We start from the raw sequence: 55172 nt of genomic DNA, 5'->3' as shown, positions 1-55172 counted from the left end.
CAGCACATCGTCGATGCCGCGCACCAGACCTGCCCGTATTCGAAGGCGACGCGCGGCAACATCGACGTCGACATCCGTATCGCTTGAACGATGCATCGGGCGGCCGAGCGCCGCCTGCCGAATGCCCGATTTCCTTTCTTTCTTTTCGAGGTGAATGATGAATACCCGACTGATCGCCGCCCTTTTCGTGGCCGTTTCCGCATCCGCTGCCGCACCGGCGTTCGCCGACGTAGCCGTCGTATCCCGCGCGCAGGTGCGTGCCGAGCTCGTCCAGCTCGAACAGGCCGGCTATCGGCCGGGTCGTGCGAACGATCCGCACTATCCGGACGACCTGCAGGCCGCCCTGACGCGCATTCATACGAACGACACCGCAGTGGCCGATGCAGCGACGTCCAGCTATGGCAGCGATGCCGTCGCCGCGACGCAGTCGGGCAGCCGGCCCGCAACGCGGATCGCCGAGCGCTCGATCTACTTCGGTCATTGAACGAAACCGCGCACGTTGCGCAACCGCTGAATCCCCCTTTTCTTGTCGAGGTGAATGATGAAGACCCCACTGATCGCCGCCCTTCTCGTTGCCGTGTCGGCTGCTGTTGCCGCACCGGCGTTTGCGGGCGAAAGCACCGTGACGCGCGCGCAGGTGCGTGCGGAACTGGCCGCGCTGCAGAAGGCCGGCTACCTGCCGAACCGGCCCAACGACCCGAACTATCCGGACAATCTCCAGGCCGCGCTGCGCCGGGTCCACGACAACGAGGCAGTCGCGGTCGAGTCGCAGGCGTCCGGTTACGGCAGCGACGCTGGCGATGCGACGCAGTCCGGCAGTCGCAGCGCGGTTCGCACGGTCGAGCGCTCGATCTACTTCGGCCATTGAGCATGGCGTGGCGGAATCGTCGAGCCCATCCGGGCAGCTCGGTACGACGCGCGAGAAACGGGGCGCGCGAGCACGACGCGCGCCTCGTCGGTCTTCCGCAAGAAACAGCGTTGCAGGTCGACCTGCGCCCCGCGCGTGCGTCGGCTCGGGATTCGATGGCGCGCGGCGCCGATGTGGTTGCCGACTCCAGCAACCAGCCAGTGTGGAAGAAGCGACCGCAGCGGTGGCAGGCCGAACAGCCCCCCTGCCCGAGCGCGTTCACGATGATGGAGGTCCCTCCGTCGATGGCCCGGCGCCGCTCGAGTCGAGTGATGGCGCATGGGGAAATTGGGCGATGTCGAGGCCGTGCAAAGTGGTTGCTTGCGCAACCGCATCCAGCTGCGGCCGAGCACCTGGCCACGGATGCCGGATCTTGTCGATCCGGCGTTCGAAGCGATACACGATGGCGGGCGGAAAGTTCATCCACGCGACGCCGATCCTGACGGCGCGAATGCGCATGGCCTCCAGGTAGCGCGCCGGGATCGGGCAGCGCGGCACATACGTGAACTGGTAGAACGCGCCATCGGCGGCCAGGTGACGCGCGAACGCGCAGTGAACGATCGCCACGGCCTGTTCGACCGGCATCGCGACGAGCGGCAACCCGCTCACGATCGCATCCGCGCGCGCCCCGCCGAAAAAGTCGCCCGTCATGCCGAGTTGCGCGGCATCCATCTGCATGATCCGCAACGCTGGAAACTGCTGTCGCAGCGCGTTCGCGAAAGCGGGATCGGCTTCCACCAGCACCAGCCTGTCGCTCGCGACACCACGTGCGAGCAGCGCGCGCGTGAACACGCCGGTGCCCGCACCGAGTTCGATTACGGTGGCGCCGTCGCGCGGGATATCGGCGGTGATCAGCGCGGCGAGCGCCGGGCCGGACGGCGCGAGCGCACCGACCCGGCGCGGATTGCGCAACCAGGTACGCAGGAACAGCATCCATTCAGGGATTCGCATCGACAGGCTCCAGGCGGGTTCGATCGGGCAACGACATGTCCGGCTAGGCGGCCGCTTGCGCGGCCAGGTAGCCCGCCGTGATGAACAGCGTGTTCCATAGCGCGATGCCGGCTGCGGCGCCCGACGCGAATCGCGCGAAGCTCGTTTCCAGCAAGCCGGCGAGCGCCGGGGCGACGAGCCGGACGAACGGCACCAGTTGCGACCAGAGTGCGAGCCGCGTGGGCCGCGTGCGGATTCCGTCGATCAGCGCGTCCATTCTTGCGGGCTGCAGCCTGCCCAGCGGCGCGACGCGGCGCAGCAGCGTCAGCACGCTGTCTTCCGGCCACAGGTTGCCGAGCGCGTAATGCAACAGGCAGCCCGCGAAGCTGCCGAGCGCCGTGACGACGATCGCTTCCGGCAGGGTCCATGCGCCTTGCGCGCTGGCGACGCCGATCATCGTCAGGAGCATGTGGGACGGCAGCACGGGGATCAGCCGTTCGATCAGCGACAGGCCGACGAGGCAGGCGATGCCGTTGGCGCTGGCCAGGCTGAGTGCGAGGCCGAACGGGACGAGCGTGGCGAGCTGGTTCATCGCACGGCTCCCGCGCGGCGGGCGCACAACGCGCACAACGTGCGCGACCTTCCATGCCAGAATGGCCCGCACCGGAGCGGTGCGAAGCTGGTGCTTCGGGCCGCATTGCATTGCAGCAACGAAATTGAAGGGCGTGACACGGTCATCGCGAGCCTCTCGAAAAAACGCCAGATGCATTGCACCGGCAATGCGGCGAATGGCACGCATCGTGGCCCCCAGGCTTTAAGAAGTTTTTAATCGCGGTCGGTCAGGCTGGCGACCTCGACATTCGAGGAGCAAAACCGATGCATATCCTGCTGGTGGAAGACGATGTCATGCTGGCCGACGCCGTTTGCGCGGGCCTTCGGCAGAACGGCTGGCGCGCGGACTGGTCGGCCGACGTGCCGGCCGCGCGGCTCGCGCTCGTCGGCCATGACTACGACGCGGTGCTGCTCGACCTGCAGCTGCCGGGCGCGTCCGGATTCACGCTGCTTGCTGCGATGCGCGCGAACTACGACCCGACGCCGGTATTGATCGTGACCGCGCGCGATCAGTTGAGCGATCGGATCCGCGGCCTCGACGCCGGTGCCGACGACTATCTCGTGAAGCCGTTCCAGCTCGACGAGCTCTATGCGCGCCTGCGCGCGCTGACGCGCCGCAGCCAGGGCCGCGTGTCGGAGCGTCTGGTCTACCGCGACGTGCACGTCGATCCGGCGCGCCAGGCAGTCACGCGGGCCGGCGAACCCGTTGCGCTCAGCATTCACGAATACCGCACGCTGCTCGCGCTGATGGAGCGGCAAGGCCGCGTCGTCACGCGAGCGCAGCTCGAAGAGCGCGTGTACGGCAACGACAGCGAGATCGAAAGCAACACGATCGCGGTGTACATCCATCAACTTCGGCGCAAGCTCGGCGACGAACTGATCGTGACGGTGCACGGCTTCGGCTATCGCGTCGGGGAGAGCCCCGCATGAAGTCGCTACGCGTGCGCCTGCTCGCGACCGTGATGGCGGCGGTCGTCGTGTTCTGGGCAAGCTGGGGGGCGTTTCTCGGCATCGGCCTGTGGCGTGAACAGCGCGGCTGGCGCGACAGCATGCTCGAGAGCGCCGCGCAACTATTGCTTCTGTCGTTGCCGGATGCGATCGATCGCCTGCCTGCGGCGAACGCCCAGGCGGTCGTACCGAACACCGCGTATGGCAAATACGACGTCGCGTTCCAGGTCTGGGTCGACGGTCGCAACGTGATGCACAGCGCGGATGCGCCGGGGCCGGCACTCAAGGCCGACCTGCGGGACGGATACGGGGTGAGCACCGGGCGTGGCGCCGCGCACGACGAGACCTGGCGGGTCTACTCGCTGTCGGATCCGGCGGGCCGGATTCACGTTCAGACAGGCGGCCCGGCCACGACCTGGCAGGAGAAGGCGAACAACGCGCTGCAACTCGGCCTGTTCAATACGGCGGTGATGCTCGGGATGCTGGGCGTCGTGATCTGGTGGGTGATTCGCTGGTCGTTCGGGCCGGTGCGCGAGGTCCAGCAGGCGATCCAGCGGAAGGCCGCGTTCGATTTCTCGCCGTTGCCGCTGGTGACGCTGCCGCGCGAACTGCGGCCGCTCGTCGAGTCGTTCAATCGCCTGCTCGCGCGGCTGAGTCAGGCCGTCGATACCGAGCGCCGTTTCATCGGCGATGCGGCGCACGAGTTGCGCACGCCGCTCGCGGCGTTGTCGGCCCAAGCGGAAGTGGCGTTGCAGGCGAACAGTCTGGCGGACAAGAACGAAGCACTGCGTCGGCTGGCAACAGGCGTCGAGCGCAGCGCGCGGCTATCCGGGCAACTGCTGGAACTGGCGCGGCTGGATGCCGGTTCGCGCGCCGAACAGCATGGGCCGGTGGAACTGTCGCGGCTCGTTGCGCTGATCGCGAGCGACTTCGACGCGGCCGCGCATGCGCGCGGACAGACGGTGCGGATCGCGGTCGACCCGGTGCGCGTCTGGGGCGATCTGGACGAGATCGCGATTGCGGTGCGCAACCTGCTCGACAACGCGCTGCGTTACGGCCGTGACGGCGGGCGGGTCGAGATCACGTGCGCCATCCCTGCCGATGCGGATGGCGCGCGGGTCAAGCTGCGTATCGCGGACGACGGGCCCGGCGTGCCGGTCGGCGAGCGCACGCGGATCTTCGAACGCTTTTACCGCGTACCGGGTACGGTGCAGCCGGGCAGCGGTATCGGCCTGTCGCTCGTCGCGCGCATCGCCGAGTCGCACGGCGGGTCGGTCGAGGTGACGGCCGGTATCGGCGGGAACGGGCTGGCGGTGATCCTGTCGTTCCCGATCTGGCTGGATCCGGAACGTTGGCAGCGCTAGTGCGGCGTGCCGTGCCGGCGACGCGGTCGATAACGTTACGCCGCGCCCGGCCCGGCCGATCACGGTCTATGCTGTGCCACCGACACCTTCAATCGAGGAGCAGCCGATGTCCGATGCAACGACCGGAAACGCGACAGGCCGTGCGCACCCGCTCGACCAAGTGGTGTGGAATGCGCTGACGGGCCGGCAGCGCCGCTTGGCGCTCGGCAACGACCGGGCATGGCGGTTTCCGGCGGCCATCGCGCCGTTTGCGGCGATCGAGGACACGAGCGCGGCCTCGTTCGACGCGTTGCGCGCCCTGATTGCCGCACACGGGCCGGCGGCGCTGGTCACGCCGGACGAGGTCGAGCTGCCGGCGGGATTGTCGGCGATCCGGCGCGCGAACCTGCTGCAAATGGTCTGGCAAGGGGCGCTCGACCCGGCGCCCGAATCCGGACATGTCACGCTCGCCGAAGCCGACGGGCCGGACATGCTCGCGCTGACCACGGCTGCGCAGCCCGGCCCGTTCGGCCCGCGCACGTTCGAGCTCGGCCACTACATCGGCATCCGCAGCGAAGGCCGGCTGGCCGCGATGGCCGGCGAGCGGATGCAGATCGACGGGTATACCGAGATCAGCGCCGTGTGCGTGGATGCCGCGTTCCGGCGGCAAGGGCTCGCGGCACGTCTGATGCGGGCGTTGATTGCGGAGATCGATGCGCGCGCGGATACGCCTTTCCTGCACGTCCTCACGTCGAACCAGGTCGCGATCGAGCGCTATCTCGCCCTTGGTTTCGCCATCCGCCGCGAGATGCACCTGCTGGTGCTGGGCGACGCGCACGCATGACGACGCGGCCGGCACGATACACGTGCCGGCCGCCGCTTGTCCGGGCGGTTATTCTTCGGTTGACTGGATCAGGTTGCCGCGCAGCGTGACGATCGCCTTTTGCATCTTCGCGAATTCGTCCGGCTTCAACCCGGTGGCCTCGACCAGATTCATGTCGAGCCCCTTCTCGCGCAAGCGGCGGCCGCTCTTCGTCAGGCTGACGAGCACCTGACGTTCGTCCGACGGATCGCGGTGCCGCTCCAGGTAGCCCATTGCCTCGAGCTTCTTCAGGATCGGCGTCAGCGTATTGGATTCGAGGAACAGCTTCTCGCCGAGCTGGCCGACCGTCTGGTTGTCCTGCTCCCACAGCGCAATGATCGCGATGTATTGCGTATACGTGAGGCCGAGCTCTTCGAGGATCGGTTTGTAGGCCTTGCCGAACGCGAGGTTCGCCGAGTAGATCGCAAAGCACAGGAACTCAGACAGCTTCGGCGCGGCGGCGGATGGGGCTTCGGTCGGTTTCATGAACGTCCTCCAGCGACCCGAACGGTCGCAGATGGACGCATTATATATCGCGTGCGATCTTATCGGAAGCATGATAATCGGCCTCGATGAACCGGCGGAGTGGCGCGACGCTGCCGGCGCGCCGTCAGTCCGCCCTGCGGCGCTTGCCGGTCTGTGTGCGGTTAACGGACAGCAGCGTGCATTGCACCGGATGCGCGATTTCGGTCGCGAGCCCGCCTGCTGCGAACAGCAGGATCATCAGCCAGCGTTTCATGCGCCCTCCACGACCGAGAGGCTCGCGCCGTCGGCGACCGTCGCGTCGAGCGCATACGGGTCGATGCCGTCGAGACAGCCGAGATTGACGCGCCAGCAGGCGGGATCCCTGCGCGTCTGATGGAACGGGTAGACGCCGCAATGGCCGCAGAAATAGTGGCGGGCCGTGCGCGTGTTGAAGCGGTAGCACGTCAGCGCGCCCTCGCCTTCGAGGATCTTCAGTTCGCTGGTGGCGAACATCGGGCTCATCAACGCGCCGCGCCGGCGGCACAGGCTGCAGTTGCAGCGCGCTGCCGGTGTAACGGCGGTTCGGACTTCGAATTTGACGGCCCCGCAATGGCAGGATCCTTTGAACCAGGTTGCAGACATGATGCACTCCAGAAGAGGTCATGCCTGCTTTATAGCGGACGCCCGAACGTGCGTTGTATCGCGATGTATCCACGGTTCGTGCCGATACAGAACATTGCAAATCGGCGGCGATCGGTGTGCGTTCGCCGATCGCCGGCATGTGGCTGCGGCCCGTTGTCTGCGAATCGCGCGATCAATCCAGCACGTGCTGCATCCGCTCGATCGCCGCCCGCGTTTCGCGTTCGAGTGCGGCGAACAGCTCGGCCGCCGGCAGCGACCGCACGAGCGGCGCCGCCTGCCCGGCCCATTGCGCGCCGTAGCCGAATTCACCCTTCGCCTTCGCGGCCGCATGCAGCGCCTTGCCGGCGTCGTACGCGATCGGATACGCGGGCGTGGCCGGCGCGTGCGGGTCGTCGCCGAGTGCGGTCAGCCGGTTGGCGATGCCGCGCGCGATCCGGCCTGAGATCGCGGCCGTGAACGTCGTGCGGCGCGCCGCGTCGCCGAGCAGCGCGCGACGATAACCGTCGTCGATCGACGTCTCCGGGCACGCGACGAACGCGGTGCCGAGCTGGGCGGCCTGCGCGCCGAGCGCGAGCGCGGCTGCGATGCCCTCGCCGTCCATGATGCCGCCGGCGGCGATCACCGGCAGCGCGCATTCGCGCACGATCAGGCGCGTGAGCGCGAACGTGCCGAGCCGATCGTCGTGCGCGGTCGAATCGAACACGCCGCGGTGTCCGCCCGCTTCGATCCCCTGCGCGACGATCGCGTCGATGCCGGCGGCGGCGATCTGCTGCGCCTCGTCGAGATTGGTCGCGGCCGCGAACAGCGTGATGCCCGCGCGCTTGAGCGCGGCGATCACGTCCTCGGACGGCAGGCCGAAATGGAAGCTGACGACGGCCGGCTTCTCTTCGACGAGCATCGCCTGCATCGCTTCGTCCACGACGAAACTCGTATAGATCTCCGACAGCGATGCGGGCGGCGTCGCGCCGTACTCGCGGAACGCCGGCGCGAGCCACGCGAGCCACGCGCGTTCGACGGCCGCGTCGGCGTGCGCCGGCTGGTGGCAGAACACGTTGATGTTGAACGGCCGGTCGGCGAGCGCGCGCGTGTCGCGGATCATCTTGCGGGCGCCGTCGGCGTTCGTCGCACCCACGCCGAGCGAGCCGAGCCCGCCAGCATTCGACACGGCGGCCGCCAGCGCCGGCGTGCTGACGCCGGCCATCGGCGCCTGGACGATCGGTGCGCGGATGCCAAGCGCGCGCAACAGCGTCCGGTTGTCGGTCGATTGATTCATGTTGCTTGCCTCCTGCAAGATCCGTCATCGAAATGCTTCGGCCGGATGCGGGCCGAAACGCGTGGGTCGGGTTCGGATCGGTGCGCGTTCGTCGTGCTTGGTGCGCAACCGGTCACGTGAAAGCGATGTCGAAAACGATGCGCCGTCGTGCGATGCAGTGTCTGCGACTGCGGCGTCCGCGATGCGCGGTGAACGCGTACGTCGTCGCCGCTTCCCGGCGCGCGCCTCCGCAACTGCGCCCATCCTACGCCAGCCCGCGATCCGCCGGCCAGCCGCTATCGGCTGCGCGCCCAATGTGCGAGCCCCGCGCAGACTGCCAGCAGCGCGCCCGTCACGAAGAACACCGAATGCAGCCCCAGCGCGACGCCGATCTGCCCGCCGATCACCGGGCCGATCACCTGTCCGCTGAACTGCGCGGACTGCAGGTAGCCGAGCATCTGCCCGGTCGCACGCTCGTCGACCGATTGCCGCACGAGCTTGCCGATCGACGGCAGCAAGCCCGCGAGCGTCATGCCCATCAGCACGCGCAGCGCGCCAAGCTGCCACCAGTGCGTGACGAACGCCTGCGGCACCATCGCGAGCGCGGTCAGCAGCAGGCAGCCGATGATCACGTTCCAGCTGCCGATCCGGTCGGCCAGCGCGCCGAGGCGTGCGGCGGTCAGCATGCTGCCGAGCGCCGAACACGCCATCACGACGCCGGCGATGCGCGCGAGGTGATTGCCACCGACCCCGAGGCCGCCGATATACACGGTGATGATCGGCTCGATCGACATGTTCGCGAGCAGCACCATCATCGCCGTCACCAGCAGCGCGGCGACCGCCGCGCGATTCGTGCGGTGCGGCGTGCCGGCCGCGGCGCTCGTGGTGCGCGTTCTTGCATCGGTGCCCGCGTGGAAGTCTTCCTTCACGACGAAGATCGTCAGCAGCGCGGCGACGGCGATCATCGCGCCACCGGCGAAGTACGTGCCGCGAATGCCGAGCCAGCCCGGCAGCAGTCCGCCGACGAGCGGCCCGACGAGGTTGCCCGCGAGCGCCCCGGTCGACAGGATGCCGAGCGCCCAGCCGGCGCGCTCGCGCGGCGCCTGGGTGCCGACCATCACGGTCGACGCCGACGCGTAGCCGCCGACCAGCCCCGCGAGCAGCCGCAGCGCGACGAGTTCGGCCACGTTGTGCGCGACGCCGATCAGCGACATCACGATCGCCATGCCGATCGCCGCGCGCACGAGCATCGGCTTGCGGCCGAAGCGATCCGCGAGGCGGCCCCACAGCGGCGCGGTGACGGCCGTGCCGAGAAACGTCGCGCCGAACGCGATGCCCGACCACTGGATCACGGCCGACTGCGCATCGACGCCGAGTTGCCGCACGTACAGCGGCAGGAACGGCAGCAGCATGCTCAGGCTGACGAGCGTCGTGAACGAGCCGAACACGCAGACGGCGAGATTGCGCCGCCAGTAGCGCGCGTTGCGCTCGGCATAGCTGGCGGCGGGCCGTTCGGCCCGGGCCGCGGCGGGCGCATGCGAGATCGTGCTCATGGCAGCCTCGCCGTCACGGTCATCGGTGCGGGAAAGCCCTGCGCGGCGAAGCTCGCCGGCAGCGGCACGCATGCGAACCGGGCAATGCCGATAGCGGACACCACGCGGTGCGTCAGTCCGGCCGCACGGGCGCGACGCGGGTCGGGAAGCGCTTGATGCATGTTGACCTCCATTCGCTGAACGGACGCCATGCGCGTCCATCGGTTGAAGGAAGTCTAGATTGAGTCGAATCCCGGGAGAATCCTCGTCACGCGAAAGCCATTCTTCCGCGTCCCGGTTCAATCGCCGTCGGTGATGGCCGCCAGCCGCGCGAAGTGCTCGCGCAGGCGCGGCGCCGCGAAATCGACGAATGCGCGCACCTTCGGCACCGAAAGGCGTCCGTAAGGCGTGACGAGATGGATCGGCAACGGCGCGTGCTCGCTGTCGCGCAGCACGATCCGCAGCGTGCCGTCCCGTACCGGTTCGGCGACGTGATACGAAAAGAGCCGTGTGACGCCGTGCCCGGCGACGGCCGACGCAACCGCGCCGCGGATCGTGTTGATGATGAAGCGCGGCGTGAACGGGACGACCTGTGGCAGTGCCGCTGGCGTGGACGGCGGAAAGCTCCACGAATCGAGGCCGAAATGCGTCATCGAGATGATCCGGTGCTGCGCGAGATCGGCCGGCGTCTCGATCGCCGGATGCTGCGCCAGGTAATCGGGCGAAGCCACGACGACCCGGCGCACCGCGCCGACCGGAATCGCGACCAGTGTCGAATCGGTCAGGTGCGCGATTCGCAGCGCGACGTCCATCCCTTCGTCGATCAGGCTGACGGGACGGTCGAGCAACTGCAGGCGGATCGACACGGCCGGATGGCGTTCGATGAATTCGTCGAGCAGCGCACGCAGCACGTCTTCGCCCGCGGCGACGGGCGCGGTGACCGTCAACAGGCCGCGCGGCGCCGAGCGTTCGTCGGCGACCAGCATGTCGGCTTCCTCGAGATCGGACAGGATGCGGCGGCACGCGGCCGCATAGCGTTCGCCAGCCTCGCTCAGCCGGATCGTCCGGGTCGTGCGGTAGAGCAGCGCGGTGCCCGTATGTTCTTCAAGGAATGCAATCGCGCGGCTGACCGCCGCCGGCGACCGGCCGAGCTTCCGGCCCGCGCCCGCGAGGCTGCCCTCGTCCAGCGTGGCGACGAACACCTTCATCGCATCGATTCGATCCATGGTCTGGGCGGGCTGGGCGCAAACGGTCGTGTGAGGGGCGGCAGGCAAGCGAGCGAGCAGTCTACCGCACGCCGGCGCGGTGCTTGGCCCGGGGGATACTGCACTTGCGGTTTTGGCCCTACAATGCGCAGGCGAAGTAACCGCATGACCGGCCGTCAGGATGCCGCGTTCCTCGAACGCTGCGTCCGACATTCAAGCGGTTCCGCTGAAAAACGAACAACATCCAAAACAGCACTCATGAAAAGAAGAACATTTCTCGCGCTGCCCGCCGTGGCAGCGTCCGGCATGCTCGCCGGCTGCGCCGATTTCGGTCCCGCCACGAAAGCGTGGATGAAGGATTCGGAATACGACGAAACCTTGTCGACCTTCCTGATTACCGCGGACGGCAAGCAACTCGTCGTGCTCGGCCAGAAGTATCACTACATCTTCGAGATGCCGCCGGGCCTCGCGACGGTGCTCACCGCGCCCTATCGTCCCAAGATCCACACGGCGTTCAACGATTTCGAGACGCACGGCGACGCGATCACCGGTCGCTACACAATGAGGCTGGACTACCCGGATGCGCCGACCGGCTCCGACGTCCGCGAGCGTGCGCTCGCGGACGGTTTCAAGAAGGACCATGGCTACCTGACGTCGGAAGGCACGATCAGCGGCAAGCGCTATCTGCCGAACGATGTCACGCCTTCGTCGGTTCCGCAGGCGTTCAATCGTCCTTACCATGTCACGGTGACGGACAAGCTGACGGCCGTCGGCCACGGCGCCAAGCTGGCGTTGTCGCCGATCGCGATGGCGGCCGATGGCGCGCTGGGCCTGCTTGGCCTCGCCCTGTTCCCGATCGCGCTCACCACCTTCATCATCATGGCAAGTTGAGACCGGAATCCACGATGAAATCCCCTGCCCGAAAGATGTTCCGGATCGGCTGCGTGGCCACCTGCCTGGCCTTCGCGCAGCACGCCTGCGCCGAAGGCGACTGGGACGCAGCGCGCCATGTCCGGACCGACTGGGTGTTCGCGTCGATGAAGGAAAGCGACGTGCGGCCCACGCTCGATCGCGCGCTGAAGGATCAGGTGCGCTGGGCCGACCTGCCCGGCAACGCGCCCGATGCGGGCGCGTTCCGCTGCACGAAGCTTGCGTTGCCGCCGCCGTCGGCCGAAGCCCAGGCCGCGTTCGACGCGGCGCCGTCGCCGCGCGGCCGCGAAGCCGACATCGCGTATGCGAAGGCGGCATCGCTCGGTTCATGGCGCGCGGCCGCCCGCCTGGCGAGCAGTTCGCTCGACGACGAGGATTGGGAAGGTGCGCAGCCTGCGATCGCGTGGCTGCTCGTTCATCACGTGCCGGCCGGCTACAACAAGCTCGCGGATGTCTTGCAGGCGATGTCGGGCTACGACGGCGAAACGCCCGGCGAGGGCATGAGCGGGATGATCGCGTCGCTGCGCTGGCGCGCGGCCCGTGAAGGCGACCCGGTCGCGCAGATGGAGATGGCCGACCTGTTCGACAAGCTGGGCAAGGCCGATCTCGTCACCGCGCTGCGCGCCTGCGCGACGCAGCAGAATCCGGCGCTGAAATGAAACGAGCCGGTACGCCGCGATGACGTGCGGCGTACCGGCTCGTGTGGTGACAGCGTCGCATCAGACTTCGTAGCGCACCGCGTGCGCTTCGGTGGGCAGCGGCAGATCCCAGCGCAGCAGCATCGCCTCGAGCGCGTGATTCGTCAGTGACGTGTCGCGCCGCGCGTTGCGACGCAGCAGCGCCGCGCGTGGCTGTTCGAGGTAGACGAGCGTCACGTCGGCGCCGTACGCAAACAGCAGGTCGAGCGTCTTCTTGCGCATCAGCGGCGACAGGTTCGTCGCGTTCCACACGAATGGTTGCTGTTCGCGCAACAACGCCTTCGCGGCGTCGACCGCATGGTGCGCGACCGCGCCCTCGTTCTGGCCGTGGCGTAGCCCCAATGCATCGCGTGCATCGTCGAACGACACGACCGGCAGATCCGGATGATGCCGCGCAACCCACGTGTTCTTGCCCGCCGCGGGCAGGCCCGACATCACGACGACCCGCGAGCCCGGCGTGCGGTACAGCGGATAGTCGGGATGCACGTCCGCGCCGCGAAAATAGCTGAGCGCCGTGTGCGCATCGGCAAACGCGCGTGGCTGGCCGTAACAGCCCTCTTCCCGCGCCAGCTCGCGCAACAGTTCGATGTTGTCGAGCACGCGCTGCGTGTCGTCGCAGATGCGCCCGCGAATGTCGGCCTCGGCGAGCAGGCACAGCAGCGGCAGGCTGACCTGCCACGACAGCTCGCGCGCGATGAACTCGGGCGTGCCGCGACGCGACCCGCTCATCGCGAAGAACGGCACCTGATGCACGGCGATCATCCGGCAGATCGCCTCGCGCACAGCAAACGGCATGCCGGCATCCCACAGCGCGATCCGTGCATCGATTGCGCCCTTGCGCGAGTGGCCGGGATGGCCGATCGCCCCGGTATCGGGATCGACGACCGTCGTGCTGTACTTGGCGATGTCGTGCAGCAGCGCGGCGAGGAACACGATCTCCTGATCCGCGCGCGACGCGGCCTGGTACTCGGGCAGCGCGAGCAGCGCATCGATCACCATCATCGTATGCGTCCACACGTCGCCTTCGCCGTGGTTCTCCACCCGCACCTTAATCAACTATTAGTCCAGGGTTCAAGGTTCTATGGTTTATCACGGCTCAGTCCTCATTGAGGACAAAGCCAACGGAAAGCGGAGAGTTCAAAGGGTGTCACAGTGCCTGGGCATAGAAAAGAACAGCATTTCGTCAAGGACCATTGACGCCGTTCAACTGCTTTTCGGTCATGGTAGCTTTTCTGAAATACACCCCTAACTCTTATACTTATTTGATGCCTATTCGCACCGTTCACTCGATTCTCGACATACCCATTCAGGAGGGCGTTCCTGGAATGAGTCTCCCTTTCCTGTTCCTGCAAGACGGGGAACTGAGTTACCTCGCCTTGGCGTGGGTACGAAACAAGATGCTCATAGAAGGCAGCGGGACCTCGACGCTCGCAAAGGCGGTATCCGCCATCGGGCGCTTTTACGACTACTACCAGCTCGAGAGGAACGGAGCCCCGCTCGCTGCGGACCAGTTGCGACTGGTTTTGGCAGAGTTCTATGAGGCTCGCCGTTTCGGAAGAGCATCTCTCGGATGGGACGCGGTCAAGGTGGCGACGGCTGCTGCGGACGTCCGCGCCGTGAGCGACTTTACCGAGTGGTGCACCAACAATTTCGGTCACACGCCTGTCAATCCGAAAGAACGCGTGCTGGTGGAGCAGCTCAATCTCCGGGAGCAGAAGACTATCGAGATGAAGCGTACTTCGCGGAGAGAGTGGGACATGCTCCATCACTTGGAACCTGCGTCAGATGAAGCTCAGGGTATCGTGACGCGTCGGGCTTTCGACCCAGCGCGCGGCAACCGGAACAAAGCCTTCACAGACAACAAGCACTTCCCGCCGGACACGGTATGGGAGGCCGTCCTGAAGACTCCGTCGTTGCGGGACAAGCTTTACCTGCTGTTGCTCTTCTTCGGCGGTGTACGTATCTCTGAGCCGATGCACCTGTTTGCGTCCGACATCAGCATCCAGCCGGATGGGACAGCGCGCGTGGTGCTCGGGCACCCCCAGGACGGGAGCTACCAGTGGATTGGCCGGGACCGAAAGAAGAAGGTCGGCAACCGCGCCACCTTCCTGCAGGAGAAGTACGGCCTCACGCCGCGCAATCTGCTGGCTGAGAAGCATCCGTTGCACGCCGGCTGGAAAGGCATGATGGCCGATGACAAGAAGCGGTCCGAGTCCGTCGTCCACTGGCTGCGGGAAGATGCTGGCAGGCTGTTCGCACGTCTGCACGCCGAGTACATCCGGACGGTGCGCAGCAAGCTGCCCGACACCCATCCGTACTACTTCGTCAACGAAAAGGAGGGCGACAGCTACGGTCAACCTCTAAAGCTGTCGAACATGTCGAAGGCGTTCAACCGGGCAGCCGAGCGTGTTTCCCTGTCTCCCAGCATGGCGGGCGTCAATCCCCACGGTGCCCGGCACTTCTACGGCTTCTACTGTGCCTCCGTGCTTCGGCTGCCCATCGAGACGACACAGCGCCTGATGCATCACGCGAGCGTGATGTCCACGGAAATCTACTACGCCTTGTCTGCCGAGGCCGTGCGCAAAGAACTGCTTGCCGCTCAGGAGCGACAAGCCCTCGAGGCTCCAGACCTCCTCGCAGCCCCAACCGCGCTATCGCTTCTTGCTTGAGCGCCTCGAATACCACCAATGCTCAATTCACTTTTCACCTTCCCGTGCCCAGGCGCTCAGGCCGAGGTTCTCCTGAACCTGTCGCCGGACTTGGTTCACGTTGCGCCTGAGCTGACCGAGCAACGACTGCTCGACGTCATAGCGGAGCACGAGCGCATCCGGACCCGTGAGTTCTGGGAGCACTCGCTGTTAGCAGAAGATGAACGCGGAAGCTGGATTGTAGCGTTCAAGACTAGAAGGGACCCGAAGGGCCACCCGGCACCCGCATATCTGCAAAGCAACGCGCTGCAACGTGTCGCGGGACGGCCGCTCAAGGGGGCAGAGCTAAATTCGTACCTTCGACGGTTGCCCTTGGCGGAACAGCGCGAACGGGTGATGGCTGTGCTGCCGGCGTCGCGTTCGGAGCTGGCCGGCGTTCTTGTCTACAGTCCTCCGGCATTCGCGCCTGACTTTCGCGAGATGCTGGCCGAAGCCGGGACTCCGCAGTCGTTTGTGCACCATCTGGCCAAAGCGCTCCGGGGCCTGAGAAATCCGCCCTATCACGCGCCCCGTTATCTCGAGCTGATGTACATGCTGTGGGCCCGCAACTACATCCTGTTCCCCGCCGGGTTTCGGGCCTGGACGGTACGGCAAAAATGGGAGGTCCTGCGAAACGACCGTTATACGGGCGACAAGGCGCCTCTCGTCAAGCTCGTTACAGAGGCCCTTCGTGGAACGGACACTTCCGAATTCCAGAGCCGCACCTATGGCCTGCTCACTGCGAGCAGCCTGACGCTTGCCGGCGAACTGTCGCTGGAGTTGATTGACGCTTACGAAGCCGCGTTGATGGCGGAGACTGAGCAGTTGGAGGGTAACGCGCTACATAGCGCAAAGAGCTTCGTCACACGTACTGCGCAGGTCTTCCGGCTATTGTTCAATCAAGCCCATCCAGCCCTGGCCGTCGCGAGGACGCAGACACGTTCATCGAAAGCCGCAAAGCCCGCAGAACTGGTTAAAACGAGCGGCGAGTTTCTTTGGCTGGGTGTCGCTTCGCCCGAGCTGTCAGGTTGGGGAGACCTGATGCGCCGGTACGTGGGGCAACTGACTACCGCGCGTATCGCCGGGCAGGTTTCCCGACTGAACCATTTCGCCGACTTCTTGCTTTCGCTCGAAAATCCCCCCGGGAGTCCGTTGGAGCTGGACCGGCCGCGACACATTTACGACGCAACGCTAACCAACGACGCTACTTACAGCGAATATCTCCGCAAACGCCTGGAAAAGAGCGCTGCGAGCGCCGCGCTGTCGCTACTGCGAAGGTTTCTCGATTGGTACGCCGACTACCTGCTGGCAACAGGAGCTGAGGAAGCCGCCACCTTCAAGAATCCTATCCTCACGACCGATACCCTCGGCAAAGGCGGCCGCAACAGTCGCGGACAGACGGCACGAAACGCGCTGCCCAGCTATGTTATCGAGGAGATGAAGTCCCTGCTCATCGACGATGACTTCGCGTTCGGAAAATCCCATGGCTCGCACTACGTTCGGGTGCTGGACAACACGACCGGGAAACCTGTGCGCGTCTGGTTTCCTGCTGCAACGGTCTGCCTGTACCTGATGCTGGAAGCGCCCATCCGTTCGCACCAGGCTCGTTGGATGGACTCAGGCGAGCTGGACGAGCTCGTGTACGAGGCCAGCACAAACCGGCTGGTTAAAAACGCCTCTGTGCATGCCATCGCCGGTCGCCGCGAGGCTGTCCTGCGCCTCCAGCATGATGCCCTGCGCAAGACCGACTGGTTCGGGCTCTGGGTGAACACGAACAAGACGGCGAAATATGACGAAGTCGAGCCCGGCTACAGCATCCCGTATGTTTCCGACCAGCTCGTGTCCTATCTCAAGATGATGCGCGCGTGGCAACAACGGTACAACACGCCAATGGCTGCCCCCATTCCATACTACGGCGAAAAGCACAGTGCTGAAGAGCGCGAGCGAATCCAGGCAAAGGGGCCTCAGGTCACCCCGATTTTCCGGGACCCGGCGAAGAACCGCCACGACGCGCCCATCACCTATGACCGCCTCGCAACCTTCTACACCAATGCCTTGGCCGAAGTGCAGGAGCGCATCAAACGCAAGCATGGTCACGACATCCAACTGGTGTCGGAAGATGAAAACGGCGAGCTGAAATGGGCCGTCGACCTGCACACACTACGAGTCAGTGGCATCACCGCCATGATTGAGAGCGGCGTGCCGCTCGAGGTCGTGTCCCAGTTCGTCGCCGGGCACACGACGCTGGTCATGACCCTGCACTACCTCCGCTACTCCCCGCTGAAGCTGCAGAAAATGCTGAAAGAGGCCCACGAGAAAGCGTCGGAAAACGTCGACTTCGTGGGTTCCGAGTCGTTCATGCAGAACCTCGACGCCTTTGCTCCCTACCTCCTTGGGCAAGAAGGTGCTGGCCAGGGCCCCGGGCTCGGCGCGTTGCGAGAGAAGACCGGCATCATCACCATCACGTCGGAGGGCATCTGCCCGGGTACTTCGTGCAGCACCGGCGGCCCGCTCGACTCGACGCGCGTCCAGCACGGCCCGGTCCCGGGAGGCCAGCGCTGCGGGCTCTGCCGGTATTGGATTACCGGCCCTGCGCATTTGCTCGGCCAGGTCGCAGCCGTCAACAACCTCGCTTACACCATCCGGAAGAAGGGGCTCGAGGTGGCCCAGTTGAATGATGAGCGGCTCGATGCCGAGGACGTGGGGAATCAAAAGAACGCGCGGCAGATTCGCGACCGCGTTGATGTTCTCAATCGCGAGTTGGCTATCGACATCGAAGAGTGGACGGCCCGGTACCGCTACGCGGAGCAGTCGGTCTCGCAGCTTAATGCTTACCTGGAAGCCAAAGCCAAGGTGGACGGCGACAACCTGCCTGTTCCGTTGCTGACGGCCGGGACGGCATCCGAGCTGAAGGTGACCCTCGAGGAAGCGCATGAATTCGCACTGCTCGACCAAATCACGCAAATGGCCGATTTCGTCACGGGTTTTCGCAATCGTGAAGCTGAGCTGGAAAAAAACACCATCCTTTCCAGGATGTTGGCCGCAAACGGGGTTAAGCCGTTCCTGCTGACGCTTTCGGATGAGCACGCCCACGAAGCCGGAAACCTCTTGTCGGCTCTTCTGTTGCAGCAGGTCAAGCATCGCGACCTCGACGACGTTCTGTCCGGCCGTACCAAGCTGAGTGCGTACCCTCAACTGACCGAGAAGCTGAAAGCGCTTGAGACGGCCACCGACACCGGGGAGCTTCTCGCCCTTCAGTCCGAGCTGCTGTCGCTCGGCGAGAACGAGCAGACCCTCACCCATAACAACGAAGAGACCTTCGCATGAGCACCCTTGACCTTGAAGAGACCCTGGAAGGCACCTACGAAGCCTTGCTGGAGCAGGCGACGAATCCCCGCCAACGCATTACCCTGGAACGCATCAAAGCGGCGTGCGACTACCTTGACGCGCACAAGATGAAGATTTCGCCCACGACCGTCGAACGCTATTGCCTTGACCGGGATTGGGATGGGCCGAAAGCGCAGTCGATTCGAAACTCGAAAGACGTTCTGATGCGCTACCTACTGGTCCGGCAATCGGGTCAGCAGTTTCGCGAACGCCCCAAGCAATCCTCTGAGCCCGAGATTGCTGACGAGTCGCTGCGTGCGTATGTTCAACTTCTGAAGGAAGAGCGCGACCAGGCGGTCGCCGACCGAACCAGAATTCAGGCCGGTCTGCGAAAAATCCCCGGCATATCCGTGGACGACCTGATTCGAGGCACACTGTCTGCGCCGCGAGCCGATGCTGCGCCCGTCGGTGTACAGGCCGTGTCCCCTGAACTGGTCAAGGTCATCGCAGTTCTTTTCGACGAAGAGCGGCTTCGCGCATGCGGTCTTGAGCTGGCCAAGGGGCGACTGCGGCAGGCAACCACGAAGACCGTTCTCCTTGAGAAGGCCGAGGTCGAAGCGCTCGAGAAGTTGCTGCAAGGCTCGTGAGTTAGGACGCCGCCGCCCACCGACAATCTTGTCAAACTGCCGGCTGATGTCCAAGGCCTGCAACCGTCGCAAGGGCGGGGGCTCAAGCTCTCGCACGCCTCTCGCCTATCTTCATGACGGCGGGAGGCGTTTCACGCGAGATAAGTGATGGCATGGGCTTCAGTCGGCAGCGGCGGCTCCCACTTCAGCAGCATCGACTCGATGCCCTTGTTTGTGAGCGACGTGTCGCGCCGCGTGTTGCGCGAGAAAAGCTCCGCCCGTGGCCGCTCGAGATACACCACTTCGACCTCGGCGTGATAGGCATAGAGCAGGCTCAGTGCCTTCTCCCTCAGCTGCGAACCAGTGTTCGTCGCATTCCAGACGAACGGCGTGCTCGCTCGAAGCAGGTCCTTCGCCTTGTTGACCGCATGGTGCGCGACCATCCCCTCGTTCTTGCCATGACGCAGGCCAAGTTCTTCGCGGGAGTCGTCGAATGACACGACCGGCAGTCCGGGATGATGCTTCGAGACCCACGTGTTCTTGCCGGAGGCAGGCAACCCGGACATGACGACGACCTTCGACCCCGCTTCCTGGAACAACGGATAGTCCGGGTGCACGTCAGCTCCCCGGAAGTAGCTCACGCGAGTGTGAGCGTCCGCAAACGAGCGTGGCTGGCCATAGCAGCGTTCCTCGCGCGCGAGTTCGCGAAACAGCTCAATGTTGTCGAGCACCTTCTGCTTGTCATCGCATATCCGGCCGCGCATGTCGGCCTCCGCGAGCGTCGCGAGCAGTCGCAGGTCGACCTGCCACGACAACTGGCGCACGCGGAACTCCGGCGTCTTCGTCTTGTGCTGGTCATCCGGGCCGCGACTGGCGCGCTGCTCGAACGCGTGGAACGGCACCTGGTGCACGGAAACGAGACGGCAGATGGCTTCGCGCACGTCGAACGGCGTGCCGGCGTCCCACAAGGCGATGCGCGCGTCGATGGCACCCTTGCGCGAGTGGCCCGGCTGGCTGATGTTACCTGTCACCGGGTCGATAACCGTCGTGCTGTATTTCGCGATGTCATGCAGCAGCGCAGCAAGGAACAGGATTTCCTGGTCCGCTCGTGTGGCAGCCTGGTAGTCAGCCAGCGCAAGGAGTTCGTTCACTACAAGCTGGGTGTGCACCCACACGCTCCCCTCCAGGTGGAAGCGGCCTTGCAACGTCTTTTTGGCAAACTCCAGGGCGGGGAACGCCTCCAGACATGCATCGAAGTCCGGCGCGGCCCCGTTGACCGGCACGAGCATCCTTATATCATTCCAATTCATGGTCCACCTCGAAATTGGGAGACCAAGGCGAATAGTTGGAAAAATAGTTACCCAACTGTCTGTAGCGCCTTGATTTGTTGTTATTAGTTGCCTCGGAAGGGGGCATCCGCGTGATGCGCAGGCTCCTGCGGGGTCGTCTTCGCGTGTTCGAGCGCGGGAAACGCCGCGAGGCACGCGCGATAGTCCGGCTGCCGGCCGGGCGCAGGCACGAGCGCCTGCAGTTGTTCGTACTTCATGATCAAGACTCCTCTCGAAACGGCGCTCGGCCGTTCCGCATTCATTGGTTCGGCTGCGCAGCGGGGTTCGATGCCCACGTGACCGTCGGGCGCGGCGCATACAGGTCGACATCCGGCGCGAGCTGGTTCGGGATGAACGGCTGCTCCGAGTGATGGCGCGCCGATTCGAGAATGGCCTGCACGAAATCGTGGCGCACCCACTTCAGGCGCGCGGTCGTCGTGTCGTCCGTCTCGACCTTCACGTAGAGCCCTTCGGAGCGCTCCGACTTGTCGCACTGCTGCCATGCCCGCGCGAGGTCGAGCCCCTGCCGCCGCACCGTTTCCTCGAACGCGCGACGCCAGTCCGGCGTCTTCGCGAGCGACGGGCCGAGCAATGCCTTCAGGTCCGCGAGCCGCGCCGGCGCGATGCCTTCGTACAGCACGGGCACCGACAGCACGGGCCCGTCGGCGAGCAGCGCGCGACGCGCGGGCGTCGACAGGAAGCGGCCCGTCGCGCGGTCGAACACGTCGAATTCGAAGAAGTGATGCGGCAGCGCGTCGTAGAACACCGCGTGCTTCTTGCTCATCGTCTCGCCGTACATCACGTAGCGATCGCCGAGGCGATCGAGCAGCCAGCCGGCATGGGCGGCCGCCCAGGTCTTCACGAACCCGAACTGCCGCTCGCGGCCGCCGCCGGCCAGGTAGTGGCCGCGCGACTGCAGCAGCAGTTCGCCCGCGGGGCTGAAGCTGATGCCCGTGTTCGCGCCGTCGAGCTTTTCCTCGACGACGAGATGGGCGCCCGCGAGGGTGCGATAGGGAACGTGGTCGTGACCTTCGTCGCCGTCCTGCAGGCGCGAGCCTTCGAGATGCGGCGTGCGCGGGTAGCGGGCGAGGTCGAGCGATTGCGCGTAGGCGCGAAAATCCAGCGTCATGGTCTTTCTCCGGAAACAGGGGAAAAAGCCGACGACGTGAACGAACGATGGGGTGTGCGTTGCGGTGTCAGTGCGGGTCCGGGCGCGTTCCTGCGATCGACGTTCCGGCGCTGCGAGGCAGGCGGAAACGGGGCAGGACGACACGCGGCCGGGACGGCAGTCGTCGGCGTATCAGGCGAAGGGACGAATGTTTGCGGGCACTTGGATCACCGATTCGATGAGGGTTCAGGGATGAAGCAGGCGGATGCTACGAAACGGCTTTTGCGCTGTCAAGCGTGGTTGGGCACATCCGTGGCGGCTGTCTGCGTACGCGGTATGCCTGCTACGGCGCGTCGTGCGCGACATCGACGAGGGAATGATCCGGATTCCTATGTGTGTGTTTTTCGCAACATCGAGCGGCGATTCGATGGACAGCGCTGCGCTGCCCGCTTGCTGCGACCGTCGCGAGCATGCTAGAGTCGCCGCCATTCCGATCAACCCCTCACTCGCAAGGAGAAAAAATCATGACGTCACGCCAACACTCCTCCCGTCGCGGGTCGTAGTTCGGGTTTTTCGCGTCCGTTCGTTTCATCGTTCACGCCAAGCAGCACCACGCATCGCCATCACGGCGATGAGCCGGGTCGTTCCGATCCGTTCGTGCCGCCCTCTTCCCGACTTCCGATGTCGGGCAGCGCATCTGTGCGCTGCCTGCGCCATGGCCCGCCGTTCTTCCTTTTCATCGAACGGAAACCTCCATGGGCAATTCCATGCAATACCTGGCCAAGCACATCACGCTGTGCGCTTGTGCCACCACCTGGATCGAAGGTGAGGCGATCCGGCAGCTCGAACACGCTGCCACCCTCCCCGGCATGCGGCGCGTCGCCGGCATGCCCGATCTTCATCCTGGACGCGGCTACCCGGTCGGCGCTGCGTTCTTCTCGACGGGCCGGCTGTATCCGGCGCTGATCGGCGGCGATATCGGCTGCGGGATGGCGCTGTGGCAAACCGCGCTCGACGCGCGGCGCGTCAGCGCGTCGAAGCTCGCGAGCCGGCTCGGCTCGATCGACGCCACGCCCGATGCCAGCTGGCAGCCGTGCATTGCGGCCGCCGGCTTCGCGGATCACGCGTTCGCGGCGTCGCTCGGTACGATCGGCAGCGGCAATCATTTCGCGGAGGCGCAGCGGATCGACGCGGTGTACGACGCGGATGCCGTCCAGGCGCTCGGTCTCGACCGCGACCGTCTGCTGCTGCTCGTGCACAGCGGGTCGCGCGGCTTCGGCCAGTCGATCCTCGAGCAGCACATGCGCGAGCACGGCTACAACGGCCTCGACGATACCGATGCCGCCTGCACCGCGTACCTCGCGCGTCACGATGCGGCGTTGCGCTATGCGGTCGCGAATCGCGACCTGATCGCGCGGCGCATGCTGGCGCGCTGGCGTACCGACGGCCAGTGCGTGCTCGATGTGAACCACAACCTGGTGAGCCGCGCGAGCGTCGACGGCGAGCCGGGCTGGCTGCATCGCAAAGGTGCGACGCCGGCCGATGCGGGGCCGGTCGTCATTCCCGGGTCGCGCGGTGACTACAGCTACCTCGTCGCCCCGGTACGGCCGGACGATGCGGCCAGCCTTGCGTCGCTTGCGCACGGTGCGGGCCGCAAGTGGGCACGCGGCGATTGCAAGGAGCGCCTCGAACGGCGCTTCACGCCGTCGCAGCTCACGCGCACGCCGCTCGGCAGCCACGTGATCTGCGAAGACCGCGAACTGCTGTACGAGGAAGCGCCGCAGGCCTACAAGCCGATCGACAGCGTCGTCGACGCGCTCGAGGCGGCCGGCCTGCTGCGCAAGCTCGCGCGGCTCGCGCCGGTGCTGACCTACAAGACGTCCGCGGAGGCTGACCGATGCTGATGCAGATTTCTTCGGCGCACGGCCCGCTCGAGTGCCAGCTCGCGGCGGCCAACGCATTGCAGCGCCTGCAGGCGGAAGCCGATGCGCAGCGCGTTGTCGTCACGGTGCTCGATGCGCAGCAGGGCGAACGGCCCGGCACGCTGCGCTCGGCGCTGCTCGATCTCGACGGCGCTGGCGCACACGCGCTTGCCGACCGCTGGACGGGCACGCTGCAATGGATTTGCGCGAGCCCGTACCGGTTGCGCCATCCACGCAAGAACTGGTTCATCGGCGTCACGCGCTGTGCCGACGCACAGCCGCTGCCGGATGGCGATGTGCGGTTCGAGGCGATGCGCGCACGCGGGCCCGGCGGCCAGCACGTCAACAAGACGAGCTCCGCGATTCGTGCGACCCATGTCGCGACCGGCCTGTCGGTGCGTGTGGAAAGCGAGCGCAGCCAGCACGCGAACAAGCGTCTGGCGCTGCAGTTGCTGCAGGTGCGGTTGCAGCAGGAAGCCGACCGTCACGCGTCCGATGCACGCCGGCAGCGGCGCATGCAGCACTTTGCGCTGGAGCGCGGCAACCCCGTGCGCGTGTTTTACGGGGCGGCGTTCGTGCCGGCTGACTGACCACGCGGGCCTGGCCGCCGGCGGCTGTTGCGCCGGCGGTCACGCAACGGCGCTCATGGTTTTCCCGGCCTGCCGGTGGCGCGCAAGCGCAACCGGATCCGGGGCGTCAACGCACGCCACGCAGGCTGCACGGGCCTGCCGCGGCCATGCCGGCCGCCGCGTGTTCCGCACCCTTTCTGCACAGGAAAGGATGCTTGAAACATCCGCAATTATCACGTGCCGCGGATTTGCCCACCATGTGCCGGACGATCGGTACAGCCCGCCTGTCCGGCCCTTTCATGGGCCTTGCGGTGCCTGCCGCCACGTCGTGCGGCCGGGTGCAGTGCGCCGGTCGCGAACGGCCGGGCCACGCGCCACGGCGTATCGATAATCAGGAGACACGATGAACAGCCATTCCCTCGATCTCGGCGGCAACGCGGGCGGACCCGCGTCCGCACGCCCGCCGGCCGCTGCCGCCGGCGCCGATGCGTCGGCCGGCCCCGCCCGCCGTGTCACGCTCGGCGCTTTCATGGACGACCTGCCGGTCGGCGCATTGCACCGGTTCGTCGTCTGGGTGATCGGCATCGGGTTGTTCTTCGACATGTACGAGATCTTCCTCGTCAGCACGATCGGTTCCGCGTTGCAGAACGAATACGGGCTGAGCCGGCAGAGCACCGATTTCAAGCTGCTGCTGGCATCGGCATTCATCGGCATGTTCGTCGGTGCGATGTGCCTCGGCAGCCTCGCCGACCGCATCGGCCGGCGCAAGGCGTTCCTGCTGACGCTCACGTGGTACAGCGCGTTCTCGCTGGTCGGCGCGTTTTCGGTGAATGCCGACATGCTCGTCGCGTGCCGGTTCCTGACGGGGATCGGCGTCGGTGCGATCTACCCGGTCGCCGACAGCTTCCTGTCCGAAATCCTCCCGAAAGAAAAGCGCGGGCGGCTCGCTGCGTGGGCCTATACGACTTCCTATGTCGCGGTGCCGCTCGTCGGCTTCCTCGCGCTGTGGCTGAACCCGCTGCATGTGGGGGGCGTGGCCGGCTGGCGCATCATCCTCGCGATCGGCAGCCTCGGCGCGGTGTATGTGCTGCTCGTCCAGCACCGGTTGCCGGAGAGCCCGCGCTGGCTGCTCGCGCAGGGGCGCACCGCGGATGCGCACGCGGCATTGCGGCGCTTCGCGGAAGGTACCGGCGTGCGCGTGCCCGAGCAGTTCGCGGAACCGGTCGAACCGCAACGGCCGCTCGGGCTCGGCGAGCGTATCGCACTGCTGCGTCGCGAGCCGTATGGCGCGCGCTACCTGATGCTCGCGATCTTTCACCTGTTCCAGGGCTTCGGTTATTACGGCTTCGGTACGCTGGCCGGTACGGTCGTGAAGAGCCGCGGTTTCGATGTGACGGACAGTACGCTGTTCATTGCGCTGTCGTTCATCGGTTATCCGATCGGCTCGCTGCTGTCGATTCCGCTGCTCAACTGGATCGAACGCCGCACGCTCGTGATCGAGTCGATCCTGTCGATCGCCGTGTTCGGGCTGTGCTTCGCATACTCGGGCCATACGATGTTGATCGTCGGCTTCGGGTTCCTGACGACCTGTGCGTCGAACGTGTTCAGCAACGCGTATCACGTGTACCAGGCGGAGATTTTCCCGGCGCGCGTGCGTTCGACGGCGATCGGCAGTACCTATGCGTTGTCGCGGATCGTCAGCGGTGCGCTGCCGTTCGTGTTGCTGCCGGTGCTCGGCAGTTATGGCGCGGGTGCGATGTTCGGGGTGATCTCGATTGCGCTCGGTATCGTCGCCGTCACGCTGCGCGTGCTCGGGCCGCTGACGACGCGGCGCAGCCAGGACGAGATCAATCCGGTGTGAGCGTGTTTCGATGCGGGGGCGCGGGAACGCGCTCCCCGCATCATGTCTGGTGCTTCGCGACAAGGACGCTACGACGACATTCCCGCTCGAGAAACGACGACCGTAAATTCGATCCCCGATTCAAAATCCAGCGTCGTGGTCGAGAACCGCGGATCGTCGTCGAGGTAGTGCTTGTACGGTCGAACGGCCTCCTCGGCCGTGTACATGTTGTCGGCCAGGACGATCGATCCCGGGCGTAGCAGGTGCTCGATCTCCTTGAACACCTTCAGATAGACGTCGGCCCATACGTCGATGAATACCATGTCGAACGTACCGTCCAGCTCGGCGACGATCTCGAAGACATCGCCCTCTCGCACGTCGACATAGGCGTCGAGGCCCGCCGTTCTGACGTGATCGCGCAAACGCGTGCACTTGAGCGCATCGCGTTCGGTCGCGACGACCACGCCGCTGCCCAACGTGCGCAGCGCCTCGGCAAAATACAGCGTGGACACGCCGCATGAACTGCCGAGTTCGAGGATTCTCGCCGGTCGTTGCGAAAGCACCAGGTTGCGTAGAAATCCGCCCGTTTCCGGCGACACGGCCAACGACAGCGGACTGCCTTCCGGGGACGCGAAGTCGTCGCTGGACAGCCCGAACGTTTCGAGAAACCGCCCCCGCAGACGCGGTGCGATCGCTTCGTAGTCTTCGGCTAACGACAGAAAATCCTCGTTCGATCCCTGGAACTGTGCGCGGGCGCGGGCGACGATTTCGGTCCGGCTCTCTTCGTGGAGCCGCCGCAGAAGAACGGTGGTGGGTGAAGCCATGTGCGTTCCTTGACGAAATTGATCATTTCGACGATGTATCCAGCGACCGCCTACCCGTCAGGGTTGCTGCGCCGTCACTCGATAGCGGCGATACACGGATGTTGCTATGCCGTTCGGGCGAGCGTGATCGCGTGTTCGGGGCACGCCGTCACGCACAGTCCGCATGACCGGCACGAATGCGCGTTCGGCGCGTAGGCGACTTTCATTCCATGCACGCGCTGCTTCAGGCGATGCATCAGATTGAGGCCGACGTAATCAGCCTGGTCGATGCGCCGGACCTCGAACACGTTCTCGGGGCAAACCGCGACGCAATCCCCTTTGCCTTCGCAACGTTTCAGGTCGACGATCGGCACGATCACGCCCGGTTTCTGTTTGCAGTCGCCCGTTGATTTTTCGCGCACGTTCACTCCCCGTCGGGCCGGTTGCTGCCGGATCGCCACGCGGTCCGGAAATGCTCGCGCTCTTCGGGCGTCATGGATTCCCACTTGCGCCAGTGGCGCCGACCGCGCCAGCCGCGGTGTCCGCGGAAGCCGCCGAACAGGATGCGGCTCAACACGAGCAGGCCCAGCGCATGGGCGAAGTCGATCGTGCGGGCGCCGATGAATAGCGCCGGCATCACCCAGTTCCACAACATCATGACGACCCATCCGAGCACCGCGATGGCGATCACCACGAGCAGCGCCTTGCCGGCACATCTGATTCGAAAATTCATCTGTCGACTCCTCTAGGTATTGTCCAATTCGTCATAAACAGGCTGCAGCCGGGCACGCAGATGCAAGACCGCATAGCGTTTGCGAGCGAGCAGCGTATTGAGCGCGATACCGCGTTGCGTGGCCATCTCCTTGAAGGAGCGGCCCTCCAGTTCGTGCGCGATGAATACCTCGCGCTGATTCGCCGGCAACTCGTCGAGCGCATCCTGCAGGGCCTTGAGCAAGAGCGTGCGCGCGTAGAGCGCCTCGGGGCCGGCATCGTGCGCGGGTAGCGCGAGGTCCAGGCGATACTCGTCGTTCGCGTCATCCTCGGCGTCGAACAGATCCGCCAGCGGCTGCTCCTTCTTCTTGCGAAAGCGGTCGACGATACGGTTGCGCGCGGCACGGAAAAGCCACGCGCTCGCCTGTTCGATTGGCGCGGGAAGCCGGTAAGCCTGAACGAACTCGTGAAACACATCCTGCAGAACGTCCTCGGCATCGTCCGGGTCGCGTATCCGACGCCGGATAAAGCTCACGAGCCTCGTTCGTTCACGCATCACGATCGCGGTGATGTCGCGGTCTGGGTCGGTCATCGTGCGTGAAGTGAGTGGCGGTCCATGTGCCTGAAGACGTTTCAGCCGCGCGAATATTGTGTCGAGTGTGAAAATTTACTGCGCGAGCGCGCAGGCTTTACGGGGGGATAGCGTGTGCGGCGCCAAGCCCGGGGAACACGCGTGTTGTCCGGCCCGGAGGTCATCGCTGACGCAACTTGGCGCCATGTAAAGAGAGTGAAAGAAACGGGCCGGCGACGACGGTCAAAAGGTCACGACCAAGCGTGCATGGCCTCCGACTGCTGCCGGACCGAGGCGGCGGCAACCGACCGCGGCTGAGTGACAACGCTCAGCGAACGTCTCGTGCGAGAAAGACTTCGCGTTTCACGCAGCCTCGATCCAGATCGGCTCTGCAGGATGATGCTCTTGAATGACGGCAACTGCGTGCACCATTTCCTGGACGTCTCCTGCGCGCGCATGGCCTGTGAAGTTCGTGACGAGCATGCCCGTAGAGCGAAGTGCAGCCATCTCTTCTTCAGTCAGTACGCCAGCATCCACCCACAGGCGGTGAGCCTTGTTGTCGCGCCATAGACTTTCGAATGCGTTGACGCCGACCCTGGAGCAGGCAAAGAACACCATGTGCATCTCCGTCGTTGTGCAACTGGCCAAGTATCAGGCATCCGGCTCCGCCGGGATCGCTTTTTGTCGTAGCGCATCAGTCAGTGCCTGACCGGCGTCGGTGATGTGTGCGGCCAGGCGCTCGCAGGCTTCGTCGACCCGGCCGGCGCGTGCCGCATCGAATATCTCGACATGCTCGTTGTCGGAGCGCGCACGCCAGTCGAGCCATTTCCACGCGGCAAACAGATGGCGCGCGCTGGCCTGGTGCAGATCCGCGATCACGGAGACGACCCGCGGCATGCCACACGGCGTGGTGATCGCCTGATGAAAGCCTCGATTGATGCGTTCGAGCGCGGCGATGTCTCCCGATGGTGCGTCGGCCTCGAGAAAGGACGCAGCGCGTGCCAGGTCATCTTCGGTGTAGCGGGGAATCGCGTACCGGAGCGCGAGCGGTTCGAGCGCAGCCCGCATGCGGGAGACCTCAATGACCGCCTCCACATCGAGCGGCGCCACGCGCACCCCACGCCGAGGCTCCGCGATGACCAGCCCTTGTGCCTCGAGCCGACGAAACGCTTCGCGGACCGGCACATGGCTCGTACTGAACGCGTCGGCCCACTCGTCCTGCTTGAGTCGCTCGTCCGGCGCAAGTTCACCCGAAACGATCCGGGCGGCAATCGATTGTGCGATATGCGCCGCGACCGAGCGATCGTCCTTGACATCGCCATTCATCTCAACCACCATCAGAATAGATTATCTATTATCTATTATCTATAGTAACAGATCGGGAGACAGATATGCGCCACCGCCGCCCCGCCCGACTGCAGGAGATCGCCGGTATCGGCGTCGACCGCATGGGATCTATCGCGGACCACTCTGGGCGCGACGTGCTCCGGCTGGAGAATCTCGATACGGATATCCCGCCGCACGCCGATGCGCTCGCGCGAACGCGCGCGGCGGCGAGCGAGGATGCCGCGAATTCGTATCTGCCGTTCGTCGGCCAGGACCGGCTGCGCGCCAGCGTTGCAGCGCACGTCACCGTGCAGACGGGCGTGAACTACCGGGCCGACAACGTCATCGTATCGGCGGGCGGCCTGTCCGGCATCCTGAACGTCCTGCTGGCGGTGCTGGAAGTCGGCGACGAGGTCATTCTGACCGACCCGACCTATGCGGGGCTGCTCAACCGCGTGCGGCTGGCCGGCGGCTCACCCGTGCAGATCCCGTTCAGCTTTCACCCGGGCGCGGAATGGAAACTCGATCGCGCGGCGATGTCCGCCGCGTGTGGCCCGAAGACGCGCGCCATGCTGCTGATGTCCCCGTCGATGCCTTCCGGCGCGGTGCTTGACGAGGAGGACTGGGTCTTCGTCGCCGGTTTGTGCGTGCAGCACGACCTGTTGCTGATCGTCGACAGCGCGATGGCGCGGTTGTTGTTCGACGGGCGCAAGGTCGTTCATCCGGCTCGGCTGCCCGGCATGGCCGAGCGCACGATCACGGTGGGCTCGGCGTCGAAGGAGTTGCGGATGATCGGCTGGCGGGTGGGCTGGATCGTGGCGCCGGATGCGCTCATCCCCGATCTGGTTGCGGTGTCGCTCGCGAACGTGGTCGTGCCGGTCGGCATCGCGCAGGCCGCCGCCGCCATCGCGCTCGAGCGCTCGACGATCGACCTGCCCGATTACGTCGCGGAACTGCAGCGTCGACGCGACGCGATTGCCGCCGAGCTTCATGGCCTGCCGTTCGGCATGCCTGCGGGCGGCTGGTCGATGCTGCTGCGCGTGTCGGATTTCGGTCTCACGGGTGAACAGATGTCGGAGCGGCTGCTCGAACTGGACGTATGCGCGACGGCGATGACGGGCTGGGGTCGGCAACACGGAGGCGCCTATATCCGTTTCGTCTTCGCGAACGAGCCGGTGAACCGGTATGCGGGATTCGGCAAGAAGGTCATCGAGGCGCTCGGGATGTGAGGATGCCTGATGAAATTCATCTGCCCGAGGTGATGCGGCCCGAGAACGGAACGTCATCAAAAAGCTCGGGAGATGAGTTCATGGCGAGTTAGCACGCAAGGGATGCTATCCGGATGAGCTTCGATATCAAAAGGCGGTCGACGTAGCCGACGCAATCGGCAACGTGATTAACCGCCCTATTGAAGCCATTCGGACATTCGGGAAGCGGACGTTCGAAGCAACATCAGATCTCGACAGTGATCGACCGCGTGACCACCCCGGTGCCTCCGGCCATCAATCGCGAGATCCTGCCGCCTTCGACATCGAGCATGACTTTGATGACGCTCGGCGAAGGCTGCGGCATCAAATGCCCTTGTTCAATGATGATTTTCGTGTCGCCTACCCCCATCCGCTCGAATAGCAAGCACGCCAGCGGCCCGGCTGCCGTTCCGGTCGCCGACTCTTCCGCAATGCCGAAACGCGGCGCGAACATGCGGGCGCCCGCGTGGCGCCCGGGTATTTTCGTCGTCGTCGAGAAGACGTAGTAACCGATCAAATCCAGATCGTCGCTGATCGATTCAATCGCTCGCTGGTCCGGACGAATCGCAGCCACGGACGGCTCGTCGGGCAACGCAATCATCAGGAAGCTGTTGCCGGTGTTGACGACGGTTGGGCTTTCGACGCTATAAATTTGTGCAGTCGATACGCCCAGCGATTGAGCGATTCTTGCGGAGAACGGGGAGTCGGCTTCGATCGAGCGATAAATCGGGGAACGCTGCTCCATCAGAACGGTATTGCCATCGATCATGATGTCTCGGCATCCGTCGATCGTCTCTTTCGACGACTGGCCGTCATCCACCCTGCCGATTGCTCTCAACAGAGAAAACGTGGCGATGGTGGCATGGCCGCAATGAGCGATCTGCCGCGTCGGCGTGAAAAATTCCACCTTGACCGTCGCAATATCCGATTTCGACACGAATGCGGTTTCCGACAATGCGGCCTGCTGGGCAACATACAACTTCTGGTTTGCCGAAAGCGCATCCGCATCAATCACCACGCCGGCAGGATTGCCCCCGGCATGTCCGTCTGTCAACGCATTGACGATTTGAACTTCAACTCGCACAAGTCCTCCCAATGGACGAAACGCAAACCAGGCGCGATAAACACCTGCGCTCGTATCGACTCTCGGCGATCTTGAGGCCGGCGCCGACTGACTGCGACCGGTCGACGCTGCGCATTCAGCAAGATCTGCGAGCCGGTCCTTTCCTGCCTAATTGTTGCTCGTGGTGGTTGACCCTTGCAGCTGGATATCGTCCCCGCACCACGTCGCCCGCATCCGCTTGCCGTTGCCGAGATCGACCACGGTGTCCTCGAGTGTCGTATCGTCAGCAGTCTTGAAAAGATACCGGTAGTGCGTGTTTTCATAGCCGATCGAATAGCCGGCCGGCAATTTCTGTGGCGCGATGGGCCGGAGCGGACCAAACCGGTGCGCCGGCGTCGGCGCGGCGAGCTTCGCGAGCGCGCCGCACAGCGGCCCATCGTCCCTCGACAATGCACTCCGCAGGTTGATGAACCCGAGGTCGTCGGCCAGGTAGCCTGCTACCGGGCCACTCAAATGACCTGCGATTTGCACGCTACTTTTCATGACGCCTGCGCCGTAGCTTTGATGCAACGGGTCAAGATCGAAGATCTGCTTTCCACCGATACCGAGATACGACGAGCCCGATATCAGAAAATAAACGAAGTCGGGCACATTGGCGATGCGCTTGATATCGTCGAACTCGTGGAAATACAGCACATCCAGGCCACTGCGGGCTACCCGGAACTCGTCCGGCTGGACATTGTGGACGCATTTCAAATCGGGTGCGCCGGGCACCGGGCACACCGGAACCAGCATCTGGAACGTGGCCGCCCGCACGCCGTCAAGCGGCTTCCGGCCCAGGTAGACACGCTCGCCGTCGCTGATGATGGCGGGTTGGAGTGAGGCCGGCGGGCTCAGCAGCTTCAGCGGCGCCTTGATTTCAGGCCGATAAACGGGGCCCTCGAGGGCGTCGACTGAAAATACGCGTCCAGCATTGACTGCGAAGGTATTACCGATAACTTCGACCGGACCAGGCACCATCTTCGGGTCCATTCGCTCTTCCAGATACACGTGGTTGCGGTCGTACGCCCACCCGTCATCCGCTTTTGCGCCCTTGGGCACAAAGGTCTTGAAGGTCGCGGGATCGGCGCCCGGAATCACGTCGGCGCCGTCGAATACCTGCTGGCCGTCAGTGGCGTGGAGTCGATCCAGAATGCGCAGCGCCGAACCTCGTTGCGTGAGCAGATAATAATGTCGTGCCTCGTCGTCTTCATGACGGCGCATATGCGACGGCAAAAGACAGGCCAGATCGGGTACCGGCCCGCCGTGCGAACACGCATCATGTAATTCATGCAATTCCGAGATGAAATACCCCCGGCCATTGATCACGCCATACTGGTCGCTCAGCATCTTGACTGACGGATGCTGGCACGGCCCCTCGCGTTCGGCGGTCAGCGCGCCCATGCTTTTGCCAGCACGCGCCTGCGGATACCAGTATTCCCGACAGATAGTGTCCGTGTATGCCCGTGCCGAACCGGCGAGGCTGAACATGAGCAATCCGAGTGCCAGCAGGATTACGTCGCGCATTCGGTCGCTCGATCGCGGGCTCACGCGAACCCCGGCTTGCAAGGTATTTTCGTTCATAAGAGTGGGTTCGGTTTAGCTCGACTCCATATCGTCGACGTCCGATTGTCAGCGATCCGCGCCGGTATGTCGAACGCCCCGTCGTGGCCGATCGTAGTCGACGCCAAAGGCGTCACGAGAAACGCCCGATTACCGCCAATCGTTTTGAAATTTTGAAATCGCTGAGAAGCGAGCGCCCAGGTAATGCAAGCCTCGCGGGGCGATTGCACCCGAAATGGCAGCAGATTAATATCGTCGAATTCTCGGGACGAACGTGTAACCTTTATGCGCATACTCGTAATGGGCGGGACACTGTTTCTCGGTCGGCACATTGTCGAAGCGGCCCTGCAGCGCGGGCACGATGTAACGATATTCAACCGGGGGCAACAAAACCCGTCATTATTTCCCGAGATCGAGCGTCTCGTTGGCGATAGGGACTCGGATCTCTCCGCCTTGGCGGGTCGGCAATTCGACGCCGTGATCGACCCTTCCGCGTATCGCCCTGAACACGTCGACCTTGTGCTTTCTGCGCTGAAGGCCCCGCCGAAGCACTACACGTTCATTTCCAGTATTTCCGTCTATCGCAGCTTCCCGCCCGGTACGTGCTATGACGAGAACGCGGACACCCTTCCGGGCCACGAAGGTTATGGTGCGCTGAAGGCCAGAACGGAAGCGGCCATTCAGTCGGCCATGCCGGGGCGCGTCGCGATTCTCAGGCCGGGGTTGATCGTTGGCCCCTACGATCCCACCGGCCGGTTCACGTACTGGATTCGCCGCGTCGCGACAGGGGGCCGCATCCTTGCACCCGGGCGGCCCGATCGCCCGATCCAGTTCATCGATGCGCGGGACGTTGCGCAATGGTGCGTGCAGATGGCGGAAAGCAACGCGAACGCCGCATTGAACGCAGTGGGTCCCGCATCGACGTTGACGATGGAGCAGTTTCTCAGCCGGTGCATCGAGGTTGCCTCGAGCCCCGCACAGCTGGTATGGCTCACGGATCAACAGGTTCTCGACGCGGGTATCGAAGGATGGACGGAGCTTCCGCTCTGGATCGCGGAAAGCGATGCTGAGGCGGGCGGCATATTCCTCGCCGACAACAGCCGCGCGCTACGGAGTGGTCTCGCGTTTTCGCCTCTCGCGCGAACTATTCAGGACACGCTCGACTGGGCGCGGGAAGCCGGCCCCGAGACCGCGTCGCCATTGCTGGTCGGCGCGCTGAGCGCACCGAAGGAACACGCCACGCTTGCGCGCCTCGGTGCTGCTTGAGTCGGCTTCCGCGACGATTCAAGCATGAACCTTGGAACGAGCACGGGTGATCACGCGCCCTGGAGGCCATGCCCCGGCTCTTGCCGACCGATTCACCGTGCCGACATGAAATCGAACAGCTTCGCGATATCGGTCGTCAGTACGCTGCCCGCCTTCACGCCAACCCACAGCGTTCGTGTGGCCCACGCATCGTCGAGCTTCACGACCCCGAGCCGCGCCGCGCGCTCGCCGGTCACCGCATCGCGCGGCAGGATGCCGATGCCAAGCCCCGCTTCGATCATCCGGCTCACGCCGTCGAAATTCGATACCTGGATCCGCAGCTTCAGCGAGCGCTCGACCGCGAACGCGGCGTCGGTCATGCGCGCGAGCAGCGAACTGCCGTCGCTGAGCCCGACGTAGTCCTCGTCGAGCGTATCGGCGAAGCGGATGCCGTCGCGCGCGGCGAACCGGTGCGTGCGCGGCACGAGCAGCACGAGCTCGTCGCGCCGGTACAGCCGCCGTTCGATGCCGGGGGCCGGGACGTTGTCGGCGAACACGCCGAGATCGGCCTTGCCGGACGCGAGCGCGTCGACGATCTCGTGGCTCAGCCGCTCCTCGAGGCTGACCTTGATGCCCGGATTGTCGGTGAGGAACGCGGCGAGATCGGCCGGCAGGAACTGGACGATCGCGGACGTGTTGGTCCACACGTGGATATGGCCGCGCACGCCGGCGACGTAGTCGCTCATCTCGTGCGCCATCCGGTTGACTTGCTCGATCACCTTCGCCGCATGGTCGAGCAGCGCACGGCCCGCGGGCGTCAGCTCGACGCCGCGCGCATGCCGGACGAACAGCGCACTACCCGTCACGCTTTCGAGTTCGGCGATGCGCTTGCTGACCGCGGACAGCGTGAGCTGGCCGTGTTCGGCCGCTTTCGTCAGGCTGCCGTGCTCGGCAACGAGCGCGAACACGCGCAGCGACTGCAGATCGAAATGAAGCGGGTTCACCATGTCGTGGGTCCTGGGAAGGCAGCGCCGGCGCATGCCGTCAGCGCGGCGGCCTAGCGCCGATCATACGCCCGGCCGTGTGAGCGCGAAATGGTGCGCCTGGCGCGGCGCGAACGACCGCAATGCGGCAAGCATCGCGCCGTCCGGCTTCGCGAGATCGTCGAGCACGTCGAAGTGCCGCATGCCGGGCAGCCCGACGTGGACGCTCCGCTCGCCCGCCGCTTCGCAGGCCGTCGCGTAGTCGCGTGCCTGCCGGACCAGTTCGGGCAGCTCGGCGTCGCCGACCGCAACGACCGTCGGCGCGCCGGGCCCGATATGGCGCAACGGGCTGTACGCGTCGACCTCGTGCGCGGTGAGCTGCAGCTTGTCGTTCAGGCAACACAGCGAGATCGGTTCGAGATCGACGAGCGGGCTGATCGCAAGCGCCGACACGACGGCCGGATGCGCGCGGTGCACGGCCGTCAGGTGGCCGCCCGCCGAATGGCCGCTCAGGTGGATCGGCCGTTGCGCGGTGCCGAGGCCGTCGGGATCGTTCGCGAGGTAATCGAGCAGCGCACCGATCTCGCCGACGATGTCGGTCATCATCGCGACCGGCGCAAGCGTGTATTCGGCGAGTATCACGTCGAAACCGCACGCGAGCGGCCCGCTCGCCGCATACGCGAAATCCTCTTTCGCACAATGCTGCCAGTAGCCGCCGTGAATGAACACGAACAGCGGCGCATCGGGCTGACCGCACGACAGCCAGTCGAACCGCTGCGCGGGTCGTGCACCGTAACGCAGGTCGCGTCGGCCGGATGCCGCTGCGTAAAGCGCCGTGCTACGCGCCTGCATCGACACCAGCAACGCCGGGAAATCGGGCACCACCTTCGTGTTCAGATAGGCGGCGTCGAGCGCCGCGCGGTCCATGCCGCGATAGAGGATCGTCATCGGGAATCGCCTGGTCGGGTTGCGGAAAGCGCGGACGCAAGCGTCGCGTCCGGTGCGAAGGCGGCCTCTCGGTCGCCGATGGACGCATTATCCGCAGCGTGCCACGGGCCGGCTATCCGGAATCGGCGAGCGCGGAATCCGGCTGTCCGTTTTCGGCGGGAGATCGGCGCGGCATGCGACCGCACCGACGCGCTCCTGCGGCACGCGATACGGCCGGCGCTGCGCCGACGGTCAGATCAACTCGGAGATCTCGATCAGGTTCAGGTCGGGATCGCGCACGTAGACCGACCGGATCTTCTGCGTTGCGCCCGTGCGTTCGACGGGCCCTTCGACGATCGGCCATTCGACGCGCTTCAGATGCGCGATCACGTCGTCGAGCGGCACCGCCGCGATGAAGCACAGGTCGAGCGCGCCGGGCACCGGCACATGCGCTTTCGGTTCGAATTCCGCGCCGCGCACGTGCAGGTTGATCTTCTGGTTGCCGAAGCGGAACGCGAGCCGGCCGGCGCCGAAGGTTTCGAGCTGCATCTGCAGCACCTCGGTGTAGAAATGCCTGGTCCTGTCGGGATCGACGCAGGTCAGCACGAGATGGTCGAGGTGGTCAATCAGCGCCATGAAATTCGCTCCGGTTCGTTGTTCATGAGAAAGCGCGTTGCGCGGGCATGTCGCCGGCGTCCGCGCGCGGCGGCGGATGAAGGTCCGAGCGGCGCCCGGCCTTCAGGAGCTGGCTCGGCACGTCATGACCGATCAGCGCCGGCAGCCGTGCCGACGCGGCCAGCACGGCCGCGAGATCCACGCCCGTATCGTAGCCGTCGAGTTCGAGCATGTGCACGAGTTCTTCGGTGCACGCGTTGCCGGTCGCGCCCGGCGCATACGGACAGCCGCCGAGGCCACCGAGCGATGCGTCGAAGCGGTCGATCCCGGCATCGAGTGCCGCGAGCGTGTTCGCGAGCGCCATTCCCCGCGTGTTGTGGAAGTGCAGCGTGAGCTGTAGCGCACCGAAGCGTTCGCGTGCACGGGCCGACAGGTCGCGCACCTGCGACGGAAACGCCATGCCCGTCGTATCGCACAGCGTGAAGCCGTGCACGCCGAGATCCGCGAAGCGCTGCATCCACGCGAGCACGCCTTCGACCGGCACGTCGCCTTCCATCGGACAGCCCATCGCGGTCGACAGCGACACGTTGATCGCGACCCCCGTGCCGCGTACCGCGTCGATCACGTCGCGCAACTGCGCGAACGATTGCTCGCGCGTCATCCGCAGGTTCGCGCGGTTGTGGCTTTCGCTCATCGACATCACGAGGTTCACTTCGTCGACGCCGCACGACAGCGCGCGCTCGGCGCCGCGCACGTTCGGCACGAGCACCGTATAGACCACACCCGGTACGCGCGCGATACCGTGCATCACGGCCTCCGCGTCGCGCAACGCGGGGATCGCTTTCGGCGACGTGAACGACGTGACCTCGATCTTCGCGTAGCCGCACGCGCTCAGCGCATCGACTAGCGCGATTTTGTCGTCGGTGTCGACGAATGCCGCTTCGTTCTGGAAACCGTCGCGTGTCGCGACTTCGTGAAGGTAGAGCCGTTTGCGTTGCCCGTTCATGTTGTCTGCTCCTGTTTCCGCTTCTCAGATCACGCCGCGCGTGCGCCAGTCGTCGCGCGTCGCCGCATCGATGCCGAGCGAGTCGAGTACCGCGTCGGTATCCGCGCCAAGCGCGGGCGCCGCGTGCTCGATACGCCCGGGTGTCGCGCCGAGCTTCGGCACGATGCCGGGCACGAGCACGGGCGTGCCGTCGGGCAGCGCGGCATCGACGAGCATGTCGCGCGCGCGGTAATGCGGATCGGCCGCGATGTCGGCCACGTCGTAGATGCGCCCGGACGGGATGCGCGCTTCGTTCAGCGCGGCCAGCACGGCGTCGAGATCGTGCTGCGCGCTCCACGCGCCGATCGCCGCGTCGATGCGTTCGACCTGCGCGACCCGCCCGTCGTTGTGCGCGAGCGCGGGATCGTTGCCGAGATCGGACCGGCCGATCAGCTCCATCAGGCGCCGGAAGATGCTGTCGCCGTTGCCGGCGATCAGCGCGTACTTGCCGTCGCGGCAGCGGTACGCATTGGTCGGCGCGATGCCGGGCAGGCTGCTGCCGGCCGCCTCGCGCACGGCGCCGAACGCCGAGTATTCGGGCAGCAGGCTTTCCATCAGGTTGAACACCGATTCGTACAGCGCGACGTCGACGACTTGCCCCTTGCCGCCCTGCTGCTCGCGATGCCGCAGCGCGAGCAGCACGCCGATCACGCCGTGCAGCGCCGACAGCGAATCGCCGAGCGAGATGCCGACGCGCACCGGTGTGCGGCCGGGCTCGCCGGTCAGGTGCCGCAGGCCGCCCATCGCTTCGGCGATCACGCCGAAGCCGGGACGGTCGCGGTACGGGCCCGTCTGCCCGAAGCCCGACACGCGCAGCATCACGAGCCCCGGGTTGATCGCGGACAGCGCATCCCAGCCGAGCCCCCAGCCTTCGAGCGTGCCGGGCCGGAAGTTCTCGATCAGCACGTCGGTCTCGGCGACGAGGCGGCGCACGACGTCCTGCCCTTCGGGCGTACGCAGGTCGAGTGTGAGCGAGGTCTTGTTGCGCGACTGCGCGGCCCACCACACCGACGTGCCGTCGTGCAGCAGCCGCCATTTGCGCAGCGGATCGCCGAGCCCGGGCGGCTCGATCTTGAGCACGTCCGCGCCGAATTCGGCGAGCATCCGGCCCGCGAACGGCCCGGCGATCAGTTGGCCGAGTTCCAGCACGCGGATGCCGTCCAGGGGGCGTGTCATGGCTGTCTCCGATGAAATCGTGGTGTCGATGACGGCGATCATGACGGCGTTCGCGCCCGGCGAACATCGATCGATGCTCAACCAGCCTTTCCGAAACGGAAAGGCGTGTGCCGCGCACCTTCCCATCTGCGGTGCATCAGCCTTTCCATCCGGGAAAGCGCACTTGCGCAACGGTCAAACGACGGCATGCGCGCCGCCGGCAGAATCGAACCCGTTCCGCGCCCGCCGGGCGCCTGTCAGCGAGCCCCGCCATGTTTTCTGTTTCCTCTCCCGCGACGATCGTGTTTCTCGACCGCGCGACGCTGTCGCCGCACACCGTACTGAAGCCGTTTCCGTTTCCGCACGTGGTGCGCACGTTCGACCGGACGGCCGCGCACGAGATTGCCGCGCGCATCGGCGACGCAGACATCGTCGTGACCAACAAGGTACGGCTCGATGCCGCCACGCTTGCCGATGCGCGGCGCGTGCGGATGATCGCGATCGCCGCGACGGGCACCGACATCGTCGATCTCGACGCGTGCGCGGCGCGCGGCATCGTCGTGAGCAACATTCGCGGGTATGCGGTCCGCACGGTGCCCGAGCACACGTTCGCGCTGATCTTCGCGCTGCGCCGCAGCCTCGTCGCGTACCGCGACGCGGTGCGCGCGGGGCGCTGGCTCGACAGCAGGCAGTTTTGCTTTTTCGATCATCCGATTCGCGACCTGGCCGGCTCGATGCTCGGGATCGTCGGCGACGGCGTGCTCGGGCGCGCGGTGGCCGGCATCGCCCGCGCGCTTGGCATGCGCGTGCGGTTCGCGGCGCACGGCGAGGCGTCGGGCGACGACTACGTACCGCTCGACACGCTGCTGCGCGACAGCGACGTGATCACGCTGCACTGCCCGCTCACGCCGGCGACACGGCACCTGATCGACGCGGCCGCGTTCGCGCGGATGGCGCGCCGGCCGCTGCTGATCAATACCGCGCGCGGCGGGCTCGTGGACGAAAGCGCGCTCGTCGACGCCTTGCAGTCGGGGCAGATCGCGGGCGCGGGGTTCGACGTGGTCACGCAGGAGCCGCTGCCGGCCGCGCATCCGTTCCACGCAATCCTGTCGCATCCGGCGTTCATCCTGACGCCGCACGTTGCGTGGGCAAGCGACGAAGCGATGCAGGCGCTCGCCGATCAGCTCGTAGACAACGTCGCCGCGTTCGTGGGCGGCACGCCACGGCATGTGGTGTGACGGGTGTTGAGCACGGCGTGGCGGGCGGTCATTTGAACCGCGCAAACAGAGCGGCCCCGCTCGATTGCTCGAAGCGGGGCCGGCTGAATTCGGGGGGCTGCTTACGTCAGCGACTCGGCACGTGGCGGGCTCGTGCATCCGCCCGGTCTTGCGGCCGGTTGCGAATTCCCGATGGGCTCTACTTCAAGGAATCCGGGCCGCCAACGCTGTAGCGCGCGTCTGAAACTGAATCGGGCGAATCCTGGAAACGCCGTTTCGACAGCGGCGCACCGCTATCGGTGCGCATGTCAGTAAGCGGACATCTCGACGCAAGGATCGACCTTGGACGGCGAGCAGATGACCGAATACTTGGCGCTCTCGCGCATCAGCGCTTCGCCTTCGTGCAGCGCGATCTTGATCTCGGGGTGACGCTCGTACGCGAGGAATGCCGAGCACACGACGGCGGACATCACGACGAGGGAAAACACAAATTTTTCAAGGGTTTGGAAACGTTCAGGCATGGTTCGACCTATCTCTTAGGCCGTGATTATATCTCGAAATAAGGGTTTTCCCTATAAGGCAGCCCGCATACCGAGGATGCGTTCAATCGCGCGCGTACACGGTGCTCGCGCCCTTTTTCTCCGTTAATCCGCGCTTAAGCACCGGTCGAACAAGATGGGTGGACCGGTTGCGGTGTCCGCGCCGCGCCGGCCACCCTGTCCTGTTCGGAGATCCTGAAGATGAAACCAGCCCTTTCCCTGCTCGTCCTCGCAGCCGCGATCGCGGCGCCCGCCGTGTCGTTTGCGCAGACGGCCAATGGCCCTGTCACGCGCGCCGAAGTCGTCGCGCAGTTGCGCCAGGTTGAACAAGCCGGCTACAAGCCGCTGAAAGGCCAGTACCCGGAAGATATCCAGGCGGCCGAAGCACGCATCGCGCAGTCGTCGGGGATCGGCGCGGAAGCCGGTGGGTCGGCCGCGTCCGGCCGCCCGGCGCTGCCGGCAACCGTATCCGGCCAGCCGAGTCGCGGGCGCTGACCCGCCCCCACCCCCGCCCCGGTGCAGGCCGCGACGTGCGCGCGGCAACCGGTCGATGGCGTGCCGTCTGCCGAGCAGAAGGAACCGTGCGGCCTTCAGGCGCGGCAGACCGCGCATCGCGGGACGGAAGCGACCAGCCCGCCGCCCGCTTGCGTCACTGCGGCGCCGACGCGCCGCTCGCCGCATTGCCGGGCCACGCCTTGCCGATCTCGTCGACCAGCGATTTTGCGGTGCCCGTCACGATCGCCGCGTCGACGCCGGACGTCTGCCACGCGCCGTCGGCGGCCTCCACGAAGGTCAGGTTCGCGCGCGACGGCTTGTAGTCGGCATTGCGCCACGTGACCACGACGTCGCACGAGTAGGTGCGATCGCCGAGCTTCTTGCAGTCGCCGTCGGGTTTCGCCGACACGACATCGGCCGAGACGGGCAGCGGCTGGCCGAACAACGCGTTCAGGCCGCCGTGGTTTTCCGCCTCGAGCGCGCGGCGCACGGCAGCGTCGACGTCGCTCGAACCGGGGCCGTCGTGGAGCAGGTTGCAGGCGGCCAGCAGCGTCGATGCCCCGGCGAGTGTCAGCAGCGTGTGGAACTTCATGGATATCCGTTATCGGGTGAACGCCGCGTAGTCTGCAACGTCCGCGTGTCGGGCGCGGTATCCATTTGTAACCAATTGCACGGATACGCAAGCGGCATCGCACGCCCGTGCGTCGCCCTCGCCTACTGCCGCTCCTGCTTCACGCGGCTGACGAGCTGCGTCGGGCTCACGAACTGCAGCGCGATCACGACCCACACGAGCGTGATGGCCATGTAGATCATCGCCATCGCGTCGATCGACTGCGGCGCGCGCACGCCGGTCGAGAACACCGCGTAATACAGCGCGACGACTAGCGTCTGCGTGCTCGGCCCGGCGGTGAAGAAGGTCAGCTCGAACATCCCGATCGTGCGTACCAGCACGAGCAGCCCCGCCGCGAGCATGCCGGGCACGAGCAGCGGCAGCAGCACGTAGCGGAAATAGCGCCACGTGTTCGCACCGAAGATGCGCGCGGCGGCTTCGAGATTCGGGTCGATCTGCTCGATGAACGGCGTCATCACGAGGATCACGAACGGCAGCGCCGGCACGAGGTTCGCGAGGATCACGCCGGGCAAGGTGCCCGCGAGCCCGACCTTGTACATCACGGTGGCCATCGGGATCCCGTACGTGACGGGCGGCACCATCAGCGGCAGCAGGAACACCAGCAGCGCGAAGCGCTTGCCGCGAAACTGCACGCGCGCGAGCGCATACGCGGCTGGCACGCCGAGCGCGATCGACAGCAGCACGACCGCGCCGACGACCTCGACGGTCACCCACAGCACGCTCGCGAGCTGGAAGTCCTCCCACGCCTTCGCATACCAGTGCAGCGTGAAGCCCTGCGGCAGCGGCGTGCCGAACCAGCGGGTCGCGATCGAGTTCACCGCGACGGTCGCGATCAGCAGCATCACGTTCAGCAGGAAGAACGCCATCAGCCCCCAGACGAGCGCCTTCCACGCACGGCCGGCCAGGTTGCTTTTCATCTTGCGCGGTTTCCTCGCATCGACGGCCCGCGCATCGGACGCATCGTGTTTCGGCGGCCAGGTGCGCGCGGCATGATTGTCGGTCGCCATCAGCCCTTGCCTCCCGTCACCGCGCCGGTATAGAAGAAGCGGCGCGCGCCGAGCATCGAGGCGACCACCAGCAACTGCACGAAACCCATCACGATCGCGATCGCCGACGCGAGCGAATAGTCGTAGCTCTCGAACGCGGCTTCCGCCGCCGCGATCGAGATCACGCGCGTGGGCCCGGCCGGCGCGCCGAGCAGCACGGCCGACGGGAACACCGAGAACGCCTGCACGAACGACAGGCACGCGGCCATCGTGAGCCCCGGCACGAGCAGCGGCAGGTAGATCTGCCGGAACTGCTGCCACGGGTTCGCGCCGAGCGTCGCGGCCGCGCGCGCGAGCGTCGGGTCGATGCCGCTGATGTACGACAGCATCAGCAGGAACGCGAACGGAAAGCCCGACACGATCAGCGACAGCAGCACACCCCAGTAGTTGTGCGTGAGGCGCACTTCGTCGGTGTACAGGTGCAGCCCCTGCAGCGCCTGCGGGAACCAGCCGTTCGGCCCGAAGTACGTGAGCATCCCGTCGGCGACCAGCACCGTGCCGAGCGTCACGGGAATCACGAGCAGCGTCGTGACGAACTTCTGGTACGGCGAGTTGCGGCGCAGCGCGAACGCGACGGGCACCGCGATGCCGACGTTGAGCAGCGTCGCCGGCACCGCGAGCTTCAGCGTGACGAGCACGGTCGGCCACATGGCCGTGTCGGTGAAGAACTGCACGTAGTTCGCGAGCGCGCCGCCGCCGTTCATCGGCTGAAACGACAGCACGAGGCCGTACGCGAACGGATAGATGAACAGCGCGACGATGAACGCGAGCGCGGGCGTGACGAGCCAGGCTTTTGAGTCGCGCGGGGTGCCGGCCGAGAGCGTGCTCATGCGGTCTCCCGGTGTAACCGGGCTGCGGCCACGCCGCTCATTTCGGCGCTCCCGGGTAGACGAGCGTGCGTGACGGCGCAACGCGCAGCCGCAACCGCTCGCCTTCCGCGAATTCGCCGGCCACGCGCGCCCAGATCGCGCCGAACGGCGTGACCGCGCGGATCAGCGAATCGCGGCCGCCGTATTCGACCGTTTCGACGGTCGCATCGAACGTGTTCGTGTTGTCGCCCGCATCGTCTGCCCGCTCGATGTCGTCGGGCCGCAGCGCGACTGTCACGTCCTTTGCATCGAAGCCATCCATCGGCACACCGGTGAGTTGCGCGCCGCCCCCTGCGACCTTCACGTAATCGCCGGCCATCCCTTCGAGCATGAACGGCAGCACGTTGCGATAGCCCATGAAGCGCGCGACATGCAGGTTGTGCGGACGCGTATAGACGTCCTTCGGCGTCGCAACCTGCTGCACGACGCCCTCCTTCATCACGACGATGCGGTCGGCCATCGACAGCGCTTCGTCCTGATCGTGCGTCACGTAGATCGTCGCGCGTTCGAGCTGCGTGTGGATCCGGCGGATCTCGGCGCGCATCTCGATGCGCAGCTTCGTGTCGAGGTTCGACAGCGGTTCGTCCATCAGCACGAGCGGCGGCTCGATCACGATCGCGCGTGCGATCGCGACGCGCTGCTGCTGCCCGCCCGACAGCTGCCCGGGCAGCTTGCCCTCGTGCCCGACGAGCTGCACGAGTTCGAGCGCCTGCTGTGCGCGCCGCCGCGTTTCCTGCTTTGGCACGCCGCGCATCTTGAGGCCGAAGCCGACGTTGTCGAGCACCGACATGTGCGGAAACAGCGCGTAGTTCTGGAACACCATCCCGAAGCCGCGGCGCTCGGGCGGCAGCACGTCGATGCGCGTGTCGTCGAGCCAGATGCCGCCGCGCGTGAGCGGCTGCAGCCCCGCGATGCAGTTGAGCGCGGTCGACTTGCCGCAACCCGACGGGCCGAGCAGCGCGATGAACTCGCCGCGCCGGATCTCGAGATCGAGCCCGTTCAGCGCGGCGACCTGCGCGCCTTCCGCATTGGTGAAGCTGCGGCACACGCCATCGAGCCGCAGCCGTTCGAAACTGTGTTTCATCCGGCCCACTCCGTTGACACGGGCGCCTCGGCGCCTGCGGGTTCATGCGTCACTTCGACTTCTGCGCGCCGATTTCACGATCCCACTTCTGGAACGCGGCGACCATCGCCTGCGCGCTGAGCGGCTGCACGTGCGGGCGATCCGCGAGCAGCTTCGCGTACTCGGGGCGGCCGAACTTGCGGACCACCTCCTGGCTGTGCGCGGGCGCCATCTCGAGCGTCACGCCTTTCACCGCCGGGCCCGGATAGAAATAGCCGTCGTCATAGGTCATCGCCTGTTGCGCCGGTTCGAGCAGGAAGTTCATCAGCTTGAACAGCACGTCGAGCTTCTCTTTCGACACGCCCTTCGGGATCACCATGTAGTGCGCGTCGTTGACCCACGTCATGTTGTCGAAGGCCTGGATCCGGAACTCGGCCGGCACGATGCCGAGTGCGCGCGGGTTGAGATCCCAGCCGGTGACGGTCACGGTCATGTCGCGCGTGCCCTCGCCGAGCTCCTTCATCACGGCCGACGTGCCGCCCGGGTAGTACGGCACGCAGTCGTTCAGCGCCTTGAGGAACGCCCAGGTCTTGTCCCAGCCGTTGATCGGATCCTGCGGATTCTTGTCGCCGAGCACGTACGGCAGCCCCATCAGGAACGTGCGGCCGGGGCCCGAGTTCGCCGGGCGCGCATAGATCAGCTTGTTCGGGTGTGCCTTGCACCATGCGAGCAGCTGATCGGGCGTCTTCGGCGGGTTGCTGACCTTCGCCGGGTTGTATTCGAGCAGCGGGCCGGCCGGCATGTAGGCGACTTCGAGACCGAAGCCCTGCGCGAGATCCTGCATCTTGCGCGGGCCGGGCGCGTATTTGTCGAGCACACCGGGGAACGCGGCCGCGTCGTCGGGCAGCAGCTTCAGCCACAGGTTCTGCTCGATGCCGGCGGCCAGCGCGTCGGTGCCCGTCAGGACGAGATCGATGTCCGAGCGCCCCGCCGCCTGCATCGCCTTGATCTTGCCCGGCAATTGCGGCGCCGGCGCGTTCGTGAACGTGACGTTCGAGACAAGATTCGGGTTCTTGTCGCGGAAGGCCTCGATGGCCTTCTGCGTGAGCTGCAGGTTGCCCGCGACATCGACGATGTTCAGCGAGACGGGAGCGGCAACGGCTGCCGCGGCCGACAGCGTGAAACCCAGGGCGAGTGCGATCCGGCGGACACGGCGAGCGATCGTGGTGGCGTTCATGTCTCCTCACTTCGGTCGGTGGATGGGACCTTTCTTTTCAGGAAATCATGACGGCGTTATACGATGTCGGTCAACAAAAAACCACCGTGCACAGGGCGGGATTTTCCCTGACAAACACCTTCCGTTTGTTGAGGATTTGTGTGTCGACCGCTGCTGTGGCGCCGTGCGACGTCGATTGTGCGGCGTGTTAAGACGTCGTATCTCGGCGGGCGGCGAAATGGAATCGGTTCGGGGCCGTATCGCGGCCCGACAGCGACAGGTTGCGCGCCGGCTGCCCGGTCGGGCGCGGCGCGCGGAACACAGGGATATTCAGCCAGTCAGGCCGCGCCGAGTGCGGCCACCTCCCCGATCAGCCGCTCCGCATCCTGCCACTCGCCATACCCCGACGCCGGGTTCAGGTGCCCGACCGCCCCCAGATCGACGAGCTGGCTACCCCACCCGGCCGCCAGCGCCTCGACGCGCTCAAAACGCGCGAGCGGATCGTTGCGGCTCGCGGCGACGACGCTCGGAAACGGCAGCCGTTCGGTCGGTATCGGCGTCCAGCCGTTGGCTTCGATCGCATCGGACGCCGGATAACCGGCGGGCATCGGCGACTCGAGATCGGCGGGCGCCGCGAGCAGCGCGCCGTGGATCTTGCGCGTGGCCTGCCGCGCCCAGTGCACCGTAATCATCACCCCCGCGCTGTGCGCGACCAGGATCACGGGGCCGTCGATCTCGGCCAGCGCCGCATCGAGCGCCGCGACGCGTGCGGCGCGGCTCAGCTTGTCGGCTTCGAGCGGCGCGACCGAGCGCGCGTTCGGCAGGCGCCGTTCGAGGTGCGTTTGCCAGTGGTCTTCGACGTGATCGCGCAAGCCGGGCACGATCAGGATGGTGGGGGTGGTCGTCAGGGTCATGCAGTCTCCGAAGCGTTCAGGAAAGGTGGGACGCGCGCCGTTCGCGTTCGACGCGCGCGAGATCGGCCACGTAGCTCGCGCGTCCGATCGCGAACAGCACGGCGGCCATGAGCGGCACGACAGGAATCCATTGCAGCGCGCCGACGAGCCCGGCGCGATCGGCGACCCACCCCGTCAGCAGCGGGCCCGGCGCCATGCCGAGCAGGTTGTTGGCGAGCGTGAGCGTCGCGAACGCCGATGCGTGGATCGCGGCCGGCGTCAGGTTCGCGACCATCGCGCCCGACGCACCGGACGCACCCGCGCCGACCAGCATCCCCACGCAGATCAGCGCGAGCTGCAGCGGCCCGGGCGGCAGCCGGAACGCAATCGCGAGGCACACGCCCGTGAGCACGCAATACGCGATCGCGGTCAGCCACTTGCGCTTGCCGTCGGTCTTGCCGACGCGGTCGGTGACGATCCCGCAGCCGACCATCCCGACGCCTGCGAGCAGCACGAAGCCGGCCGCGAGCACGGCCGCACGGTCGGGCGCCATCGCGTAGTAGCGGTTCAGGTAGCTGGGCAGCCACGCGAACAGCGCGCCCGGCACGAACAGGTGCAGCCCGCTGCCGAGATACGCGCAGATCACCGAGCGCGACGCGAACAGCCCCGACATCAGCGCACGCGCGCTGCCGCGCAAGTCACGCGGCGCGCTGGCGTCGCGCCGGCACGGCTCGATCCGATAAGCGGCGAGCCGCCGTTCGGTCACGACGCAGCGATAGGCGACGAGCAGCACGATGCCGAGCGCGGCCATCACGCCGAACGACCAGCGCCAGCCGAGATGCGCGCCGACCAGCCCGCCGAGCGCCATCCCGAACACGGAGCCGAACGCGCCGCCGGCCATGAACGCGCCGGTCAGCGTCGCGCGCAGGCGTGCCGGAAAGATGCTGAGGATCAGCGCGACGCCGACACTGCCGTATGCGGCTTCGCCGAGCCCGACGAGGCCGCGCGCGACCAGCATCTCGGCGTAGTTGGTCGACAGCGCGCAGCCGAGCGTCGCGACGCTCCACAGCGCGGCCATCAGCACGATGCTGCGCACGCGGCCGAAGCGGTCGGCGAGCACCGACAGCGGAAACGTCAAAAGCCCGACCAGCAGCGCGACGACACCGGACAGCGAACCGAGCTGCGTGTCCGACAGCGCCCACGCGTGCTTGAGCAGCGGGAACACGGCGTTGAGCACCTGCCGCGACATGTAGTCCGACAGCAGCAGGCCGACGGTCAGCCCGAACACGAGCCACGCATACGCGGGCGCGCGCCGGCCGGCGGCGGCGACGTCCTGCATCGACGGCTCGACATGATGGATCAGCATGCGTGTCTCCTCCGGCACCGGAGCGGTCGTGCTCCGGCGCGGCTTGCGTGGCCCCGCTCCGTTGACCGGAGTCCGCTCCCGCGCGCTGCGCAGGGGTGGGTGCCACGCCACAACGATCGGCGGGCGGCGGCCGTCACGGCCGCCTACCCGGATGCGCGGATGCGCGGTGCGTCAGGCCGCCCGCAGCGGCACGTTCGCCTGGCCCGGCCGGCGGTTCGGCGCCATCCCGAGGTGCGCCAGCGTCTCGTCGATGCCGTCGTACTGCACGCCGATCCGGTAGATCGCCTTCGCCTCCTTGCCGGTGGCGATGTCGCGGCCGAGTTCGCGCGCGATCCGTGCGCACTGCTCGACCTGCTGCACCGACGTCATCCGGTTGCCTTTCTGGTCGATGATCGTGTCCTCGATCCCGCAGCGCGGATGCAGGCCCAGCGCCATCGCGACCGTGTTGATCGGCAGCACGTTCTTCATCAGCGATTCGAGCGTGATGCACGCGCCATCCGGACAACGCCGCACGAATTCCATGAAGTTGTACGGATTCGGGCCGTCGAAGCCGCCGCCGATGCCGACCCACGTCACGTTCAGCGGGCCGCGATAGACGCCGCGGCGGATGATCCGTTCGAGCGTTTCCAGCGCGTGCATGCCGGTGAGCTGGAAATGCGGCTGGATGCCTGCCGCCTGCAGGCGGCGCAGGTGTTCGTCGACCCAGCCGGGGCCGGCCGGCACGGTCATCTCGCGGTACGCGTCCCAGTACGCGGCATCGTTCAGCGACGTGCCGGCGATGTCCTTGCGGTTCATCAGCTCGGTGATGTTCATCTGCACGGTGTTGATCGCGACCGTCACCTGGTCGGGCTTCGGCGTCAGCTCGGCGAGCATGTGGCGCGTGTCGTCGGACAGCCATTTCGCATCGGCGCCCTCGCCTTCCGGCGCGAACGAGATCGAGCCGCCCACCTGCAGGATCATGTCGGGCACCGCCTCGCGCAGCCGGCCGAGCAGCTCGTTGAACTTCGACAGCCGCTTGCTGCCCTTGCCGTCGAGCTCGCGCACATGCATGTGCAGCACCGTCGCGCCGGCGTTGTAGCAGTCGACGGCCTTCTGCACGTGCTCGTCCATCGTCACCGGAATGTCTTCCGGAAAATCGGCGGGCATCCATTCGGGGCCGTACGGGGCGACCGTGATGACTACCTTGTCCTGGTTTTCCGGGTGCAGCGAATCGTCGAGAAATTGCATGTCGTCCTCCAGTGGAAATCGTTGTATGTCGGGCGTACGGGCGTGCGTATCCCGCCGCGCCGGGCGGCAGGCCCGGCGCGTGGTTCAGGGTTGCGAATCGGTTACGGTGCGGACGCGCTCAGAACGGCACGTCGCCGACGATGCCCGCGCGCTCCATCCGGCGCACGCACGGTGGGTAGTCCATCACCGCGTAGTGCTGGGTGCTGCGGTTGTCCCAGATCGCGACGCTGTTCTTCTTCCAGCGCCAGCGCACCTGGTATTCGGGGATGTAGGCCTGGCTGATCAGGTATTGCAGCAGTTGCCCGGCGCCCGGGTTCGCGTCCTGCCCGAAGCGCACGCGCTCCGGTGTATGGAAGTTGGTGAAATGCGTGGTGAACGCGTTCACGTACAGCACCTTCTCGCCTGTTTCGGGATGCGTGCGCACGACCGGATGCTCGGCGTCCGGGTATTGCGCCTTCAGCGCGAGGCGCTTGTCGATCGGCATCGCCGCGCCGAAGCTCGCCTCGATGCTGTGGCGCGCGCGCAAGTCGTCGATCTGCTGCTTCACGTGCTCCGGCAGGCGCTCGTATGCGAGCACCATGTTCGCCCACATCGTGTCGCCGCCAACCGGCGGACCGTCGACGCAGCGCAGCACGCAGCCGAACGGCGGCGCCACGCGCCAGCTCGCATCGCTGTGCCACGCATTCTCGTAGCGGTCGTTCGGCTGGTCGGGCGACTTGTAGATCCGCACGAGCCCCGGGTGCTCGGGATCGCTGCCGGCCACCGGATGATCCTCGAGCTCGCCGAAGCGCCGCGCGAACGCGACATGTTCGGCGCGCGTGATGTCCTGGTCGCGCAGGAACAGCACGCGATGCCGGAGCAGTTGCGCGCGGATCTCGGCGAACAGGCCGTCGTCGTGCACGGCGTCGGCGAGGCTCACATCCAGCAGTTCCGCGCCGATCGCGCAGGTCAGGGGTTCGACTCGCATGCGCGTCTCCTCAGACGATGAACACCGACGAACCGGTCGTCTTGCGCGATTCGAGATCGCGGTGTGCCTGCGCCGCGTCCTGTAGCGCGTAGCGCTGGTTGATCTCGATCCGGATCCGGCCGGCCGCGACGTGCGCGAACAGTTCGCCGGCCAGGTCGTTCTTCTCGGCGGGATCGGCGATGTAGTCGGCCAGCGCCGGGCGCGTCAGGTACAGCGAGCCCTTCATCGCGAGGCGCTGCGGATCGAACGGCGGGATCGGGCCCGACGCGGTGCCGACGCACACCATCAGCCCGCGCCGCTTCAGCGAATCGAGCGAGCCTTCGAAAGTGTCCTTGCCGACGCTGTCGAACACGACGTCGACGCCCGTGCCGTCCGTCAGTTCGCGCACGCGCTTCGCGACGTCCTCGCGGCTGTAGTCGATCGTATGGTCGCAACCGTGCGCACGGGCGATCCCGGCCTTGTGCTCGCTGGAGACGGTGCCGATCACCGTGAGCCCGAGCAGCTTCGCCCATTGCGACACGATCAGCCCGACGCCGCCGGCGGCCGCGTGCAGCAGGATCGTGTCGCCCGGTGCGAACGCGTGGATGCGGCGCATCAGGTAGGCCGACGTCAGGCCGCGCATCGTCATCGCCGCGGCCGTTTCGCACGTGATGCCGGCCGGCAGCCGCACGAGCGGCGCGGCGGGGATCAGCCGTTCGGTGCTGTACGCGCCGAGCGTGTTCAGGAAGCCCGTGTAGGTCACGCGGTCGCCGACGGCGACATTCGTCACGCCGGGGCCGACGGCCTCGACCACGCCGGCTGCCTCGACGCCGAGGCCGGCCGGCAGCGGCACCGGATACAGGCCGCTGCGGAAATACGTGTCGGCGAAATTCAGGCCGACCGCGTCGTGCCGCAGGCGTACCTGGCCGGGGCCCGGGTCGCCGACCTCGACTTCCTCCCAGCGCAGGACCTCGGGGCCGCCGGTTTCGTGGAATCGCACTGCATGTGCCATCTTTGTTCTCCGTATGGTGTCAGTCGGATGCGCGTCGCGCATCGTCGGGTTCGTTCGGTTCGTTTGCGCGTGGCGGCTGCGCGGCTGCGCCGTCCGCCAGCGATTCATCCAGTCCGGTCCAGTCCGCGTCGCCCAGGTAGCGCCGCGCGGCCGGGAAAATCACGCCTTCCATCCGTCCCATCTGCTCGAACGCGCCGTGCGCATAGCGGGCGAGCGCCGCGTCGAACGCGATCGACGGCAGCCCGTCGGCGGCGATCCGCAGGAGCGCATCGAGCGCTTGGGCGTCGCGCCGCCGCTGGCGGTCGAGTTCATCCAGTTCGGCCGCGACGCACTCCGCGCGGACGCGCAATGCCGCGAAGAGGCGCGCTTCGGCGGCCGTGCCGACCCGGGCGCGCTGCAGGGCGGCGAGCGATGCCAGCGCATCCTGCGTGTCGGCCCGTTGCTGCTGCGCGTTCACGTCCACGTCTACGTCCGCGCCGGACGCTGTCAGCGCATGCAGCAACCCGCCGACTGCGCGATGCGCATCGAGGCAACGCGCCATCACGCGCGCCTCGGCAGGCGATCGCCGCGACGGGCACACGAGCACCGGCACGCCGCTCGTCGTGAGCAGATGCTGCCGTTGCGCGCAGGCCGCTGCATCGGCATCGTGCGGCAGCGCCGCGACGCCGATCAGGTCGCAGCCGAGTTCGGCCGCCAGCACGCCGGGCGCTGCGTCGCCGGCCCCCGGTTGGCCGGCCCCCGCGATCGCATGGGACAACCCTTGCGCCCGCGCGGCGGCTTCCACTTTCGCACCGTGCTCCGGCAGCCGCGCTCCGGATAAACGCGAGTCCGGTGCGGCGCCGGTCAGCATGAACGTGACCCGGGCGCCGACCGCGCGCGCCAGTTCGAGCGCATGGCCGATCGCGTCGATGCCGCCGGGCGTGCCGTCGACCGTCACGAGCAGATGGCGGTACATCGTGCCGCTCCGCTTATCCGGCGAGCGGCGCGCTGCGCCGCGTGCCGGTCGATACGATGTTCATGGGTGGGCTCCTCGTGGTGTTCGTCATGCATCGGAACCCATGCTATCGATGCGGTGCCGGTGCGGCCCCACTCGTCGCGGGGGGGATTGACGGGCGAACGCGGTTCGACCGATCCTTCCCCCCACACCCACCCCGGACGCTGGCCCGCACGGCACCGCCGGATTCCGACTGCTGCCCCGATGGCCTACCCACCCGATCGCGCCGACGCGCCTCCCACCGAACTGGTCCTGAAGACGACCGCGCCGCGCGTGCCGGCGCAGTTGCTGGCCCGCGCGCGGCTGAGCCTCGCCGCGCCCGCCTTCGACGGCCGACCGGTCACGCTCGTGCAGGCGCCGGCCGGTTACGGCAAGACCTCGCTGCTCGCGCAATGGCGCCGCGAAACCCTCGCGCTCGGCCGCGCGGTCGTGTGGCTGTCGGCCGACGAGCGCGACGATGCGGCCCGGTTGCTGCAGGGGCTCGTGCAGGCGGTACGGACCGGCTGCGCGCGGCCCGGCTTCGGGCGCCTGATTCCGGTCGGCGCGGCCGACGCGGCGCGCGCGCTGGAGGGCGTGACCGCGTGGCTGGCCGAAGTCGCGCAACTGTCGATCGATGCGCTCCTGATCGTCGACGATGCGGAGCGTCTGCCGCCAGCCGGCCTCGATGCGCTGACCTACGTGCTGCACAACGCGCCGCAAAACCTGCATGTCGTCGTCGCCGCGCGGCGCGGGCTCGATCACGTGGCCGGCGATCTGCTCGCCGGCGGGCAATGCACGCTCGCGGGCCCCGACTGGCTGCGCTTCACGCTCGACGAGACGATCGCGCTGGTCGGCGCGCGCTTTGCGCAGCGGGTCGATGCCGACGCCTGCGCGCGGCTGTTCGAACGCGTCGACGGCTGGCCGCTCGGCCTGCAGCTCGCGATGGCTGCGATGGCGCACTCGGCCGATCCGCGTCAGGCGGTCGACGCGCTCGCCGCCCGCGTGGACGGCACGCGCGACCGGCTGGTCGAGCTGCTGCTCACGAACCTGTCGGCCGACGACACCGCGTTCCTGACCCGCACGAGCGTCGCCGATCGCCTGCATCCGTCGCTGTGCGCCGCGCTGCTCGACGACGCGGACGCGCCCGACCGTCTCGCGCGGCTCGCACGCGACACGCCGCTGTTCATTGCGTCGGACGATTCGGACTGGTGCCGGCTGCATCCGCTCGTGCGCGACACGCTGCGCGACCGCCTGGCCGCGGGCCCGGATACCGAGCGCAGCGCGCTGCATGCGCGTGCGGCCGCATGGCTCGACGCGCACGGGATGACCGAGGAAGCGGCACGTCACGCGTATGCGGCGGGCCAGTTCGAGGTGGCGTACGCACTCGCGCAGCGTTGCCTCGAAGATGCGATCAAGCAGGGCCGTATCAACGACGTGCTCGACTGGCTCGCGCTGCTGCCCGATGCGGAGCTCGACAAGCGTCCGACGCTGCGCGTCGCGGTGGCATGGGCGCTGGCGCTCGGCGAGCGCCATGTCGAGGCGCGGCGCCAGATCGCGGGCATCCTCGCGGATCCCGGCACGCCCGCGGCAATGCGCTACGAATGCGCGCTGATCCTCAGCGCGGCCGCGTATTACGCCGACGAAATCGACCGCTTCGTCGAGCTGTTCGAACCGTGGGCCGATTTCACGCCACCGGCGGCGACCTGGCTCGCGCAAATGCAAGCGAACCGGCTGTCGGCACGCGCGATCATCGTCGGCGAACCGGCGCAGGCGCGCCGCTTCCAGCACGCGGCGCCGCGTGGCGAGACGGCGGCCGGGTTCGGCTATGTCGCGCGCTGGGGCGAACTGATCACGGGGCTGAGCTACCTGCGCGAGGGCCAGGTCCGGCTGGCCGACGACGCACTGTCGCCGGCGCTGGCGCGCGCGGAAGCCGATCTCGGGCGCCGCCATCCGCTGACCTGCATGCTCGCGGCGATGTGCGCGGCGCTCGCCTACGAGGCCGATCGCGTCGACCAGGCCGCCGCGCTGCTCGCGAACCGGCTCGACGTGCTCGAGCATACGGGCACGCCCGATACCGTGCTGCTCGGCTATCGCACCGCCGCGCGCATCGCGCTGCTGCGCGGCGTCGAGCACCGTGCGATCGACCTGCTCGAAGCGCTCGATGCGATGGGCGTCGCGCGCCGCCTGCCGCGCCTGTCGGTCGCGAGTCTCGCCGAACAGGTGCGCATCCACGCGGCGCGCTATCGCGAAGCGACCTGCCATGCGCTCGTCGAGCGGATCGATGCGATCGCCGCGGCCGAGTTTCCGTCGCACGGGCCGTTGTGGCGGCGCCCTGTCGTGCTGCTGCAGGCGACCGCGCACGCGGGCGCCGCGCTGGCCGCGCGCCGCTGGGACGATGCGAGCGCGGCGCTCGACGAAGCCGCCGTGCTGGCCCGCGAAATGAGCATGGGGCAAGCGCGCATCGAGATCATGGCGCTCAGTGCGTTCGCGCTCGAACAGTCGGGAGGCGCCGGCCGCGCGCTGCTCGACGAGGCGATGAACCTCGCGGACGTGTTCGGGCTGACGCGCACGCTCGTCGACGCACACCCGGCCATCGCCGACTGGGCACGCCGCGCGGGCGACGAAGCCGCCGCCGGCGCCGGCCCCGCGCGAC

General features: G+C 66.4%; 56 protein-coding genes and 1 pseudogene (1 of these 57 running past the window's edge). 19 read left to right on the top strand and 38 right to left on the bottom strand.

Annotated elements, in window-relative coordinates:
• The 3 genes from BDO18943_RS01960 to BDO18943_RS01950 all read left to right on the top strand — a co-directional run.
• Positions 1 to 87 carry the 3' end of an organic hydroperoxide resistance protein gene (locus tag BDO18943_RS01960; RefSeq protein WP_175021009.1) on the top strand. It extends 333 nt beyond the left edge of the window, so 87 of the gene's 420 nt are visible here — the last part of the coding sequence; its start codon lies off the left edge, out of view; its stop codon occupies positions 85 to 87.
• Between the two features lie 67 nt (positions 88 to 154).
• Entirely contained in the window at positions 155 to 484 is a 330-nt protein-coding gene (locus tag BDO18943_RS01955; protein WP_175021008.1) for a DUF4148 domain-containing protein, read from the top strand.
• A gap of 54 nt (positions 485 to 538) precedes the next feature.
• Positions 539 to 868, top strand: coding sequence for a DUF4148 domain-containing protein (locus tag BDO18943_RS01950; RefSeq protein WP_175021007.1), 330 nt, complete (start codon positions 539 to 541; stop codon positions 866 to 868).
• A gap of 381 nt (positions 869 to 1249) precedes the next feature.
• Here the strand turns inward: BDO18943_RS01950 and BDO18943_RS01945 are convergent.
• Together BDO18943_RS01945 and BDO18943_RS01940 are read right to left on the bottom strand one after the other, a co-directional pair.
• Positions 1250 to 1858: pseudogene (locus BDO18943_RS01945) on the bottom strand (class I SAM-dependent methyltransferase); the annotation flags it as partial.
• Positions 1859 to 1901: 43 nt separating this feature from the next.
• A complete protein-coding gene (locus BDO18943_RS01940; RefSeq protein ID WP_175021005.1) occupies positions 1902 to 2429 on the bottom strand; it encodes a DedA family protein in 528 nt (175 codons plus the stop codon).
• A gap of 284 nt (positions 2430 to 2713) precedes the next feature.
• On the opposite strand from BDO18943_RS01940, the gene BDO18943_RS01935 reads away from it, so the two are divergent.
• The 3 genes from BDO18943_RS01935 (at position 2714) to BDO18943_RS01925 (ending at position 5584) form a co-directional block, all read left to right on the top strand.
• Positions 2714 to 3379: a response regulator transcription factor gene (locus tag BDO18943_RS01935; protein WP_175021004.1), complete on the top strand. Its 666-nt coding sequence runs from the start codon at positions 2714 to 2716 to the stop codon at positions 3377 to 3379.
• Positions 3376 to 4761, top strand: coding sequence for an ATP-binding protein (locus BDO18943_RS01930; RefSeq protein WP_175021003.1), 1386 nt, complete (start codon positions 3376 to 3378; stop codon positions 4759 to 4761). Before BDO18943_RS01935 ends, BDO18943_RS01930 begins: the two co-directional genes overlap by 4 nt.
• Before the next feature lie 106 nt (positions 4762 to 4867).
• Complete coding sequence (locus tag BDO18943_RS01925; RefSeq protein ID WP_175021002.1) at positions 4868 to 5584, top strand: GNAT family N-acetyltransferase; 717 nt, start codon at positions 4868 to 4870, stop codon at positions 5582 to 5584.
• Between the two features lie 48 nt (positions 5585 to 5632).
• Here the strand turns inward: BDO18943_RS01925 and BDO18943_RS01920 are convergent, their stop codons facing one another.
• The 7 genes from BDO18943_RS01920 to BDO18943_RS01895 form a co-directional block, all read right to left on the bottom strand.
• Complete coding sequence (locus BDO18943_RS01920; protein ID WP_043182920.1) at positions 5633 to 6088, bottom strand: MarR family winged helix-turn-helix transcriptional regulator; 456 nt, start codon at positions 6086 to 6088, stop codon at positions 5633 to 5635.
• A gap of 124 nt (positions 6089 to 6212) precedes the next feature.
• Positions 6213 to 6341 carry a hypothetical protein gene (locus tag BDO18943_RS42930; RefSeq protein WP_260865350.1) on the bottom strand — a complete coding sequence of 43 codons (129 nt, stop codon included), beginning with the start codon at positions 6339 to 6341 and terminating at the stop codon, positions 6213 to 6215.
• Entirely contained in the window at positions 6338 to 6709 is a 372-nt protein-coding gene (locus BDO18943_RS01915; protein ID WP_175021001.1) for a GFA family protein, read from the bottom strand. The genes BDO18943_RS42930 and BDO18943_RS01915 overlap by 4 nt, the downstream gene beginning before the upstream one ends.
• A 172-nt stretch (positions 6710 to 6881) precedes the next feature.
• On the bottom strand, positions 6882 to 7982 hold the full coding sequence (locus BDO18943_RS01910) for an NAD(P)H-dependent flavin oxidoreductase (RefSeq protein WP_175021000.1): 1101 nt from the start codon (positions 7980 to 7982) through the stop codon (positions 6882 to 6884).
• A 275-nt stretch (positions 7983 to 8257) separates the two neighbouring features.
• Complete coding sequence (locus BDO18943_RS01905) at positions 8258 to 9514, bottom strand: MFS transporter (RefSeq protein ID WP_175020999.1); 1257 nt, start codon at positions 9512 to 9514, stop codon at positions 8258 to 8260.
• Positions 9511 to 9675 (bottom strand): hypothetical protein, encoded by a 165-nt coding sequence (locus tag BDO18943_RS01900; RefSeq protein ID WP_175020998.1) that lies wholly within the window; start codon positions 9673 to 9675, stop codon positions 9511 to 9513. The genes BDO18943_RS01905 and BDO18943_RS01900 overlap by 4 nt, the downstream gene beginning before the upstream one ends.
• Positions 9676 to 9792: 117 nt before the next feature.
• A complete protein-coding gene (locus BDO18943_RS01895) occupies positions 9793 to 10719 on the bottom strand; it encodes a LysR family transcriptional regulator (RefSeq protein ID WP_175020997.1) in 927 nt (308 codons plus the stop codon).
• 144 nt (positions 10720 to 10863) lie between these two features.
• Here BDO18943_RS01895 and BDO18943_RS01890 point away from each other — a divergent pair, with 144 nt between their 5' ends.
• Both BDO18943_RS01890 and BDO18943_RS01885 read left to right on the top strand, forming a co-directional pair.
• Complete coding sequence (locus tag BDO18943_RS01890; RefSeq protein ID WP_235995753.1) at positions 10864 to 11589, top strand: 5-formyltetrahydrofolate cyclo-ligase; 726 nt, start codon at positions 10864 to 10866, stop codon at positions 11587 to 11589.
• Positions 11590 to 11603: 14 nt separating this feature from the next.
• Positions 11604 to 12287, top strand: coding sequence for a hypothetical protein (locus tag BDO18943_RS01885; RefSeq protein WP_175020996.1), 684 nt, complete (start codon positions 11604 to 11606; stop codon positions 12285 to 12287).
• A 60-nt stretch (positions 12288 to 12347) separates the two neighbouring features.
• On the opposite strand, the gene BDO18943_RS01880 is transcribed toward BDO18943_RS01885, so the two are convergent.
• Positions 12348 to 13382 carry an AAA family ATPase gene (locus BDO18943_RS01880; RefSeq protein ID WP_374101791.1) on the bottom strand — a complete coding sequence of 345 codons (1035 nt, stop codon included), beginning with the start codon at positions 13380 to 13382 and terminating at the stop codon, positions 12348 to 12350.
• Between the two features lie 137 nt (positions 13383 to 13519).
• Here BDO18943_RS01880 and BDO18943_RS01875 point away from each other — a divergent pair, with 137 nt between their 5' ends.
• Genes BDO18943_RS01875 through BDO18943_RS01865 form a run of 3 tightly spaced genes read left to right on the top strand, consistent with a single transcriptional unit; the run spans position 13520 to position 18987 of the window.
• Positions 13520 to 14995 carry a site-specific integrase gene (locus BDO18943_RS01875; RefSeq protein ID WP_186248538.1) on the top strand — a complete coding sequence of 492 codons (1476 nt, stop codon included), beginning with the start codon at positions 13520 to 13522 and terminating at the stop codon, positions 14993 to 14995.
• 18 nt (positions 14996 to 15013) lie between these two features.
• Positions 15014 to 18340, top strand: a complete 3327-nt coding sequence (locus BDO18943_RS01870) for a VPA1269 family protein (protein ID WP_175020994.1) — start codon at positions 15014 to 15016, stop codon at positions 18338 to 18340.
• Entirely contained in the window at positions 18337 to 18987 is a 651-nt protein-coding gene (locus BDO18943_RS01865) for a hypothetical protein (protein WP_059728404.1), read from the top strand. The genes BDO18943_RS01870 and BDO18943_RS01865 overlap by 4 nt, the downstream gene beginning before the upstream one ends.
• Positions 18988 to 19118: 131 nt before the next feature.
• Here the strand turns inward: BDO18943_RS01865 and BDO18943_RS01860 are convergent, their stop codons facing one another.
• The 3 genes from BDO18943_RS01860 to BDO18943_RS01850 form a co-directional block, all read right to left on the bottom strand.
• Entirely contained in the window at positions 19119 to 20276 is a 1158-nt protein-coding gene (locus BDO18943_RS01860) for an AAA family ATPase (RefSeq protein WP_175020993.1), read from the bottom strand.
• An 83-nt stretch (positions 20277 to 20359) separates the two neighbouring features.
• Positions 20360 to 20512 (bottom strand): hypothetical protein, encoded by a 153-nt coding sequence (locus BDO18943_RS01855; RefSeq protein ID WP_374101790.1) that lies wholly within the window; start codon positions 20510 to 20512, stop codon positions 20360 to 20362.
• 41 nt (positions 20513 to 20553) lie between these two features.
• A complete protein-coding gene (locus BDO18943_RS01850; RefSeq protein ID WP_175020992.1) occupies positions 20554 to 21423 on the bottom strand; it encodes an RNA ligase family protein in 870 nt (289 codons plus the stop codon).
• A gap of 734 nt (positions 21424 to 22157) precedes the next feature.
• Between BDO18943_RS01850 and BDO18943_RS01845 the strand changes: the two genes are divergently transcribed.
• From BDO18943_RS01845 to BDO18943_RS01835, 3 genes are all read left to right on the top strand, one after another.
• Positions 22158 to 23306 (top strand): RNA ligase RtcB family protein, encoded by a 1149-nt coding sequence (locus BDO18943_RS01845; RefSeq protein WP_175020991.1) that lies wholly within the window; start codon positions 22158 to 22160, stop codon positions 23304 to 23306.
• Positions 23300 to 23914, top strand: a complete 615-nt coding sequence (gene prfH / locus BDO18943_RS01840) for a peptide chain release factor H (RefSeq protein ID WP_175020990.1) — start codon at positions 23300 to 23302, stop codon at positions 23912 to 23914. The genes BDO18943_RS01845 and prfH overlap by 7 nt, the downstream gene beginning before the upstream one ends.
• A gap of 382 nt (positions 23915 to 24296) precedes the next feature.
• Positions 24297 to 25754, top strand: coding sequence for an MFS transporter (locus BDO18943_RS01835; protein WP_175020989.1), 1458 nt, complete (start codon positions 24297 to 24299; stop codon positions 25752 to 25754).
• 68 nt (positions 25755 to 25822) lie between these two features.
• Here BDO18943_RS01835 and BDO18943_RS01830 read toward each other — a convergent pair whose 3' ends face one another.
• From BDO18943_RS01830 to BDO18943_RS01805, 6 genes are all read right to left on the bottom strand, one after another.
• A complete protein-coding gene (locus tag BDO18943_RS01830; protein ID WP_175020988.1) occupies positions 25823 to 26557 on the bottom strand; it encodes an O-methyltransferase in 735 nt (244 codons plus the stop codon).
• A gap of 104 nt (positions 26558 to 26661) precedes the next feature.
• A complete protein-coding gene (locus tag BDO18943_RS01825) occupies positions 26662 to 26958 on the bottom strand; it encodes a 4Fe-4S dicluster domain-containing protein (RefSeq protein WP_175021151.1) in 297 nt (98 codons plus the stop codon).
• Between the two features lie 2 nt (positions 26959 to 26960).
• A complete protein-coding gene (locus BDO18943_RS01820) occupies positions 26961 to 27269 on the bottom strand; it encodes a hypothetical protein (RefSeq protein WP_089450504.1) in 309 nt (102 codons plus the stop codon).
• A 12-nt stretch (positions 27270 to 27281) separates the two neighbouring features.
• The gene (locus tag BDO18943_RS01815) at positions 27282 to 27839 is read right to left on the bottom strand and encodes an RNA polymerase sigma factor (RefSeq protein WP_175020987.1); all 558 of its coding nucleotides are present in this window, start codon (positions 27837 to 27839) and stop codon (positions 27282 to 27284) included.
• A 342-nt stretch (positions 27840 to 28181) separates the two neighbouring features.
• Positions 28182 to 28436 carry a hypothetical protein gene (locus BDO18943_RS01810; RefSeq protein WP_175020986.1) on the bottom strand — a complete coding sequence of 85 codons (255 nt, stop codon included), beginning with the start codon at positions 28434 to 28436 and terminating at the stop codon, positions 28182 to 28184.
• Positions 28437 to 28469: 33 nt separating this feature from the next.
• Entirely contained in the window at positions 28470 to 29144 is a 675-nt protein-coding gene (locus BDO18943_RS01805; RefSeq protein WP_235995752.1) for a GntR family transcriptional regulator, read from the bottom strand.
• Positions 29145 to 29209: 65 nt separating this feature from the next.
• On the opposite strand from BDO18943_RS01805, the gene BDO18943_RS01800 reads away from it, so the two are divergent.
• A complete protein-coding gene (locus tag BDO18943_RS01800) occupies positions 29210 to 30373 on the top strand; it encodes a pyridoxal phosphate-dependent aminotransferase (RefSeq protein ID WP_175020984.1) in 1164 nt (387 codons plus the stop codon).
• Between the two features lie 223 nt (positions 30374 to 30596).
• Here BDO18943_RS01800 and BDO18943_RS01795 read toward each other — a convergent pair whose 3' ends face one another.
• Both BDO18943_RS01795 and BDO18943_RS01790 read right to left on the bottom strand, forming a co-directional pair.
• Entirely contained in the window at positions 30597 to 31475 is an 879-nt protein-coding gene (locus tag BDO18943_RS01795; RefSeq protein ID WP_175020983.1) for a PhzF family phenazine biosynthesis protein, read from the bottom strand.
• A gap of 147 nt (positions 31476 to 31622) precedes the next feature.
• The gene (locus BDO18943_RS01790; protein WP_175020982.1) at positions 31623 to 33077 is read right to left on the bottom strand and encodes a DKNYY domain-containing protein; all 1455 of its coding nucleotides are present in this window, start codon (positions 33075 to 33077) and stop codon (positions 31623 to 31625) included.
• Between the two features lie 279 nt (positions 33078 to 33356).
• Between BDO18943_RS01790 and BDO18943_RS01785 the strand changes: the two genes are divergently transcribed.
• Positions 33357 to 34322: an NAD-dependent epimerase/dehydratase family protein gene (locus BDO18943_RS01785; RefSeq protein ID WP_175020981.1), complete on the top strand. Its 966-nt coding sequence runs from the start codon at positions 33357 to 33359 to the stop codon at positions 34320 to 34322.
• A gap of 92 nt (positions 34323 to 34414) precedes the next feature.
• Here the strand turns inward: BDO18943_RS01785 and BDO18943_RS01780 are convergent, their stop codons facing one another.
• The 5 genes from BDO18943_RS01780 to BDO18943_RS01760 form a co-directional block, all read right to left on the bottom strand.
• Entirely contained in the window at positions 34415 to 35308 is an 894-nt protein-coding gene (locus BDO18943_RS01780) for a LysR family transcriptional regulator (RefSeq protein ID WP_175020980.1), read from the bottom strand.
• Positions 35309 to 35368: 60 nt separating this feature from the next.
• Complete coding sequence (locus BDO18943_RS01775) at positions 35369 to 36232, bottom strand: alpha/beta hydrolase (RefSeq protein ID WP_175020979.1); 864 nt, start codon at positions 36230 to 36232, stop codon at positions 35369 to 35371.
• 231 nt (positions 36233 to 36463) lie between these two features.
• Positions 36464 to 36847 (bottom strand): VOC family protein, encoded by a 384-nt coding sequence (locus BDO18943_RS01770; protein WP_069745340.1) that lies wholly within the window; start codon positions 36845 to 36847, stop codon positions 36464 to 36466.
• 22 nt (positions 36848 to 36869) lie between these two features.
• Positions 36870 to 37832, bottom strand: coding sequence for a hydroxymethylglutaryl-CoA lyase (locus BDO18943_RS01765; protein WP_175020978.1), 963 nt, complete (start codon positions 37830 to 37832; stop codon positions 36870 to 36872).
• Positions 37833 to 37856: 24 nt separating this feature from the next.
• Positions 37857 to 39047: a CaiB/BaiF CoA transferase family protein gene (locus tag BDO18943_RS01760; RefSeq protein ID WP_175020977.1), complete on the bottom strand. Its 1191-nt coding sequence runs from the start codon at positions 39045 to 39047 to the stop codon at positions 37857 to 37859.
• 251 nt (positions 39048 to 39298) lie between these two features.
• Here BDO18943_RS01760 and BDO18943_RS01755 point away from each other — a divergent pair, with 251 nt between their 5' ends.
• Positions 39299 to 40264, top strand: a complete 966-nt coding sequence (locus BDO18943_RS01755) for a D-2-hydroxyacid dehydrogenase (RefSeq protein WP_175020976.1) — start codon at positions 39299 to 39301, stop codon at positions 40262 to 40264.
• 287 nt (positions 40265 to 40551) lie between these two features.
• Here BDO18943_RS01755 and BDO18943_RS01750 read toward each other — a convergent pair whose 3' ends face one another.
• Complete coding sequence (locus tag BDO18943_RS01750) at positions 40552 to 40764, bottom strand: hypothetical protein (protein WP_006497261.1); 213 nt, start codon at positions 40762 to 40764, stop codon at positions 40552 to 40554.
• Positions 40765 to 40983: 219 nt separating this feature from the next.
• Here BDO18943_RS01750 and BDO18943_RS01745 point away from each other — a divergent pair, with 219 nt between their 5' ends.
• The gene (locus BDO18943_RS01745; protein WP_175020975.1) at positions 40984 to 41277 is read left to right on the top strand and encodes a DUF4148 domain-containing protein; all 294 of its coding nucleotides are present in this window, start codon (positions 40984 to 40986) and stop codon (positions 41275 to 41277) included.
• A gap of 154 nt (positions 41278 to 41431) precedes the next feature.
• Here BDO18943_RS01745 and BDO18943_RS01740 read toward each other — a convergent pair whose 3' ends face one another.
• The 11 genes from BDO18943_RS01740 to BDO18943_RS01690 all read right to left on the bottom strand — a co-directional run bounded on the left by BDO18943_RS01740 (position 41432) and on the right by BDO18943_RS01690 (position 52501).
• Positions 41432 to 41869: a hypothetical protein gene (locus tag BDO18943_RS01740; RefSeq protein WP_175020974.1), complete on the bottom strand. Its 438-nt coding sequence runs from the start codon at positions 41867 to 41869 to the stop codon at positions 41432 to 41434.
• 122 nt (positions 41870 to 41991) lie between these two features.
• The gene (locus tag BDO18943_RS01735) at positions 41992 to 42915 is read right to left on the bottom strand and encodes an ABC transporter permease (protein WP_175020973.1); all 924 of its coding nucleotides are present in this window, start codon (positions 42913 to 42915) and stop codon (positions 41992 to 41994) included.
• Positions 42915 to 43784, bottom strand: coding sequence for an ABC transporter permease (locus BDO18943_RS01730; RefSeq protein WP_175020972.1), 870 nt, complete (start codon positions 43782 to 43784; stop codon positions 42915 to 42917). The genes BDO18943_RS01735 and BDO18943_RS01730 overlap by 1 nt, the downstream gene beginning before the upstream one ends.
• 37 nt (positions 43785 to 43821) lie before the next feature.
• Positions 43822 to 44907, bottom strand: a complete 1086-nt coding sequence (locus BDO18943_RS01725) for an ABC transporter ATP-binding protein (protein WP_175020971.1) — start codon at positions 44905 to 44907, stop codon at positions 43822 to 43824.
• 49 nt (positions 44908 to 44956) lie between these two features.
• On the bottom strand, positions 44957 to 46123 hold the full coding sequence (locus BDO18943_RS01720; RefSeq protein WP_175020970.1) for an ABC transporter substrate-binding protein: 1167 nt from the start codon (positions 46121 to 46123) through the stop codon (positions 44957 to 44959).
• 317 nt (positions 46124 to 46440) lie between these two features.
• Positions 46441 to 47016, bottom strand: a complete 576-nt coding sequence (locus BDO18943_RS01715) for an RBBP9/YdeN family alpha/beta hydrolase (protein ID WP_175020969.1) — start codon at positions 47014 to 47016, stop codon at positions 46441 to 46443.
• Positions 47017 to 47032: 16 nt separating this feature from the next.
• Complete coding sequence (locus BDO18943_RS01710; RefSeq protein WP_175020968.1) at positions 47033 to 48361, bottom strand: MFS transporter; 1329 nt, start codon at positions 48359 to 48361, stop codon at positions 47033 to 47035.
• A 171-nt stretch (positions 48362 to 48532) separates the two neighbouring features.
• The gene (locus BDO18943_RS01705) at positions 48533 to 49588 is read right to left on the bottom strand and encodes a BKACE family enzyme (RefSeq protein WP_175020967.1); all 1056 of its coding nucleotides are present in this window, start codon (positions 49586 to 49588) and stop codon (positions 48533 to 48535) included.
• A 118-nt stretch (positions 49589 to 49706) separates the two neighbouring features.
• Positions 49707 to 50555: a TauD/TfdA dioxygenase family protein gene (locus tag BDO18943_RS01700; protein ID WP_175020966.1), complete on the bottom strand. Its 849-nt coding sequence runs from the start codon at positions 50553 to 50555 to the stop codon at positions 49707 to 49709.
• Positions 50556 to 50565: 10 nt separating this feature from the next.
• The gene (locus tag BDO18943_RS01695) at positions 50566 to 51546 is read right to left on the bottom strand and encodes a quinone oxidoreductase family protein (RefSeq protein ID WP_175020965.1); all 981 of its coding nucleotides are present in this window, start codon (positions 51544 to 51546) and stop codon (positions 50566 to 50568) included.
• A 19-nt stretch (positions 51547 to 51565) separates the two neighbouring features.
• A complete protein-coding gene (locus BDO18943_RS01690; protein WP_175020964.1) occupies positions 51566 to 52501 on the bottom strand; it encodes a universal stress protein in 936 nt (311 codons plus the stop codon).
• 243 nt (positions 52502 to 52744) lie between these two features.
• Between BDO18943_RS01690 and BDO18943_RS01685 the strand changes: the two genes are divergently transcribed.
• A partial coding sequence (locus tag BDO18943_RS01685) for an AAA family ATPase (protein ID WP_175020963.1) occupies positions 52745 to 55172 on the top strand: 2428 nt, incomplete at its 3' end.

Origin of the sequence: Burkholderia aenigmatica (assembly GCF_902499175.1) — a bacterium.
In the GTDB taxonomy this organism is placed as follows: Bacteria; Pseudomonadota; Gammaproteobacteria; order Burkholderiales; family Burkholderiaceae; genus Burkholderia; species Burkholderia aenigmatica.
This window is presented reverse-complemented; position numbering and strand designations above follow the sequence as displayed.

Bases quoted from the DNA above. Each gene is read 5' to 3' on its own strand.
- BDO18943_RS01955 (WP_175021008.1), top strand. From the start codon at position 155: ATGATGAATACCCGACTGATCGCCGCCCTTTTCGTGGCCGTTTCCGCA.
- BDO18943_RS01950 (WP_175021007.1), top strand. From the start codon at position 539: ATGATGAAGACCCCACTGATCGCCGCCCTTCTCGTTGCCGTGTCGGCT.
- BDO18943_RS01940 (WP_175021005.1), bottom strand. From the start codon at position 2,429: ATGAACCAGCTCGCCACGCTCGTCCCGTTCGGCCTCGCACTCAGCCTG.
- BDO18943_RS01935 (WP_175021004.1), top strand. From the start codon at position 2,714: ATGCATATCCTGCTGGTGGAAGACGATGTCATGCTGGCCGACGCCGTT.
- BDO18943_RS01930 (WP_175021003.1), top strand. From the start codon at position 3,376: ATGAAGTCGCTACGCGTGCGCCTGCTCGCGACCGTGATGGCGGCGGTC.
- BDO18943_RS01925 (WP_175021002.1), top strand. From the start codon at position 4,868: ATGTCCGATGCAACGACCGGAAACGCGACAGGCCGTGCGCACCCGCTC.
- BDO18943_RS01920 (WP_043182920.1), bottom strand. From the start codon at position 6,088: ATGAAACCGACCGAAGCCCCATCCGCCGCCGCGCCGAAGCTGTCTGAG.
- BDO18943_RS42930 (WP_260865350.1), bottom strand. From the start codon at position 6,341: ATGAAACGCTGGCTGATGATCCTGCTGTTCGCAGCAGGCGGGCTCGCG.
- BDO18943_RS01915 (WP_175021001.1), bottom strand. From the start codon at position 6,709: ATGTCTGCAACCTGGTTCAAAGGATCCTGCCATTGCGGGGCCGTCAAA.
- BDO18943_RS01910 (WP_175021000.1), bottom strand. From the start codon at position 7,982: ATGAATCAATCGACCGACAACCGGACGCTGTTGCGCGCGCTTGGCATC.
- BDO18943_RS01905 (WP_175020999.1), bottom strand. From the start codon at position 9,514: ATGAGCACGATCTCGCATGCGCCCGCCGCGGCCCGGGCCGAACGGCCC.
- BDO18943_RS01900 (WP_175020998.1), bottom strand. From the start codon at position 9,675: ATGCATCAAGCGCTTCCCGACCCGCGTCGCGCCCGTGCGGCCGGACTG.
- BDO18943_RS01895 (WP_175020997.1), bottom strand. From the start codon at position 10,719: ATGGATCGAATCGATGCGATGAAGGTGTTCGTCGCCACGCTGGACGAG.
- BDO18943_RS01890 (WP_235995753.1), top strand. From the start codon at position 10,864: ATGACCGGCCGTCAGGATGCCGCGTTCCTCGAACGCTGCGTCCGACAT.
- BDO18943_RS01885 (WP_175020996.1), top strand. From the start codon at position 11,604: ATGAAATCCCCTGCCCGAAAGATGTTCCGGATCGGCTGCGTGGCCACC.
- BDO18943_RS01870 (WP_175020994.1), top strand. From the start codon at position 15,014: ATGCTCAATTCACTTTTCACCTTCCCGTGCCCAGGCGCTCAGGCCGAG.
- BDO18943_RS01865 (WP_059728404.1), top strand. From the start codon at position 18,337: ATGAGCACCCTTGACCTTGAAGAGACCCTGGAAGGCACCTACGAAGCC.
- BDO18943_RS01860 (WP_175020993.1), bottom strand. From the start codon at position 20,276: ATGAATTGGAATGATATAAGGATGCTCGTGCCGGTCAACGGGGCCGCG.
- BDO18943_RS01855 (WP_374101790.1), bottom strand. From the start codon at position 20,512: ATGAAGTACGAACAACTGCAGGCGCTCGTGCCTGCGCCCGGCCGGCAG.
- BDO18943_RS01850 (WP_175020992.1), bottom strand. From the start codon at position 21,423: ATGACGCTGGATTTTCGCGCCTACGCGCAATCGCTCGACCTCGCCCGC.
- BDO18943_RS01845 (WP_175020991.1), top strand. From the start codon at position 22,158: ATGGGCAATTCCATGCAATACCTGGCCAAGCACATCACGCTGTGCGCT.
- prfH (WP_175020990.1), top strand. From the start codon at position 23,300: ATGCTGATGCAGATTTCTTCGGCGCACGGCCCGCTCGAGTGCCAGCTC.
- BDO18943_RS01835 (WP_175020989.1), top strand. From the start codon at position 24,297: ATGAACAGCCATTCCCTCGATCTCGGCGGCAACGCGGGCGGACCCGCG.
- BDO18943_RS01830 (WP_175020988.1), bottom strand. From the start codon at position 26,557: ATGGCTTCACCCACCACCGTTCTTCTGCGGCGGCTCCACGAAGAGAGC.
- BDO18943_RS01820 (WP_089450504.1), bottom strand. From the start codon at position 27,269: ATGAATTTTCGAATCAGATGTGCCGGCAAGGCGCTGCTCGTGGTGATC.
- BDO18943_RS01815 (WP_175020987.1), bottom strand. From the start codon at position 27,839: ATGACCGACCCAGACCGCGACATCACCGCGATCGTGATGCGTGAACGA.
- BDO18943_RS01810 (WP_175020986.1), bottom strand. From the start codon at position 28,436: ATGGTGTTCTTTGCCTGCTCCAGGGTCGGCGTCAACGCATTCGAAAGT.
- BDO18943_RS01805 (WP_235995752.1), bottom strand. From the start codon at position 29,144: ATGAATGGCGATGTCAAGGACGATCGCTCGGTCGCGGCGCATATCGCA.
- BDO18943_RS01800 (WP_175020984.1), top strand. From the start codon at position 29,210: ATGCGCCACCGCCGCCCCGCCCGACTGCAGGAGATCGCCGGTATCGGC.
- BDO18943_RS01790 (WP_175020982.1), bottom strand. From the start codon at position 33,077: ATGAACGAAAATACCTTGCAAGCCGGGGTTCGCGTGAGCCCGCGATCG.
- BDO18943_RS01785 (WP_175020981.1), top strand. From the start codon at position 33,357: ATGGGCGGGACACTGTTTCTCGGTCGGCACATTGTCGAAGCGGCCCTG.
- BDO18943_RS01780 (WP_175020980.1), bottom strand. From the start codon at position 35,308: ATGGTGAACCCGCTTCATTTCGATCTGCAGTCGCTGCGCGTGTTCGCG.
- BDO18943_RS01775 (WP_175020979.1), bottom strand. From the start codon at position 36,232: ATGACGATCCTCTATCGCGGCATGGACCGCGCGGCGCTCGACGCCGCC.
- BDO18943_RS01770 (WP_069745340.1), bottom strand. From the start codon at position 36,847: ATGGCGCTGATTGACCACCTCGACCATCTCGTGCTGACCTGCGTCGAT.
- BDO18943_RS01765 (WP_175020978.1), bottom strand. From the start codon at position 37,832: ATGAACGGGCAACGCAAACGGCTCTACCTTCACGAAGTCGCGACACGC.
- BDO18943_RS01760 (WP_175020977.1), bottom strand. From the start codon at position 39,047: ATGACACGCCCCCTGGACGGCATCCGCGTGCTGGAACTCGGCCAACTG.
- BDO18943_RS01755 (WP_175020976.1), top strand. From the start codon at position 39,299: ATGTTTTCTGTTTCCTCTCCCGCGACGATCGTGTTTCTCGACCGCGCG.
- BDO18943_RS01750 (WP_006497261.1), bottom strand. From the start codon at position 40,764: ATGCCTGAACGTTTCCAAACCCTTGAAAAATTTGTGTTTTCCCTCGTC.
- BDO18943_RS01745 (WP_175020975.1), top strand. From the start codon at position 40,984: ATGAAACCAGCCCTTTCCCTGCTCGTCCTCGCAGCCGCGATCGCGGCG.
- BDO18943_RS01740 (WP_175020974.1), bottom strand. From the start codon at position 41,869: ATGAAGTTCCACACGCTGCTGACACTCGCCGGGGCATCGACGCTGCTG.
- BDO18943_RS01735 (WP_175020973.1), bottom strand. From the start codon at position 42,915: ATGGCGACCGACAATCATGCCGCGCGCACCTGGCCGCCGAAACACGAT.
- BDO18943_RS01730 (WP_175020972.1), bottom strand. From the start codon at position 43,784: ATGAGCACGCTCTCGGCCGGCACCCCGCGCGACTCAAAAGCCTGGCTC.
- BDO18943_RS01725 (WP_175020971.1), bottom strand. From the start codon at position 44,907: ATGAAACACAGTTTCGAACGGCTGCGGCTCGATGGCGTGTGCCGCAGC.
- BDO18943_RS01720 (WP_175020970.1), bottom strand. From the start codon at position 46,123: ATGAACGCCACCACGATCGCTCGCCGTGTCCGCCGGATCGCACTCGCC.
- BDO18943_RS01715 (WP_175020969.1), bottom strand. From the start codon at position 47,016: ATGACCCTGACGACCACCCCCACCATCCTGATCGTGCCCGGCTTGCGC.
- BDO18943_RS01710 (WP_175020968.1), bottom strand. From the start codon at position 48,361: ATGCTGATCCATCATGTCGAGCCGTCGATGCAGGACGTCGCCGCCGCC.
- BDO18943_RS01705 (WP_175020967.1), bottom strand. From the start codon at position 49,588: ATGCAATTTCTCGACGATTCGCTGCACCCGGAAAACCAGGACAAGGTA.
- BDO18943_RS01700 (WP_175020966.1), bottom strand. From the start codon at position 50,555: ATGCGAGTCGAACCCCTGACCTGCGCGATCGGCGCGGAACTGCTGGAT.
- BDO18943_RS01695 (WP_175020965.1), bottom strand. From the start codon at position 51,546: ATGGCACATGCAGTGCGATTCCACGAAACCGGCGGCCCCGAGGTCCTG.
- BDO18943_RS01690 (WP_175020964.1), bottom strand. From the start codon at position 52,501: ATGTACCGCCATCTGCTCGTGACGGTCGACGGCACGCCCGGCGGCATC.